Annotated in this window: 50 protein-coding genes, 1 rRNA gene and 1 riboswitch (1 of these 52 cut by a window edge); of the genes, 33 read left to right on the top strand and 18 right to left on the bottom strand. The window is 73.4% G+C overall.

Annotation, left to right across the window (positions count from 1 at the left end):
• The 11 genes from rrf to ACIQD7_RS11250 form a co-directional block, all read left to right on the top strand.
• A 5S ribosomal RNA gene (gene rrf / locus ACIQD7_RS11300) occupies positions 1-94 on the top strand; the annotation flags it as partial.
• Between the two features lie 144 nt (positions 95-238).
• A complete protein-coding gene (locus tag ACIQD7_RS11295; RefSeq protein ID WP_121831602.1) occupies positions 239-847 on the top strand; it encodes a CDP-alcohol phosphatidyltransferase family protein in 609 nt (202 codons plus the stop codon).
• A gap of 116 nt (positions 848-963) precedes the next feature.
• Positions 964-3,459 carry a mannose-1-phosphate guanyltransferase gene (locus ACIQD7_RS11290; protein ID WP_121831603.1) on the top strand — a complete coding sequence of 832 codons (2,496 nt, stop codon included), beginning with the start codon at positions 964-966 and terminating at the stop codon, positions 3,457-3,459.
• Positions 3,460-3,561: 102 nt separating this feature from the next.
• On the top strand, positions 3,562-4,488 hold the full coding sequence (locus tag ACIQD7_RS11285; RefSeq protein WP_402441358.1) for a DUF881 domain-containing protein: 927 nt from the start codon (positions 3,562-3,564) through the stop codon (positions 4,486-4,488).
• Complete coding sequence (locus ACIQD7_RS11280; RefSeq protein ID WP_015032176.1) at positions 4,485-4,817, top strand: small basic family protein; 333 nt, start codon at positions 4,485-4,487, stop codon at positions 4,815-4,817. The genes ACIQD7_RS11285 and ACIQD7_RS11280 overlap by 4 nt, the downstream gene beginning before the upstream one ends.
• 302 nt (positions 4,818-5,119) lie before the next feature.
• Positions 5,120-6,037 carry a DUF881 domain-containing protein gene (locus ACIQD7_RS11275; protein ID WP_402441357.1) on the top strand — a complete coding sequence of 306 codons (918 nt, stop codon included), beginning with the start codon at positions 5,120-5,122 and terminating at the stop codon, positions 6,035-6,037.
• Between the two features lie 82 nt (positions 6,038-6,119).
• Positions 6,120-7,055 (top strand): FHA domain-containing protein, encoded by a 936-nt coding sequence (locus tag ACIQD7_RS11270; protein WP_205613892.1) that lies wholly within the window; start codon positions 6,120-6,122, stop codon positions 7,053-7,055.
• Between the two features lie 31 nt (positions 7,056-7,086).
• Positions 7,087-7,827 carry a MerR family transcriptional regulator gene (locus tag ACIQD7_RS11265; RefSeq protein WP_121831606.1) on the top strand — a complete coding sequence of 247 codons (741 nt, stop codon included), beginning with the start codon at positions 7,087-7,089 and terminating at the stop codon, positions 7,825-7,827.
• 64 nt (positions 7,828-7,891) lie between these two features.
• Positions 7,892-8,365 (top strand): bifunctional nuclease family protein, encoded by a 474-nt coding sequence (locus ACIQD7_RS11260; RefSeq protein WP_017238433.1) that lies wholly within the window; start codon positions 7,892-7,894, stop codon positions 8,363-8,365.
• Positions 8,366-8,557: 192 nt separating this feature from the next.
• Positions 8,558-9,175, top strand: a complete 618-nt coding sequence (bldO, locus tag ACIQD7_RS11255; protein WP_183953352.1) for a whiB transcriptional repressor BldO — start codon at positions 8,558-8,560, stop codon at positions 9,173-9,175.
• Positions 9,176-9,245: 70 nt separating this feature from the next.
• Positions 9,246-10,745, top strand: coding sequence for a DNA polymerase IV (locus tag ACIQD7_RS11250; protein WP_402441356.1), 1,500 nt, complete (start codon positions 9,246-9,248; stop codon positions 10,743-10,745).
• A gap of 92 nt (positions 10,746-10,837) precedes the next feature.
• Here the strand turns inward: ACIQD7_RS11250 and ACIQD7_RS11245 are convergent, their stop codons facing one another.
• A complete protein-coding gene (locus ACIQD7_RS11245) occupies positions 10,838-11,215 on the bottom strand; it encodes a PRC-barrel domain-containing protein (RefSeq protein WP_402441355.1) in 378 nt (125 codons plus the stop codon).
• 112 nt (positions 11,216-11,327) lie between these two features.
• A riboswitch (glycine riboswitch) is annotated at positions 11,328-11,427 on the top strand.
• A 178-nt stretch (positions 11,428-11,605) separates the two neighbouring features.
• On the opposite strand from ACIQD7_RS11245, the gene gcvP reads away from it, so the two are divergent.
• Entirely contained in the window at positions 11,606-14,491 is a 2,886-nt protein-coding gene (gene gcvP / locus ACIQD7_RS11240) for an aminomethyl-transferring glycine dehydrogenase (protein WP_121831608.1), read from the top strand.
• A gap of 100 nt (positions 14,492-14,591) precedes the next feature.
• Here gcvP and ACIQD7_RS11235 read toward each other — a convergent pair whose 3' ends face one another.
• Both ACIQD7_RS11235 and ACIQD7_RS11230 read right to left on the bottom strand, forming a co-directional pair.
• Positions 14,592-14,798, bottom strand: a complete 207-nt coding sequence (locus tag ACIQD7_RS11235) for a DUF5999 family protein (RefSeq protein ID WP_053648929.1) — start codon at positions 14,796-14,798, stop codon at positions 14,592-14,594.
• Positions 14,799-15,129: 331 nt separating this feature from the next.
• Positions 15,130-15,720 (bottom strand): hypothetical protein, encoded by a 591-nt coding sequence (locus ACIQD7_RS11230; RefSeq protein ID WP_402441354.1) that lies wholly within the window; start codon positions 15,718-15,720, stop codon positions 15,130-15,132.
• A gap of 480 nt (positions 15,721-16,200) precedes the next feature.
• Between ACIQD7_RS11230 and ACIQD7_RS11225 the strand changes: the two genes are divergently transcribed.
• The gene (locus ACIQD7_RS11225; RefSeq protein ID WP_121831610.1) at positions 16,201-17,700 is read left to right on the top strand and encodes a glutamate--cysteine ligase; all 1,500 of its coding nucleotides are present in this window, start codon (positions 16,201-16,203) and stop codon (positions 17,698-17,700) included.
• 132 nt (positions 17,701-17,832) lie between these two features.
• Positions 17,833-18,633: a CPBP family intramembrane glutamic endopeptidase gene (locus tag ACIQD7_RS11220; RefSeq protein WP_402441353.1), complete on the top strand. Its 801-nt coding sequence runs from the start codon at positions 17,833-17,835 to the stop codon at positions 18,631-18,633.
• A 76-nt stretch (positions 18,634-18,709) separates the two neighbouring features.
• Here the strand turns inward: ACIQD7_RS11220 and ACIQD7_RS11215 are convergent, their stop codons facing one another.
• On the bottom strand, positions 18,710-19,519 hold the full coding sequence (locus ACIQD7_RS11215; RefSeq protein WP_121831612.1) for a PhzF family phenazine biosynthesis protein: 810 nt from the start codon (positions 19,517-19,519) through the stop codon (positions 18,710-18,712).
• Between the two features lie 130 nt (positions 19,520-19,649).
• Here ACIQD7_RS11215 and ACIQD7_RS11210 point away from each other — a divergent pair, with 130 nt between their 5' ends.
• Positions 19,650-19,985: a hypothetical protein gene (locus ACIQD7_RS11210; RefSeq protein WP_402441352.1), complete on the top strand. Its 336-nt coding sequence runs from the start codon at positions 19,650-19,652 to the stop codon at positions 19,983-19,985.
• A gap of 8 nt (positions 19,986-19,993) precedes the next feature.
• Here the strand turns inward: ACIQD7_RS11210 and ACIQD7_RS11205 are convergent, their stop codons facing one another.
• From ACIQD7_RS11205 to ACIQD7_RS11190, 4 genes are read right to left on the bottom strand one after another with little or no spacing between them, the layout of a single operon-like run.
• Positions 19,994-20,521, bottom strand: coding sequence for an SMI1/KNR4 family protein (locus ACIQD7_RS11205; protein ID WP_402441351.1), 528 nt, complete (start codon positions 20,519-20,521; stop codon positions 19,994-19,996).
• Positions 20,518-21,129, bottom strand: a complete 612-nt coding sequence (locus tag ACIQD7_RS11200) for a hypothetical protein (RefSeq protein WP_402441350.1) — start codon at positions 21,127-21,129, stop codon at positions 20,518-20,520. The genes ACIQD7_RS11205 and ACIQD7_RS11200 overlap by 4 nt, the downstream gene beginning before the upstream one ends.
• 29 nt (positions 21,130-21,158) lie before the next feature.
• Positions 21,159-22,190, bottom strand: coding sequence for a MerR family transcriptional regulator (locus tag ACIQD7_RS11195; protein ID WP_402441349.1), 1,032 nt, complete (start codon positions 22,188-22,190; stop codon positions 21,159-21,161).
• Between the two features lie 5 nt (positions 22,191-22,195).
• Positions 22,196-22,858 (bottom strand): HEAT repeat domain-containing protein, encoded by a 663-nt coding sequence (locus ACIQD7_RS11190; RefSeq protein ID WP_402441348.1) that lies wholly within the window; start codon positions 22,856-22,858, stop codon positions 22,196-22,198.
• Between the two features lie 95 nt (positions 22,859-22,953).
• On the opposite strand from ACIQD7_RS11190, the gene ACIQD7_RS11185 reads away from it, so the two are divergent.
• Both ACIQD7_RS11185 and ACIQD7_RS11180 read left to right on the top strand, forming a co-directional pair.
• Entirely contained in the window at positions 22,954-23,388 is a 435-nt protein-coding gene (locus tag ACIQD7_RS11185; RefSeq protein ID WP_402441347.1) for a VOC family protein, read from the top strand.
• Between the two features lie 186 nt (positions 23,389-23,574).
• Complete coding sequence (locus tag ACIQD7_RS11180) at positions 23,575-24,198, top strand: PadR family transcriptional regulator (RefSeq protein ID WP_161371250.1); 624 nt, start codon at positions 23,575-23,577, stop codon at positions 24,196-24,198.
• Positions 24,199-24,266: 68 nt separating this feature from the next.
• Here the strand turns inward: ACIQD7_RS11180 and ACIQD7_RS11175 are convergent, their stop codons facing one another.
• A complete protein-coding gene (locus ACIQD7_RS11175) occupies positions 24,267-24,491 on the bottom strand; it encodes a hypothetical protein (RefSeq protein ID WP_383411787.1) in 225 nt (74 codons plus the stop codon).
• Positions 24,492-24,689: 198 nt separating this feature from the next.
• Here ACIQD7_RS11175 and ACIQD7_RS11170 point away from each other — a divergent pair, with 198 nt between their 5' ends.
• From ACIQD7_RS11170 to ACIQD7_RS11160, 3 genes are all read left to right on the top strand, one after another.
• Positions 24,690-25,307 (top strand): Clp protease N-terminal domain-containing protein, encoded by a 618-nt coding sequence (locus ACIQD7_RS11170; protein WP_402441346.1) that lies wholly within the window; start codon positions 24,690-24,692, stop codon positions 25,305-25,307.
• 41 nt (positions 25,308-25,348) lie between these two features.
• The gene (locus ACIQD7_RS11165) at positions 25,349-26,377 is read left to right on the top strand and encodes an EamA family transporter (RefSeq protein WP_402441345.1); all 1,029 of its coding nucleotides are present in this window, start codon (positions 25,349-25,351) and stop codon (positions 26,375-26,377) included.
• 174 nt (positions 26,378-26,551) lie between these two features.
• Positions 26,552-27,514 (top strand): DMT family transporter, encoded by a 963-nt coding sequence (locus tag ACIQD7_RS11160; protein ID WP_402441344.1) that lies wholly within the window; start codon positions 26,552-26,554, stop codon positions 27,512-27,514.
• 18 nt (positions 27,515-27,532) lie between these two features.
• Here the strand turns inward: ACIQD7_RS11160 and ACIQD7_RS11155 are convergent, their stop codons facing one another.
• On the bottom strand, positions 27,533-28,177 hold the full coding sequence (locus tag ACIQD7_RS11155) for an FMN-binding negative transcriptional regulator (protein WP_402441343.1): 645 nt from the start codon (positions 28,175-28,177) through the stop codon (positions 27,533-27,535).
• 25 nt (positions 28,178-28,202) lie between these two features.
• Entirely contained in the window at positions 28,203-28,916 is a 714-nt protein-coding gene (locus tag ACIQD7_RS11150) for a pyridoxamine 5'-phosphate oxidase family protein (protein ID WP_402441342.1), read from the bottom strand.
• Positions 28,917-28,951: 35 nt separating this feature from the next.
• Here ACIQD7_RS11150 and ACIQD7_RS11145 point away from each other — a divergent pair, with 35 nt between their 5' ends.
• On the top strand, positions 28,952-30,286 hold the full coding sequence (locus ACIQD7_RS11145) for an aminotransferase class I/II-fold pyridoxal phosphate-dependent enzyme (RefSeq protein ID WP_402441341.1): 1,335 nt from the start codon (positions 28,952-28,954) through the stop codon (positions 30,284-30,286).
• 204 nt (positions 30,287-30,490) lie between these two features.
• Entirely contained in the window at positions 30,491-31,339 is an 849-nt protein-coding gene (locus tag ACIQD7_RS11140; RefSeq protein WP_402441340.1) for an oxaloacetate decarboxylase, read from the top strand.
• Between the two features lie 46 nt (positions 31,340-31,385).
• Here the strand turns inward: ACIQD7_RS11140 and ACIQD7_RS11135 are convergent, their stop codons facing one another.
• Positions 31,386-32,489 (bottom strand): DMT family transporter, encoded by a 1,104-nt coding sequence (locus ACIQD7_RS11135; RefSeq protein WP_402441339.1) that lies wholly within the window; start codon positions 32,487-32,489, stop codon positions 31,386-31,388.
• Between the two features lie 74 nt (positions 32,490-32,563).
• On the opposite strand from ACIQD7_RS11135, the gene ACIQD7_RS11130 reads away from it, so the two are divergent.
• Positions 32,564-33,466, top strand: coding sequence for a LysR family transcriptional regulator (locus ACIQD7_RS11130; protein ID WP_121833186.1), 903 nt, complete (start codon positions 32,564-32,566; stop codon positions 33,464-33,466).
• Positions 33,467-33,497: 31 nt separating this feature from the next.
• On the opposite strand, the gene ACIQD7_RS11125 is transcribed toward ACIQD7_RS11130, so the two are convergent.
• Positions 33,498-33,965 (bottom strand): pyridoxamine 5'-phosphate oxidase family protein, encoded by a 468-nt coding sequence (locus ACIQD7_RS11125; RefSeq protein ID WP_121833185.1) that lies wholly within the window; start codon positions 33,963-33,965, stop codon positions 33,498-33,500.
• Between the two features lie 249 nt (positions 33,966-34,214).
• On the opposite strand from ACIQD7_RS11125, the gene ACIQD7_RS11120 reads away from it, so the two are divergent.
• On the top strand, positions 34,215-35,258 hold the full coding sequence (locus tag ACIQD7_RS11120) for an AraC family transcriptional regulator (RefSeq protein ID WP_402441338.1): 1,044 nt from the start codon (positions 34,215-34,217) through the stop codon (positions 35,256-35,258).
• 174 nt (positions 35,259-35,432) lie between these two features.
• Positions 35,433-36,041, top strand: a complete 609-nt coding sequence (gene lepB / locus ACIQD7_RS11115; RefSeq protein ID WP_402441337.1) for a signal peptidase I — start codon at positions 35,433-35,435, stop codon at positions 36,039-36,041.
• A 4-nt stretch (positions 36,042-36,045) separates the two neighbouring features.
• On the opposite strand, the gene ACIQD7_RS11110 is transcribed toward lepB, so the two are convergent.
• Positions 36,046-36,660, bottom strand: coding sequence for a TetR/AcrR family transcriptional regulator (locus ACIQD7_RS11110; protein WP_402441336.1), 615 nt, complete (start codon positions 36,658-36,660; stop codon positions 36,046-36,048).
• Between the two features lie 188 nt (positions 36,661-36,848).
• Between ACIQD7_RS11110 and ACIQD7_RS11105 the strand changes: the two genes are divergently transcribed.
• The 6 genes from ACIQD7_RS11105 (at position 36,849) to ACIQD7_RS11080 (ending at position 40,874) form a co-directional block, all read left to right on the top strand.
• Positions 36,849-37,529 carry a cholesterol esterase gene (locus ACIQD7_RS11105; RefSeq protein WP_402441335.1) on the top strand — a complete coding sequence of 227 codons (681 nt, stop codon included), beginning with the start codon at positions 36,849-36,851 and terminating at the stop codon, positions 37,527-37,529.
• Positions 37,530-37,728: 199 nt separating this feature from the next.
• Positions 37,729-38,325 carry a DUF6114 domain-containing protein gene (locus tag ACIQD7_RS11100; protein WP_402441334.1) on the top strand — a complete coding sequence of 199 codons (597 nt, stop codon included), beginning with the start codon at positions 37,729-37,731 and terminating at the stop codon, positions 38,323-38,325.
• Positions 38,322-39,107: a DUF6230 family protein gene (locus ACIQD7_RS11095; RefSeq protein ID WP_402441333.1), complete on the top strand. Its 786-nt coding sequence runs from the start codon at positions 38,322-38,324 to the stop codon at positions 39,105-39,107. The genes ACIQD7_RS11100 and ACIQD7_RS11095 overlap by 4 nt, the downstream gene beginning before the upstream one ends.
• Positions 39,101-39,487, top strand: coding sequence for a DUF6114 domain-containing protein (locus ACIQD7_RS11090; protein WP_121833967.1), 387 nt, complete (start codon positions 39,101-39,103; stop codon positions 39,485-39,487). Before ACIQD7_RS11095 ends, ACIQD7_RS11090 begins: the two co-directional genes overlap by 7 nt.
• A gap of 47 nt (positions 39,488-39,534) precedes the next feature.
• Positions 39,535-40,116: a hypothetical protein gene (locus ACIQD7_RS11085; protein ID WP_402441332.1), complete on the top strand. Its 582-nt coding sequence runs from the start codon at positions 39,535-39,537 to the stop codon at positions 40,114-40,116.
• Entirely contained in the window at positions 40,113-40,874 is a 762-nt protein-coding gene (locus tag ACIQD7_RS11080; RefSeq protein WP_402441331.1) for a DUF6230 family protein, read from the top strand. Before ACIQD7_RS11085 ends, ACIQD7_RS11080 begins: the two co-directional genes overlap by 4 nt.
• Before the next feature lie 26 nt (positions 40,875-40,900).
• On the opposite strand, the gene ACIQD7_RS11075 is transcribed toward ACIQD7_RS11080, so the two are convergent.
• The 4 genes from ACIQD7_RS11075 to ACIQD7_RS11060 all read right to left on the bottom strand — a co-directional run bounded on the left by ACIQD7_RS11075 (position 40,901) and on the right by ACIQD7_RS11060 (position 45,258).
• Positions 40,901-41,659, bottom strand: coding sequence for an anti-sigma factor domain-containing protein (locus ACIQD7_RS11075; protein WP_402441330.1), 759 nt, complete (start codon positions 41,657-41,659; stop codon positions 40,901-40,903).
• Complete coding sequence (locus ACIQD7_RS11070) at positions 41,656-42,246, bottom strand: sigma-70 family RNA polymerase sigma factor (protein WP_402441329.1); 591 nt, start codon at positions 42,244-42,246, stop codon at positions 41,656-41,658. The genes ACIQD7_RS11075 and ACIQD7_RS11070 overlap by 4 nt, the downstream gene beginning before the upstream one ends.
• 81 nt (positions 42,247-42,327) lie before the next feature.
• Positions 42,328-44,460, bottom strand: a complete 2,133-nt coding sequence (locus tag ACIQD7_RS11065) for an MMPL family transporter (RefSeq protein WP_402441328.1) — start codon at positions 44,458-44,460, stop codon at positions 42,328-42,330.
• Positions 44,461-44,766: 306 nt separating this feature from the next.
• Complete coding sequence (locus tag ACIQD7_RS11060) at positions 44,767-45,258, bottom strand: MarR family winged helix-turn-helix transcriptional regulator (RefSeq protein WP_402441327.1); 492 nt, start codon at positions 45,256-45,258, stop codon at positions 44,767-44,769.
• A 138-nt stretch (positions 45,259-45,396) separates the two neighbouring features.
• On the opposite strand from ACIQD7_RS11060, the gene ACIQD7_RS11055 reads away from it, so the two are divergent.
• Together ACIQD7_RS11055 and ACIQD7_RS11050 are read left to right on the top strand one after the other, a co-directional pair.
• Positions 45,397-47,019: an SDR family oxidoreductase gene (locus ACIQD7_RS11055; RefSeq protein ID WP_402441326.1), complete on the top strand. Its 1,623-nt coding sequence runs from the start codon at positions 45,397-45,399 to the stop codon at positions 47,017-47,019.
• A gap of 441 nt (positions 47,020-47,460) precedes the next feature.
• Positions 47,461-47,640: the 5' portion of a cryptochrome/photolyase family protein gene (locus ACIQD7_RS11050; protein ID WP_402441325.1), read on the top strand. 1,194 nt of this gene lie beyond the right edge of the window; only the first 180 of its 1,374 coding nucleotides appear in the window; its start codon is at positions 47,461-47,463; the stop codon falls past the right edge of the window.

Below are 47,640 nucleotides of genomic sequence, written 5' to 3'. Positions count from 1 at the left end.
AACGCCCGGTTACATTCCGAACCCGGAAGCTAAGCCTTTCAGCGCCGATGGTACTGCAGGGGGGACCCTGTGGGAGAGTAGGACACCGCCGAACAATCATTGTGGGAAAGCCCCGCACCTTCTGGTGCGGGGCTTTTCTGCGTTCACGGGGCCGGCGAGACCCCTGTGCGCGGGGGTTCGGCGGCTGAAGGTAGGGTCAGGGGGCAACGTCGGCATCATCCCAGCAGGAGGCCCCCGGGTGGAGGTCCAGGAGACTCGCGTTCAGACCGACCGGGTCCTCACCATCCCCAACATTCTCAGCATGGCGCGCCTCGTCGGCGTGCCGCTGTTTCTGTGGCTGATTCTCCGCCCCGAGTTCGGCGGCCCCAAGAGCGACGGATGGGCGCTTCTCGTCCTGGCGCTCAGCGGCGTCAGCGACTACCTCGACGGAAAACTCGCCCGACGCTGGAACCAGATCAGCAGCCTCGGCCGGCTGCTCGATCCCGCCGCCGACCGTCTGTACATCCTGTCCACCCTTGTCGGCCTCACCTGGCGGGAGATCCTTCCGCTGTGGCTGACCGCTGCCCTTCTGGCGCGCGAGCTCATGCTCCTCGTCATGGTGGGAATCCTCCGCCGGCACGGCTACCCGCCGCCGCAGGTCAACTTCCTCGGAAAAGCTGCGACTTTCAACCTCATGTACGCGTTCCCGTTGCTGCTTCTCAGTGACGGAACGGGCTGGCTTTCGTCACTCGCTGAAGTTTTCGGGTGGGCCTTCGCCGGATGGGGTACAACTCTGTATTGGTGGGCAGGGATCCTCTACGTGGTCCAGGTCCGTCGACTCGTGAAGACGGATACCGAGGCCGATTGAGCCCGTTCCTTCTGTGTCGAGCAGCGTCGCCGGCAACAACGAGGACGTCCGCGGGCTACTGAGCGGACAGGCGAAGTCGGCAGGACCGTCATCTCTTGAAGGAGGACGCTTCCGACATGAAGGCCGTCGTGATGGCCGGTGGCGAGGGAACCCGTCTTCGCCCCATGACCTCGAGCATGCCCAAGCCTCTTCTGCCGGTGGTGAACCGGCCGATCATGGAGCACGTCTTGCGACTGCTCAAGAGGCACGGTCTCAACGAGACCGTCGTCACCGTGCAGTTTCTCGCCTCTCTCGTCCGGAATTACTTCGGTGACGGCGAAGAGCTCGGGATGGAGCTCACCTATGCCAACGAGGAGAAGCCGCTCGGTACAGCGGGAAGCGTGAAGAACGCCGAGGAAGCGTTGAAGGACGACGCCTTCCTCGTCATCTCGGGGGACGCGCTCACCGATTTCGATCTCACCGATCTCATCGCCTTCCACAAGGAGAAGGGCGCACTCGTCACGGTCTGCCTCACCCGGGTCCCCAACCCCCTGGAGTTCGGCATCACGATCGTCGACGAGGAGGGCAAGGTCGAGCGCTTCCTGGAGAAGCCGACCTGGGGCCAGGTCTTCTCGGACACCGTGAACACGGGCATCTACGTGATGGAGCCCGAGGTGTTCGACTACGTCGAGGCCGATACGTCGGTCGACTGGTCGGGGGACGTCTTCCCGCAGCTCATGAAGGAGGGCAAGCCGATCTACGGCTATGTCGCCGAGGGCTACTGGGAGGACGTCGGCACGCACGAGAGCTATGTGAAGGCCCAGGCGGACGTCCTGGAGGGCAAGGTCCAGGTCGACATCGACGGCTTCGAGATCTCGCCTGGGGTGTGGGTCTCGGAAGGCGCCGAGGTGCACCCCGACGCCGTGCTGCGGGGACCGCTCTACATCGGCGACTACGCCAAGGTGGAGGCCGGTGCCGAGATCCGCGAGCACACCGTCGTCGGCTCGAACGTGGTCGTCAAGAGCGGTGCCTTCCTGCACAAGGCCGTCGTCCACGACAACGTCTACATCGGCCAGCAGAGCAATCTGCGCGGCTGTGTGATCGGCAAGAACACCGACGTCATGCGGGCCGCCCGGATCGAGGACGGAGCTGTCATCGGGGACGAGTGCCTGGTCGGTGAGGAATCGATCGTGCAGGGCAACGTCCGGGTCTACCCGTTCAAGACGATCGAGGCCGGCGCGTTCGTCAACACCTCCGTCATCTGGGAGTCCCGGGGCCAGGCCCACCTCTTCGGGGCGCGCGGGGTCTCCGGCATCCTCAACGTGGAGATCACCCCCGAGCTGGCCGTCCGCCTCGCGGGCGCGTACGCCACGACCCTGAAGAAGGGCTCGACCGTCACCACGGCCCGTGACCACTCCCGGGGCGCCCGCGCGCTGAAACGGGCGGTGATCTCGGCACTGCAGGCCAGCGCCATCGACGTACGGGACCTGGAGAACGTGCCGCTGCCGGTGGCGCGCCAGCAGACCGCGCGCGGCAGCGCCGGCGGCATCATGATCCGGACCTCGCCGGGCGTGCCCGACTCCGTCGACATCATGTTCTTCGACGAGCGCGGCGCCGACCTCTCGCAGGGCGGGCAGCGCAAGCTCGACCGGGTGTTCGCGCGGCAGGAGTACCGGAGGGCCTTCCCCGGTGAGATCGGGGACCTCTCCTTCCCGGCGAGCGTCTTCGACTCGTACACCGGCTCGCTGCTGCGGAACGTCGACACCTCCGGGATCGCGGAGGCCGGGCTGAAGGTCGTCGTGGACGCCTCTAACGGCAGTGCCGGGCTCGTCCTGCCCAGCCTGCTCGGACGGCTCCAGGTCGACTCGCTGACGATCAACCCCGGGCTCGACGAGTCCAGGCCCACGGAGTCGGCCGAGAGCCGGCGGGCCGGGCTCGTACGGCTCGGGGAGATCGTGGCCTCGGCGCGGGCCGCGTTCGGCGTGCGGTTCGACCCCGTCGGCGAGCGCCTCTCGCTCGTGGACGAGCGGGGCCGGATCATCGAGGACGACCGGGCGCTCCTGGTCATGCTGGACCTGGTGGCGGCCGAGCGGCGGTCCGGGCGGGTCGCGCTGCCGGTGACCACCACGCGGATCGCCGAGCAGGTCGCCGCGTACCACGGCACCCAGGTCGAGTGGACGACCACCTCGCCCGACGACCTCACCCGGGTCGGCCGGGAGGAGTCGACGATCTTCGGCGGCGACGGGCGCGGCGGGTTCATCGTGCCCGAGTTCAGCAGCGTCTTCGACGGGACCGCCGCCTTCGTGCGGCTGCTCGGTCTCGTGGCGCGGACGCAGCTCACGCTGAGCCAGATCGACTCCCGGATCCCGCGGGCCCACGTCCTCAAGCGGGACATCGCGACCCCGTGGGCCGTGAAGGGGCTCGTGATGCGCAAGGTGGTCGAGGCGGCGGGCAGCCGCTCCGTCGACACCACCGACGGCGTCCGGGTGGTCGAGGCCGACGGGCGCTGGGTGATGGTGCTGCCCGACCCCGCCGAGGCCGTCACCCATCTGTGGGCGGAGGGCCCCGACGACACCTCCGCGCAGGCCCTGCTCGACGAGTGGGCCGCGGTGGTCGACAGCGCGGGCAACTGACGCGATCGGGCCGTTCCGGTGGGGAGGTGCCCCAGGGCGCCTCCCCACCGGCGTAGAGGGGCCATTCGGCGGTAGGCCGTACGACGTGCGACGATGTGCGGCATGTCGCAGCAGCCCCCCGTTCGGAGCACCGGATCACCGCCGCCGCGACTCGACGCGTCCATGTCGCTGCTGAACAACGTGATCGACCACGCCCTCGACGACGGTTACGCCGAGGCGACGGCCCGGCGGGCCGCCGAGGGCGGGGGACTGCCCCGCAGCCTGCGGGCGAAGCTCGGGGTCGCCGCCGGCCTCCTGCTCGCGGCCGCCGTCGTGACCGTCGGCGCGGCCGAGGCGCGGGTCTCCGCGCCGGTCGTCGCCAAGGAGCGGCAGAATCTGATCGACCGGATCGAGACGGAGACGTCGGCGGCCGACGGCCTGGAGCGGGACATCGAGCGGATCCGGGCCGAGGTCGGCGAACGCCAGCGGCAGGCGCTCCAGGAGCACGGCGGGGACCAGGCCGAGCTGGTGGCGCTGCTCTCGGGCGCGACGCCGGTGCACGGCCCCGGGGTGAAGCTGGTCGTCGACGACGCCAAGGACACCGACACCGGTGGCGGCGGGCCGAGGGAGAGCAGCGGTTTCTCCGACACGGGCCGGGTCCGCGACCGGGACATGCAGCGCGTGGTCAACGGGCTGTGGGAGTCGGGCGCCGAAGCGGTCGCGATCAACGGGCAGCGGCTGACGTCGCTGTCCGCGATCCGGGCCGCCGGCGACGCCATACTGGTCGACAACAAGCCGCTGGTGCCGCCGTACACCGTCCTCGCGATCGGGAACGGGCAGAAGCTGAGTACCGCGTTCCAGGACAGCGCCGACGGGCAGTACCTGCACGCGCTGGTGGAGAACTTCGGGATCAGGAGCAGCATCTCCGCCGAGGGCGACGTGCGCCTGCCGGCGGCGCCGAGCCTGACCGTACGTACCGCAGAGCCGAGGGGGGTCGGGGCGACGCCCTCCGGCCGGGCCACGGCCGACACAGGGAAGGGCACATCGTGATCGCCGTACTGGGCCTGATCGTCGGAGTGGTGGTCGGACTGTTGGTCCGCCCCGAGGTTCCGGCGGTGGTCGAGCCCTATCTTCCGATCGCCGTGGTCGCCGCCCTCGACGCGGTCTTCGGCGGGCTGCGGGCCATGCTCGACGGGATCTTCGTCGACAAGGTCTTCGTGGTCTCCTTCCTGTCGAACGTGGTCGTGGCCGCGCTGATCGTCTTCCTCGGCGACAAGCTGGGCGTGGGCGCGCAGCTGTCGACCGGTGTGGTCGTCGTCCTCGGCATCCGAATCTTCTCCAACGCGGCCGCCATCCGGCGCCACGTCTTCCGGGCGTGAGGCCGATGAGCGAGAACTCGCAGAACCCCGAGAACCCGCAGGTCCCGCAGAATCCGCAGGTCCCGCCGAGCCCTCAGACGCCCCAGACCCCTCAGGGTCCGCAGAACCCCCAGAGTCCCCAGAGCCCCCAGAACCCGCAGGTTCCCCGGGATCCCCGTGTTCCTCAGGGGCCTCAGGGGCCCCGCAGCCCTCAGGAGCCGCCGCGCGCCGCGGAGCCCGAAGTCCCCGAGGGGGCCGGGGCTCCGGAGAGGCCCGCCGCGCCCGAGGTGCCCGAGGACGAGAGCACCCGGGTCCTCCGGAAAGTGGAGCAGCGGCCCCCGTACGCCCGCCCCCAGCCCCAGTCCCACCCCCACCAGCACCGGAAGCCCCCGCACGAGGGCGTGCCCGGCGCGGTTCCCGACGGCCCCCCGGCCCGGGAGGACGCGAACGGGGGCGTACGGGAGCTCGAGACGCTCCCGGCCGCCGAACCGCCGGCCGCGGGCGCGTCCGGCGGGGACGAGCAGGGCGGACGGCGCAGACTGATCTCCGCGCTGTGGCCGCCGAGGGTGACCAGGGCCCAACTCATCGTCGCCCTGCTGCTGTTCGGCCTCGGGCTCGGCCTGGCCATCCAGGTCTCCTCGACCAGCGACAACAGCGCCCTGCGGGGCGCGCGCCAGGAGGACCTGGTGCGGATCCTCGACGAACTCGACGACCGCACGCAGCGCCTGGAGGACGAGAAGGCCCGTCTGGAGAAGCAGCGTTCCGAGCTGGAGTCCAGCTCGGACCAGGCCGAGGAGGCGCGCAAGCAGACCCAGGAGAAGGAGCGGCAGCTCGGCATCCTGGCCGGCACGGTCGCCGCCGAGGGTCCCGGCATCACCCTGTCCGTCGGCGACCCCAGCGGATCCGTCGAGTCCGACATGCTCCTGGACGCCATCCAGGAGCTGCGCGCGGCGGGCGCCGAGGCGATCCAGGTCAACGGTGTCCGGGTGGTGGCGGACAGTTATTTCACCGGTAGCGGTGACGACATGAGGATCGATGGAACGCGGGTGGCCGCTCCGTACGTCTTCAAGGTCATCGGCAAGCCGGAGGATCTCGAGCCCGCGCTCAACATCCCCGGCGGTGTCGTGCAGACCCTCGAGAAGGAGCAGGCCACGGCCACGGTGGAGCGCTCGGCGAAGATCGTCGTCGACGCCTTGCGACCGGCGAAGCGGCCTGACTACGCTCAGTCGTCCTCGCAGTGAGGAGGCGTACGAGGGGGGTCCCGCGACAAGGGCAGGGCCTTGCGGGGGGTCGGCGCATCACAACGGTGGTGCGTGGTGGAAACTGTCCGGAGGATACGGACGTTGTGAAGGTGTCCGGGTCGGCAGGTGTGATGGATCTCGGTTCGTCCTGCCCCACGGGCGGGTCTGTTTCGGTCAAGGGGAATCGCCCGTGAAGTTGTTTGCGAAGTTGTTCGGCAAGAGCGCACGCGAGGACGGCGGCAACGCCCGGCACCGCGCGCCGCGCCACGCCCAGAGCGAGGAGCAGGGCGGCGAGCGCCCGCTCTTCCGTGACGAGGTCGGGGGCGGTGACATTCCGGGCGCACCGGGCGCGTCTTCTGTTGACCCCGCCGGGGCCGCCCGCATAGGTTTCGGAGAACCATCGACCTCGAGTACGGGTGGAGGGTTTACCCCCGACCCGTACGCGACACAGACCTCGGCGGGGCAGCCGCGGCAGGAGGATGCGTCCATGCCGGTGTGTACGAGGTGCGGTCACCGCAACGCGGCCGACAGCCGCTTCTGCTCCCACTGCGGCACGCCGCTGCGGGGCGGAATCGCCCCCGAGCGCGCGTCGGAGACGACGTCGACGATCTCCATCTCGGGCCTGGAGGCCTACGACGCGGAGGTCACCGGTCAGAACGCGCTGCCCTCGCTCTCCCCGGAGGCGCTGGCGGCCGTGGAGGCGCTGCCGCTGGGCTCCGCGCTCCTCGTGGTGCGCCGGGGGCCGAACTCCGGCAGCCGGTTCCTCCTCGACGGGGAGCTGACGACGGCCGGCCGTCACCCGCAGAGCGACATCTTCCTGGACGACGTCACGGTCTCCCGACGGCACGTCGAGTTCCGGCGGGCCCAGGACGGCAGCTTCACCGTCGCCGACGTCGGCAGCCTCAACGGCACGTACGTCAACCGCGAGCCGATCGACTCGGTCGTCCTGTCCAACGGTGACGAGGTGCAGATCGGCAAGTACCGGCTGGTCTTCTATTCGAGCCAGCGGGGCGTGTGACGCCCCGGGGAATCCCCTTCAGGGAAGGTCCATGCTGCGAACACCGACGGGCGGTGCCGGATCCGGCACCGCCACCGCGGGCGACATGGTCAGCATCGGCACGGTGCTGAACCAGCTGCGCGACGAGTTTCCCGAAGTGACCATCTCCAAGATCCGGTTCCTGGAGGCCGAGGGGCTCGTCGAGCCCCGCAGGACGGCCTCCGGGTACCGGAAGTTCAGCCCGCAGGACGTGGAGCGGCTCGCCCGCATCCTGCGGATGCAGCGGGACCACTACCTTCCGCTGAAGGTCATCCGCGAGCACCTCGACGCCCTCGCCCGGGGCGAGGAGATCCCCCTCCCGGCCCCCGGGCGCCGGCGGGACCTCCTGGAGGGCCCCTGGGAGCAGGAGGCGGAGCCGCCCGCCCCCGCGCGGCTGGGGCGGGACGAGCTGCTCGCCGCCGCCGAGGTCACCGAGGCCGAGCTCGCCGAGTGGGAGTCGTACGGCCTGATCGCCGAGACGGACGGCGGGGGGTACGACGCCGAGGCCGTCACCGTCGCCCGGCTCGTGGCGGATCTGGGGAGATTCGGTCTGGAGCCCCGGCACCTGCGAGCCGTGAAGGCGGCCGCCGAACGGGAGGCCGGGCTGATCGAACAGGTGGTCGCGCCGCTGCGCCGGCACCGTAATCCGCAGACCAGGGCCCATGCGGAGGCCACCGCCAAGGAGCTGGCCGCGCAGTCGGTACGGCTGCACGCGGCCCTGATGCAGATCGCCCTGGGCATCCGCGCACAGTGATCTCGCGGTGCCCCCGGAGGGGCCCGACTATCCAAACCGGTCGGGCACGTCCTAGGGTTGCTGTGTGAACGAGCTCGACGTTGTGGGTGTCCGAGTGGAAATGCCCTCCAATCAGCCGATCGTGCTCCTACGTGAAGTGGGAGGCGATCGTTACCTCCCCATCTGGATCGGACCGGGGGAGGCGACCGCGATCGCCTTCGCGCAGCAGGGGATGGCCCCTCCGCGGCCGCTGACGCACGACCTGTTCAAGGACGTGCTGGAGGCCGTGGGGCAGGAGCTCACCGAAGTCCGCATCACGGATCTGCGTGACGGGGTCTTCTACGCCGAGCTGGTCTTCGCCAGCGGCGTCGAGGTGAGCGCCCGGCCGTCCGACGCGATAGCGCTGGCCCTCCGGACCGGGACGCCGATCTTCGGCAGCGACGGCGTCCTGGACGACGCCGGCATCGCGATTCCGGACGAGCAGGAGGACGAGGTGGAGAAGTTCCGCGAATTCCTCGACCAGATCTCACCGGAGGATTTCGGGACCAACAGTCAGTGAGACCGGGCGGTACGGCCGCGGGCCGTTCCCGGGGTGCTGTCAGCGCATTCGAGTAGCCTTTCCCCGAAGAGAGACACGGGAAACCACTCTCAGGGTGATTATCACTCGGCGTGCCGAGTGTGGCGATCGTTGACGCACCCCGAGTGACTGCCTACCTTCGTGTGGGCAGGTCAAGGACGGAGGGTCGGCGTGATGAGCAGCGCGGACGGTACGGCGGGCAGCTCCCTCGGACGGGTGTCCGGGGAGAACGGTCCGTATCCGCTTCACGGCAGGGTGGGCGACTTCGGTACGGACGCCGGTACGGGCGCGGCCGACGAGGTGATCGGCTACCGCGGACCCACGGCGTGCGCGGCCGCCGGCATCACCTATCGCCAGTTGGACTACTGGGCGCGCACCGGACTCGTGGAACCGAGCGTGCGGCCCGCGTACGGGTCGGGGACGCAGCGGCTCTACAGCTTCCGTGACGTCGTCGTCCTGAAGATCGTCAAGCGTTTCCTCGACACCGGGGTGGCCCTGCAGAACATCCGGGCCGCGGTGCAGCACCTGAGGGCCCGGGGCTTCCGGGACCTGGAGCGGATGACGCTCATGAGCGACGGGGCCACGGTCTACGAGTGCTCCTCGCCCGACGAGGTCGTCGACCTGCTCCAGGGCGGTCAGGGCGTCTTCGGCATCGCCGTCGGGGTGGTCTGGCGGGACGTGGAGGCGGCGCTCTCGCAGCTGCACGGGGAGCGGGTGGACACCGGCGAGACGCTCGTGGGGCACAACCCCGGCGACGAGCTGGCGCGGCGGCGACGGGACCGGGCGGTCTGAGCGGGTTCCCGGGCTGGCCTCCTCGTGGGGCGGCCGGGCGTTGTCAGTGGCGTGGGGGAGCATCGGAGGCGTGAGAGCCGCGCCGACGATCCTGCACCTCGACATGGACGCCTTCTTCGCCGCCGCCGAGCAGGCGGCGAAGCCCAGCCTGCGCGGAAAGCCCGTGGTCGTGGGCGGGCTCGGGCCGCGGGGCGTGGTCGCCACCGCCTCGTACGAGGCGCGCCGCTTCGGGGTCCACTCGGCGATGCCGATGGGCCAGGCGCGGCGGCTGGCGCCGAACGCGGCCTATCTCGTGCCGCGCTTCGCCTTCTACCGCTCGATCAGCGAGCAGGTCATGCGGCTGCTCGGGGGCCTCTCCCCGCTCGTGGAGCCCCTCAGCCTCGACGAGGCCTTCGTGGACCTGGAGGCGGGCGGCGTGGCCGGTGACACAGCGAGCGCGCGGGCCGTGGGGGAGCGGCTGCGGGCCGACATCCTCGCGACGACGGGGCTCACCGGGTCGGTGGGGCTCGCGGGGTCCAAGATGCTCGCGAAGATCGCCTCCGAGGAGGCGAAGCCGGACGGGCTCGTCCTGATGGAGCCGGGCACCGAGCGGGCGCTCCTCGGGCCGAAGTCCGTACGGATCCTGCCCGGGGTCGGACCGGCGACCGGGGAGCACCTGCGGCGGGCCGGGATGACGACGGTGTCCGACCTCGCGGAGGCGGGCGAGGACGAGCTCGTACGGCTCCTGGGGCGGGCGCACGGGGCCTCGCTGTACCGGATGGCCCAGGGGTACGACGACCGGCCCGTGGTGGCCGAGCGGGACGCCAAATCCGTCTCCGTCGAGGACACCTTCGCCGTGGACCTGCACGACCGGGTGCGGATCCGGAGCGAGGTCGAGCGGCTCGCGGAGCGGTGCGTGGGGCGGCTGCGGGCGTCGGGGCACTCGGGGCGGACGATCGTCCTGAAGGTGCGGAGGTTCGACTTCTCGACGCTGACCCGGTCCGAGACGCTGCGGGGGCCGACGGACGCGCTCGGGGTCGTGCGGGAGGCGGCGGGGCGGCTGCTCGACTCGGTGGACACGACGGGGGGCGTGCGGCTGCTGGGGGTGGGGGTGAGCGGGCTCGCGGACTATACGCAGGAGGATCTGTTCGCCCAGGAGGCGGAGGTTCGGGTGGGGGAGGACGTCGAGGCCGAGGGCGTTCCGCCGGAGGCCGTGGTGGCCGAGCCGGCCGGGCCCGCCGAGCGGTCCTGGGCACCCGGGCACGACGTGCGGCACGCGGTGTACGGGGCCGGGTGGGTGCAGGGGAGCGGGCTCGGGCGGGTCACCGTGCGGTTCGAGGAACCGGGGTCGGCGCCGGGGCGGGTGCGGACCTTCGCCGTGGACGATCCGGAGTTGGGGGCGGGGGAGGCGTTGCCGCTGGTGCGGGGGGCTGGGGCGGGCCTTCCCGTGGGTGGTGTCGCGCCGTCGGCGGCTGCGGGCCGTGAGGGTGCGGGTCTGCCCGGGGGCGGTGCCGCGCCGTCGCCCGCCGCGGATCGTGGAGGTGTGCCCGGCCTGACGGCCGGGCCGGGTTCCCACCCGCACCACCCGTGACGGTGGGTGGGCAGGGGGGCGGGTCTTCCCGTGGGGTGTCGCGCCGTCGGCCGCTGCGGGCCGTGGGGGCGCGACCGGGCGGGGGTTTCGGGTCAGGTGCCCTCCTGGCCCGCCAGGCGGCCGAAGTCCTTGTCCGGGGTGTTCGGGTGGGGTGGCGGGGGGAGGGCGAGGCTGTAGTGGCGGTAGAGCTGGAGTTCCTGCTCCGGGGAGAGGTGGCGGCCCACGCCGAAGTCCGGGGCGTCCTTGATGAGGGCGCGTTCGAACGGGATGTAGAGGCCGTCGTCGAGCAGGTCGCTCGGCTCCAGGGGGACGAAGGCGTCCCTGCTGAACAGGCCCGTGCGGACCGCGGCCCACTCCGGGACGCCGGTCGCGTCGTCGAGGTACACCTCGTCGACGGTCCCGATCTTGTGTCCGTTCCGGTCGTACGCCTTGCGGCCGATCAGGCTGCGCGGATCGATGTCGGTCTGCACGGTCCCTCCAATTGGTCGCAACTCCTCTACCCCCTACCAAAGGGCACATCCGGGATGTCGGCCACTTGAGCGAAGGGAGTCTCAACCGCGCTGGTAGGCTGGGTGTGGCTGTCGACCCCGTGCGGGAGAGTCCCCCGGAGAAACCTTCCGGTGGGCGCCGAAGGAGCAAATCCTCCCCGGAATCTCTCAGGCCCCTGTACCGCGCGGACGAGGTCACTCTGGAAAGCAGAGCGGATGTCCGACGGCATTCGCTCTCACCGACGGTGAAAGCCGGCGTGCCGCGAGGCGTGCCGGTGAAACTCTCAGGTTGAGATGACAGAGGGGGAGGCCGTCCGGGCACCCGCGCCGCGGTGCCCCTCGCAGGTCGTGACGACCAGGAGGCCTCCGTACATGACCGCCAACCGCATTCCGCTCTCCGAGCTCGAGCAGGGCATCCCGTTCGAGCAGCGGCACATCGGGCCCGACGCCGAGGCCCGGGCCAAGATGCTCGCCCAGGTCGGTTACGGCTCGCTCGACGAACTCACCGCCGCCGCGGTGCCGGACGTGATCAAGAACGCCGAGGCGCTGGGCCTGCCGGCCGCGCGCACCGAGGCCGAGGTGCTCGCCGAGCTGCGCACGCTCGCCGACCGCAACCAGGTCCTCGCGCCGATGATCGGCCTCGGCTACTACGGAACCTTCACCCCGCCGGTGATCCTCCGCAACGTGATGGAGAACCCCGCCTGGTACACGGCCTACACGCCGTACCAGCCGGAGATCTCCCAGGGCCGCCTGGAGGCCCTGCTGAACTTCCAGACCATGGTCGCCGACCTGACCGGCCTGCCCACCTCCGGCGCCTCCCTGCTCGACGAGGGCACCGCCGCCGCCGAGGCCATGGCGCTGTCCCGCCGCGTCGGCAAGGTCAAGAAGGGCGTCTTCCTGATCGACGCCGACGCCCTGCCGCAGACGATCGCCGTCATCGAGACCCGCGCCGAGCCGACCGGCGTCGAGGTCGTCGTCGCCGACCTGAGCGAGGGCATCCCGGCCGAGATCGCCGAGCGCGGCGTCTTCGGCGTGCTCCTGCAGTACCCCGGTGCCTCCGGCGCCGTCCGCGACATCAAGCCGCTGATCGACGCCGCCCACGAGCTCGGCGCGATCGTCACCGTCGCCGCCGACCTGCTCGCGCTCACCCTGCTCACCTCGCCCGGCGAGCTCGGCGCCGACATCGCCGTCGGCACCACCCAGCGCTTCGGCGTCCCCATGGGCTTCGGCGGCCCGCACGCCGGTTACATGGCCGTCCAGGACAAGCACGCCCGCTCCCTGCCCGGCCGCCTCGTGGGCGTCTCCGTCGACGCCGACGGCAACCGCGCCTACCGCCTGGCCCTCCAGACCCGCGAGCAGCACATCCGCCGCGAGAAGGCCACCAGCAACATCTGTACCGCTCAGGTGCTGCTCGCCGTCATGGCCGGCATGTACGCCGTCTACCACGGCCCCGAGGGCCTCAAGGGCATCGCCCGGCGCACCCACCGGTACGCCGCGATCCTCGCCGCCGGACTGCGCGCCGGGGGCGTCGAGCTGACCGGGGATGTCTTCTTCGACACCCTCACCGCCCGCGTGCCCGGCAAGGCTGACGAGGTCGTGGCCGCCGCCCGCGAGGCCGGCGTGAACCTGTACCGCGTCGACGCCGACCGCGTGTCGGTCTCCTGCGACGAGACCACGACGCGCGAGCGGCTCGCCGCCGTCTGGGGCGCCTTCGGCGTCACCGCCGACGTCGAGGCCCTGGACGCCGCCACCGAGGACGCGCTGCCCGCCGGTCTGCTGCGCTCCGACGCGTACCTGACCCACCCGGTCTTCCACGCGCACCGCTCCGAGACCTCGATGCTGCGCTACCTGCGCCGTCTCGCGGACCGCGACTACGCGCTCGACCGCGGCATGATCCCGCTCGGCTCCTGCACGATGAAGCTGAACGCGACCACCGAGATGGAGCCGGTGACCTGGCCCGAGTTCGGCCAGATCCACCCCTTCGCCCCGGTCGAGCAGGCCCAGGGCTACGTCACGCTCATCACCGAGCTGGAGGAGCGCCTCGCCGAGGTCACCGGCTACGACAAGGTGTCGATCCAGCCCAACGCCGGTTCGCAGGGCGAGCTGGCCGGTCTCCTCGCCGTCCGCGCGTACCACCGGGCCAACGGCGACGAGCAGCGCACCGTCTGCCTCATCCCGTCCTCCGCGCACGGCACCAACGCCGCCTCCGCGGTGATGGCCGGCATGAAGGTCGTCGTGGTGAAGACCGCCGACGACGGCGAGGTCGACGTCGAGGACCTGCGGGCCAAGATCGCCCAGTACCGCGACGAGCTGTCCGTCCTGATGATCACGTACCCGTCCACGCACGGCGTGTTCGAGGAGCACGTCGCGGACATCTGCGCCGAGGTCCACGAGGCCGGCGGCCAGGTGTACGTCGACGGTGCCAACCTCAACGCCCTGGTGGGCCTGGCCAAGCCGGGTCACTTCGGCGGCGACGTCTCGCACCTCAACCTGCACAAGACCTTCTGCATCCCGCACGGCGGCGGCGGCCCCGGCGTCGGCCCGGTCGGCGTCCGCGCCCACCTCGCCCCGTACCTGCCGAACCACCCGCTCCAGCCCACCGCGGGCCCGGAGACCGGCGTCGGCCCGATCTCGGCCGCCCCGTGGGGCTCCGCCGGCATCCTGCCGATCTCCTGGTCGTACGTGCGCCTGATGGGCGGCGAGGGCCTCAAGCGCGCCACCCAGGTCGCGGTGCTCGCGGCGAACTACATCGCCAAGCGCCTGGAGCCGCACTTCCCGGTGCTCTACACCGGTCCGGCCGGTCTGGTCGCCCACGAGTGCATCGTGGACCTGCGCCCGCTGTCCAAGGCGACCGGCGTCACCGTCGACGACATCGCCAAGCGCCTGATCGACTACGGCTTCCACGCGCCGACGATGTCCTTCCCGGTGGCCGGCACGCTGATGATCGAGCCGACCGAGTCCGAGGACCTGACCGAGCTGGACCGCTTCTGCGACACGATGATCGCGATCCGGGCCGAGATCGAGAAGGTCGCCTCGGGCGAGTGGCCGGCGGACGACAACCCGCTGCACAACGCCCCGCACACCGCGGCCGCGCTCGGCGGCGAGTGGAACCACGCCTACACCCGGGACGAGGCGGTCTTCCCGGCCGGCGTCTCGGCCGCCGACAAGTACTGGCCGCCGGTGCGCCGCATCGACGGCGCCTTCGGCGACCGGAACCTGGTCTGCTCCTGCCCGCCGCTGGACGAGTACGACCACTGAGGGCCCACGCCCTCGTGACGCGGGCTTCATGACCGGGGGCCGGTCCGGAGAGTCTCTTCTCCGGGCCGGCCCTCGGGCTTCGGTCCCTCGTACGGGTTCCTCAGGCGGCGGTCGTCACCCGGCCCGCCGTGAGCGGCCGGTGCGGAGCGATGATCTGTCCGTCCGGCAGGAGTTCACCGGTGTCCTCGAAGAGCAGGACGCCGTTGCACAGCAGGCTCCAGCCCTGCTCCGGGTGGTGTGCCGTCAGTCGGGCCGCCTCCCGGTCGGCGGAGTCGGCGGTGGGACAGGCGGGCTGGTGCTGGCACATGGGTGGGTTCTTTCGCTGCGTCGTGGTGGATGTCCTGCGGCTCTGCGTGCTCATGGCCGCCCCCGGCGGTCGGTTCGGTTCCGGTCCAAGTCTTGCCCCCGGGACGGACTTCCGCAGGGATTTCGCGGCAGCTCGTCCTCTTCGGGGAGGACGCGTCACTCCCAGGGGCGGTTCAGCTCAACCACCCCGTCCCTTCGGGTGGTTCGGGGTGGCCCGAGCGGGCTAGTCCGTAAGGGAGGGGTGTTCGGGCGGCGCGTTCGGACGGGTGGTTCGGACAGCAGTGCGCCCCGTGACCCGGGCGGGTCACGGGGCGCGGCGCGCGGACGGTGGATCAGGCGGGCGCCGCCGAGCCCAGGAGGGGCGGCGGCGCGAGGCGCGTGCTGAGGACGGGCAGGAGGTCGGCGACCGGGTAGGGCCGGTGGGCCGCGATTCCCGGTGGCGCGGGGGCCATGGGCACCAACAGGTCGTCGGCGGCCGGAGCGACGGTGGTGCCGTCCGTCTCCGGGTCGGCGTGCAGCCAGAGGGTCAGCATGTACAGCTCCGGCACGGAGAGCAGCCGCGGCCGGTAGGTGCCCGGCAGCCCTTCGGCCTGGTGCAGGGCCCGCTCCGTGGCGGAGACGTACGGCCCCTCGAAGAAGTGCGAGAAGGACCAGCCGTCCGGGGTGAGCATGGTGTCCGCGGCGGCGATCGTCCGGTCCCCGTTCCGGATCAGGAAGCGCCATCCGGCGAGCCGGGTGCGGGGAGGGTGTCCCGGTGCTCCGGTGACGCCCAACACATGGACGGGCAGGGGGAGTTCGGGGCTCAGTGGTCCCTGCGCGGCCCGCAGGGCGGGGGTGCGCGCCTCACGGACGGCGGTCGGTGAGCCGAGCGCCGCGAGGACGCTGCGGAGGGCCGGCGCAGGGGCCGGGGAGGGTCGGAGCATGGTGGGTCGCCTCTCGCTCAGGAGACACGGTGACGCGTGGGCAGGTACGACGGCGCTGTCGGCGGCGGGGCCAGAGAGGGGCCATGGGGCCATGGCCGGGCGCCAACACTCTGCCTCGTCCGCGGAGTTTATACGACATGTGTTCACACAGTGTTTCCGCTAGACGTCGCCGATATTCCTGACAAGGCATCATCAGGTCGTCATCGAGGGGCGTTCAAGAGGAATCAGAAGGACGATACCGCCCCCACCTGCACATACCGCGAGGAGCCGGTCGGCTGAATTCCGACCCCTAATCCAGCGACAATATGACATTGGTATATGTCGTCTGTTCCATGCCCGTGGAATGTGCCGTTGGAGTGCTGCATCCAGCCTATCCTCCGACAGGCTCCCTCCGCAGGCGTTGTGGATCAAAGAGGTGGGCATCATGGTCCGTGACGCGCGGCCGCCGTGACGGCCGCCCACCCGGGGAAGGACGCTTCGATGGGCGAGAAGGTCGTGGCCGACGGGTTCGGCCCGTCCGACCGGCAGCAGTACCGGAGGAAACTCCAGCAATGTCTGGCGGGGCTCGCGAGGCTCCTGGCGGAGAAGAGGTTCGACCGGCCGCGCAATCTCATGGGCGTGGAGATCGAACTCAATCTCGCCGGTGCCGACGGCCTGCCCCGCATGTTGAACGGGCCGGTTCTCGAAAAGATCGCGAGCCCCGATTTCCAGACCGAACTCGGAATGTTCAATCTCGAAGTGAACATCGCTCCCCACCAGCTGGAGGGCCATGTATTCGGCCGGCTCGCGGAGGAGATCGGAGCCGGAATCGGGTACGCCGACCGCAAGGCGGCGGAGCTCGACGCGGGCGTCGTCATGATCGGCGTGCTGCCCACCCTCGAACAGCACGACCTGGTCCCCGAGAACCTGTCGGACAACGACCGCTACGCCCTCCTCAACGACCAGATACTCGCCGCACGGGGCGAGGACTTCATCCTCGACATCCACGGCGTCGAGCACCTCCGGTGCACCTCGGAGTCGATCGTCCCCGAGGCCGCCTGCACCTCGGTCCAGCTCCACCTCCAGGTGACCCCGGCCCGGTTCGCCCCCGTCTGGAACGCGGCGCAGGCCGTCTCCGGGGTGCAGATCGCGCTCGGCGCCAACGCGCCCTTCGTCTTCGGCCGCGAGCTGTGGCGGGAGTCCCGCCCGCCGCTCTTCCAGCAGGCCACCGACACCCGGCCGCCCGAGCTCCAGGCCCAGGGGGTGCGGCCGCGCACCTGGTTCGGGGAGCGGTGGATCGACTCGGCGTACGACCTCTTCGAGGAGAACCTCCGCTACTTCCCCGCCCTCCTCCCGCTCCACGACGAGGAGGACCCGCTGCTCGTCCTCGACCGGGGCGGGGTGCCGCGCCTCCAGGAGCTCGTCCTGCACAACGGCACGGTCTACCGCTGGAACCGGCCGGTGTACGGCCTGGTCGACGGCGTCCCGCACCTGCGCGTCGAGAACCGGGTCCTGCCCGCCGGACCGACCGTGACGGACGTGATCGCGAACGCCGCCTTCTACTACGGCCTGGTCCGGGCGCTCGCCGACGAGCCCCGGCCGGTGTGGAAGCGGATGGCCTTCGAGGACGCCGAGGCCAACTTCGACGCGGCCTGCCGCCACGGCATCGAGGCGGAGCTGCGCTGGCCCCGGCCGGGACGCGCGGGCGGCGTCACCACCCTGCCGGCGGTACGGCTCGTCCTCGACGAACTGCTGCCGCTCGCCGCGTCCGGGCTCGACGCCTGGCACGTCGAACCCGCCGACCGGGACTTCTACCTCGGGGTGATCGAGCAGCGCTGCCGCCTGCGGGTGAACGGCGCTTCCTGGCAGGTCGACACCTTCCACCGGGCCCTGGAGACGGGCCTCGACCGGAAGACGGCGCTCGCGGCGACGACGCGCCGCTACCGGACGCTCATGCGGGAGGGGGAGCCGGTGCACACCTGGCCGGTGGGCATCCACTGACGCGCCTCCCGGCCCCCGTCCCCCTCCCGGGCGGCTCATGGGCGATCATGTCCAGACGGCCCGGGTCGTCCGGGCGGTGCCGTCCGGGCGACCCCGCCCGGGAAGCACGGCGTCCGGGAAGTGGAGACGGGTGTGGTGGCGGAGCAACGCGTAAGGGACGACCTGCCGTCTCCGGGGGAACCGCCGCGCGCGGTGTTGCGCTCCGAGACGCTCATCGTGCTCGCCCTCTCGCTCGGGGCGAGCGCGGTCTCGGCCCTCATCAGCTTCATCGGCTCGCTGACCAGGCCCGGGGCGCTGAAGGAGCAGGCGGCGACGCTCAACGGCTCGTACGCCCCCGGACGGCCCTGGCTCGACCTGTCCTGGCAGCTCTTCGGCATCGCCACGGCGCTCGTGCCGGTCGTCCTCGTCGCCCACCTCCTGCTGCGGGAGGGCTCCGGGCTGCGGGCCATCGGCTTCGACCGCACCCGGCCGTGGCCCGACCTCGGGCGCGGGGCGCTGGTCGCGGCGGGGATCGGGAGCGCCGGGCTCGCCTTCTACCTGGCGGCGCGGGCGAGCGGGTTCAACCTGACGGTGGTGCCCGAGTCGCTGCCGGACGTGTGGTGGAAGTACCCCGTCCTCATCCTGTCGGCGATCCAGAACTCCGTCGTGGAGGAGGTCATCGTCGTCGGCTATCTGCTGCGCAGACTCGGGCAGTTGGGGTGGACGCCGACGGCCGCCCTGGTGGCCAGTTCGGTGCTGCGCGGCTCGTACCACCTCTACCAGGGCATCGGCGGCTTCATCGGCAACATGGTGATGGGCGTGGTCTTCGTCCTGCTGTACCGCCGCTGGGGCCGGGTCGGGCCGCTGGTCGTGGCGCACGCGCTGCTCGACATCGTGGCCTTCGTCGGATACGGGCTGCTCGCGGGGAAGGTGGGGTGGCTGCCGACCGTGTGACGGGACGGTCGCTCATGACGCAGGGGCGTACGGGATCTCCTCCGTACGCCCCTTCCGTCGTCGTGCTCCCGGACGGTCAGGCGTGCAGGTCGCCCTCGATGACCGTGACGGCACGGCCGCCGAGGAGGGTGCGGTCGCCGCGCAGACGGGTGCGGACGAGGCCGGTGCGGGCGCCGCCCTGGCGGCCGGTGAGGTCGTCGCGGCCGAACCGGGCCGACCAGTAGGGGGCGAGCGCGGTGTGGGCGCTGCCGGTCACCGGGTCCTCGTCGATGCCGACGGCCGGGAAGAAGCCGCGCGAGACGAAGTCGTAGCCGCCGTCCGGGTGCTCGGCGGCGGCGGTCACGAGGGTCCCGCGCGAGGACATGCCCTTCAGGGCGGTGAGGTCGGGAGCGAGGGAGCGGACGGCGGCCTCGTCGCGCAGCTCGACGACGAGGTCCCCGATGTGGACCCCCGTGTCGTGGACGGCGACGATCTCGGCGCCGAGCGCCTTCTCCAGGCCCTCCGGAGCGGGGACGGGGGTCAGGGGAGAGGTCGGGAAGTCCATCGTGATCGTCCCGTCGGCCTCGGCGGTGGCGCCGAGGACGCCGCAGCGGGCCGCGAAGCGGACGGTGCCGGTCGCGGCGCCGGTGGTGTGCAGCACGTGGGCCGTGGCCAGGGTGGCGTGGCCGCACATGTCGACCTCGGTGGTCGGCGTGAACCAGCGCAGCGCCCAGTCGGCCTCGCCGCCGGCGGGCAGCGGGTGCGCGAAGGCGGTCTCTGAGAGGTTGACCTCGGCGGCGACCTTCTGGAGCCAGGCGTCCTCCGGGAAGGAGTCGAGGAGGAGGACTCCCGCGGGGTTGCCGGAGAAGGGCCGGTCGGTGAAGGCGTCGACGATTCGGATACGCATGACGCCGACGGTAGCGGGGGCGGATTTCCGGTGGCCAAGGCCAATCGCGGAGAACTGGACCGGCCGTTCCGCGCGTCCCTGCGGAGGGGGCGCGCGGAGTGTCCGCCGCGAGCGGCCTCGGGGGGCTTCGATGATGTTCGGGTACGCGGACGACTGGTGGGTCCTGTTCCTCTACCCGGTGCTGCTGTGGGTGCCGTTCGGGCCCTTCCTGATGGGGGCCGCGGGGGCGTGGTGCGCGGCCCGGCCCGGCCCGAGGCCGCGGCTGTGGTCGGTGCTGCTGCCGCTGGTACCGGTGGGGGTCTCCGCGACCGTGATGCTCCTGCCCCTGGACCAGGAGAAGCGCACCGAAGACCTCGTCGGCTACGCCGCCGTGTACCTCGGGGGCATCACGGTGCTGCCCTGGCTCCTCGGGTACGGGATCACCCGCCTGGTCCGGGCGGTGCGGGCGCGGCGGAACGGTCCTTGAGGGGCGGGTCAGCCGCAGAGCTTCGCGATGACGTCGTCGAAGCCGGGGAACTCCCGGGCGGCCCGCTCGATCAGGTCGGCCGCCGGGGCCCGGAGGCCCGGTGCGTACCGCTCCGCGACGGCGGTCAGCTCGGGGTGGGGGTACGAGGCCGGTACGGGCCCGTACGGGTTGGTCGCCTCCCAGGGGCCGACGCCGTCGGCCAGCAGCCACAGGAAGGAGCCCAGGTCGTTCGCGACGACGCCGGTCTCGCCCTCGGAGCCGAGGAAGACGACGGGCTGTCCGTCCAGCGCCCGGTCCGGGCGGACCAGCCAGAACGCGGCGTACCCGCCGGTGCCGTCCTGCCCGAACACGCGGAAGTCCTCGCCGGTGAGCTGCTCGTTTCCGGTCCACGCGCGGATCCACTCGGTGGTCTCACCGGCGGGGAGGAAGGCGGGGAAGGGCTCGAAGTCGACGCCGTCGCCACCGGTGTGGGGGGAGCGGACCGCCAGGGCGGCGGCGAGCGCGGGAGGGAAGCGGAGGTCTTCGTCGGGCGTCACGCGGACAGGTTATCGACCGGGGGTGGAGGGGTGGGGCCCAGGTAGGACGGGAGGTCCTCCAGTGTGCCGGGGCCGGTGAAAAAGGCCTCCGCGGCGGCCAGTTCCCTCACGAATCCGGGCGCGCGTTCTTCGAGCACCTCTTCCAGGGGCCGTCGTGAAGGCCGGTCGCGGGCGGAGGCGTGGAGGTCGGCGACGGTCGCCAGCATCAGCCGCTGCCACTGTTCGCCCTGTTCGGCGAGCGCGTAGATGCCGGACAGCAGGTCGGCCGCGCCGAAGGGGCGGGTGAGGGAGGAGGGGTCCGTGCCCACGACGGGACGGAGTTCCCAGCCCCCGGCCCGGGCGGCGAGCCGCAGCACGCCGGCCCAGTTCCCGATCCTGCCGAGCCGCACGTACACCGATTCGCCGGTGTGCGGGGGCAGGAGGCCGCCGTGCAGGGGGTTGGTGGCCGCCACCATGTCGGCCAGGACCGGGCCCTCCGTCTCCGTCGGCGTCCACCGCCCCTCCTGCCGGGCCTCCAGGGCGGCGTACGTCCAGTCCTCGGCCGCGGCCAGGCGGGACGCGAAGTCCGCCGGGCCGTTGAGCGGTGCGTACGGGTACTCGGTGATCACGCCGTCCAGTATCCGGCGCCGGGGACGCGTCAGCGCCGGTCGCGCAGCCCGAGGACGTACGTCGCGGTGAGGGCGACGGTGCGGTCCTCGTCGTGCGCCAGGGCCGCGAGGGCGCGGGACGCCGTGGCGCCCGGGATGTCCGCGAGGGTCTGGACCAGCCGCCGGCGTGCGGGCGGTCCTGCGGCGGAGCGGGCGAGGTGGTCCACGAGACCGGTGGCGATGCGGTCCGCGAGCGCGGGGTCGCTCGCCAGCGCGCTCAGCGCGTCGGCCGCGTCGACGTCGTTCGTCTCCTCGGCCCCCTTCGCCCTCTCCGTCTCGCCCACGGCCATGGCGACGAGCGTCGGGATCGCGTCGGCCACGCCCCGGGTCCCGAGCGCCAGGGCCGCGTACCGGCGGACCGTCACGTCGGGGTGGGCGAGGGCGTCCCGCAGGAGAGCGGTCGCCTCGTCGCCCGGGAGCTCGGCGAGGGACAGGACGGCGCGTTTCCGCACCTCGGCCGCGGGGGAGCCGAGGCCCTCCGCGAGGAGTGCCGGACCGTCCTCGCCCGCGCGGACGAGGGCCCAGCGAAGGGCCCCGGCGACGTTCGGGTCCGACTCGTTCAGTACGGCCTCGACCAGCGCTTCCACCGGCAGGGGGGCCTCCCCGGAGGTGGCCAGGGCCGCGCGCTGGCGGGTGTCCGCGCTCTTCGACCCCAGCGCCCGGAGCAGCGCGACGGTCTGGAGGACGTCCTCCCAGCCGGCGGGTTCCGCCGCGCCGATCCGGCGCAGGCGCGTGAGCAGCTCCGTCTCCGCCGCGATGCGGTCCCGCGTCCGGCGGGCGAGGTCCTCGACGAGCTCGGCGGGCGCGAAGCCGGGATCGTCGAGGGCGCGCCCGACCTCGCGCAGCGACAGGCCCAGCGACCGCAGGCTCTCGACGTGGAAGATCCGCCGGATGTCCTCGTCGGAGTACTCCCGGTAGCCCGAGCCGGTGCGGCCGGTCGGGCGGACCAGGCCGAGCGACTCGTAGTGCCGGAGCATACGGGCGCTGACCCCGGACCGCCGGGCCACGTCACCGATCAACACGCCCGTCACCCCTCCTGTCCGGCCCCGCCGAGGGCCACGACGCGCTTCGCCTCCTCGACCGCGAACCCGAACCCGGCGTCCGGGTCGTGCCACAACCGCTCCGTGGCGATCGCGTGCGCGCGCACGTGGGGGCCGGGGTCCGTCGCCGCGGCGGCGAGGACCGGCAGCATCGGCTCCCCGAGCGCGATCAGCGCCCGGCTGAGGCTCAGCCGCGTCTCGCGTCCGCCGCGTCCGAGCTGCGTGGCCAACGCTACGGCCAGCTCGTGTTCCCCGCCCTCGGGCACGAGGACGACCGCCGCCCGCCAGGCGCTCCGGGCCACCTCGTCGTCGGCGTCGGACAGCAGCGCCGGGGTGATCACCGGCCACGCCCGCCGGTCCCCGATCTTGGACAGGGTGTGCAGCGCCTGGCTCCGGGCCCGCGCGCTCTCCGAGCGGACCTCGGGGAGCAGCTTCGGGACCGTCGCCGCCGGCGGGTGACGGGTGAGCGCCCACGTCAGCATCTCGCGTACGGAGAAGTCGGGTTCGACCGCGCACCGTTCGATGAGCCCGTCCACGGCCTCCGGACCCGGGGCCGTGCCGACCGCCAGGGCCGCCCGCAGCCGGACCGACGGGTCGTCGTTCTCCAGCGCGCGCAGGGCCCGCGCTGTCTCCTCGTTCACCGTGGTCATCGGGACCACCTCCTCGACGCCAGTGAAGGGCTTGTCACGGTGTCAAGGTCAAATATCGGTTCCTGGCGGACGGCGCCTGCCTCTAGGGTGTGCCGATGGCAACGATCAAGGAATTCCAGGTCACCTTCGACTGCGCGGACCCGGAGCGCGTGGCCCGTTTCTGGTGCGAGGTGCTGGGCTATGTCCTGCCGCCGGTGCCGCAGGGGTTCGACACGTGGGACGACTACCACCGCTCGCTGCCGGAGGGGCAGGAGGGCAAGTGGTTCGCCTGCGTCGATCCCTCGGGCAAGGGCCCGCGGCTGTTCTTCCAGCGCGTCCCCGAGGGCAAGATCGTCAAGAACCGGGTCCACCTCGACGTCCGGGCCGGCACCGGCCTCGTGGGCGAGGAGCGCCTCACCACGCTCCAGGCGGAGTGCGCGCGGCTGGTCGAGCTCGGCGCGGTCCATCTGTACACGCTGTTCGCCGACGAGGAGAACGAGTCCTGCATCACGATGCAGGACGTCGAGGGCAACGAGTTCTGTCTGGACTGAGGTCCACGAAGGCGCCCCCCGGTCGGGGGGTGCCTTCTTTGTGCCCTTTCTTCTTGCCTTTGAATCGAACTGGAGTTCGCCTTCCGTTCGTCGCTTTTCGGGTTTCTTGCTTACCGAACAGTTCCGATATATCGTTGAGCCATCGCGATGGTTCGTAGAAGAAATCCCGATGGAAGGAGCGTTGCGATGCGTTCACATGGACACGAGTACGGAAACGGACACGGGGCCGGTCATGGAGGCCGTGGCCCCGGAGGCCGGGGAGACTTCGAGGGGCGGCGTGCCGCGTTCGGGCCCTTCGGGCCCGGGTTCGGCGGCGGGCCGTTCGGTGGCGGCCCCTTCGGGGGCCGGGGTCGCGGTGGCGGCCGGGGACGGGCGCGGCGCGGTGACGTGCGGGCCTCGATCCTGGCGCTCCTGAAGGACCGCCCGATGCACGGCTACGAGATGATCCGCGAGATCGGCGAGCGCAGCGACGGGGCCTGGAAGCCCAGTCCCGGCTCCGTCTACCCCACCCTCCAGCTCCTGGAGGACGAGGGGCTGATCACCAGCGCGAGCGAGGGCGGCAAGAAGCTGTTCACGCTCACCGACTCCGGGCGCGCCGAGGCCGAGAACGGGCCCGAGGCTCCCTGGGAGGAGGCCGGGCGCGGGGTCGACTGGGACGCCGTGAACGAGATCCGGCAGGCCGGCTTCGGCCTGATGGAGGCGTTCGGGCAGGTCTGGAAGACCGGCAGCCCCGAGCAGCGCGAGAAGGCGGTCGCCGTGATCAACGAGGCCCGCAAGAAGCTGTACCTGATCCTGGCCGACGAGCACTGAGGCCGGAAGGACCGGAAGGAGGGGCCCGCGGCGACCGCCGCGGGCCCCTCCTCGCGTTCCCCGGCCCCTCAGGACCGGTGGACCGTCAGCTCCGCCGCGGCCGGGCCCGTCCCGTCGCCGATCCACCAGATCTCCGCCGCGTCGAAGCTGTCGGAGGCGCGCGGCGCCCCGTCCTCCTCGTGGCAGTGGAACGCCGCCCAGAACAGATCGGCGGGCAGCGCCTCCCGGGGCGCGTACACCCGGTACACGTACTGCCGCCCGTCGAGCGCGAGCAGGCCCACCATCCAGAACACGTGCGGAAGGACGAGCGCGGAGGGGGTCGTGGTTGCAGGAGGGGCGCGAGGCAAGGCGGCGCGCGCCTCCCGGGGCGTGTCGCGCGCGATCTCCTTCCCAAGGAGGAGGAACCGGACGCCCGTACCCGACTCCGGTGGGACGCGGACATGCTCCTCTCCGGTGATGTTCCGGCCGTCTTGGCCTGATGAGGTGGGAGGGTGCACAGTCCCGTCCCGCGTCCCCCGTCGTTCCTGCCGTCCGCGGTCCCGCGCGCGGAGCTCACCCCCTACCTGACGCCGTCGCTCGCGGCGGCCGTCTCGGGCGCGCGCCGCAGGGCCCTCCGGGACGGGGACCGCCAGATCGACACCGCGCACCTGCTGCACTCGCTCGTCGAGTCCGACCCCGAGGCCGCCGCCGCGTTCGAGGACCGCGACCGGCTCGCCCGCGTCCTCGGCTACCTCGTCCAGCGGTCCATCGGCTACGGCCTGCGCTGGCAGCGCTCCGTCGAGGACTCGACGGCCCGGCGCCTGCTGCCCGCGACGCGCGGGACCGACCTCCGGAACGCCCGGACTCCCGGCTGGTCGCCCGCCGCCACCGCCGCCCTGGAGGGAGCCCTGCGCCGGGCCGCCGGGCGCGGCGAGCCGCAGGCCCGGGGCGTCGACCTGCTCGCCGCCGTCGCCGCCGACCCCGAGAGCCGGGCCGTCGAGGTGCTGCGCCGCGCCGGGGTCGACCCGGCCGCCCTGGCCGCCCGCGCCGACCTCGCCGCCGCCCCGTGCGAGGCCCTCGACCGCGCGGGCGATCCCGCCCGCCACGAGGGGCCGTCTCAACAGGTGTGACGGGACTTACGCCCCTGACGGCGCCCTGTCATGATGACCCCATGCACGCGTCTCAGGGGAGAAGCGCCGGCCTGGGACTCGCCCTGGCCTCGGCCTTCGCATTCGGTGGTTCGGGAGTGGCGGCCAAGCCGCTCATCGAGGCGGGACTCGACCCGCTCCACGTCGTCTGGCTCCGGGTCGCCGGCGCCGCGCTCGTCATGCTCCCGGTGGCCTGGCGCCACCGGGACCTCCTGCGCCGCAAACCCGCCCTCCTCGTGGGCTTCGGCCTGCTCGCCGTCGCCGGCGTCCAGGCCTTCTACTTCGCCTCGATCTCCCGCATCCCGGTCGGCGTCGCCCTCCTCGTCGAGTACCTCGCCCCGGCCCTCGTCCTCGGCTGGGTCCGCTTCGTCCAGCGCCGGCCCGTCACCCGCGCCGCCGCCTTCGGCGTCGTCCTCGCCGTCGGCGGGCTCGCGTGCGTCGTCCAGGTCTGGTCCGGACTGAGCTTCGACCTCCTCGGGCTCCTCCTCGCGCTCGCCGCCGCCTGCTGCCAGGTCGGCTACTTCGTCCTCTCCGACCAGGGCGCCGACGAGGCGGAGCCGGCCGACCCGGTCGGCGTCATCGCGTACGGGCTGCTCATCGGCGCGCTGGTCCTCACCGTCGTGGCCCGGCCGTGGGGCATGGACTGGGCGGTCCTCGGCGACCGCGCCGTCATGGACGGCACCGACGTGCCCGCCTGGCTGCTGCTCGGCTGGATCGTGCTGATCGCCACCGTCTTCGCCTACACCACCGGGGTCGTCTCGGTGCGCCGGCTCTCCCCGCAGGTGGCGGGCGTCGTGGCCTGCCTGGAGGCCGTCATCGCGACCGTCCTGGCCTGGGTCCTGCTCGGCGAGCACCTGGGCGCGCCGCAGATCGCCGGCGGCCTGGTGGTCCTCGTCGGCGCCTTCATCGCCCAGTCCTCGACGCCGAAGGCACCGCCGTCCGGGCCCGTGGCCGGCGGAACGGGCGAGGCGGGCGGGACCGGGTCCGACGAGGCGGGGGCCGACGAGGCCGGTCGGGGCGCCGGGTTGTCCGCCGGACGGACCGCCCCGTAGGGTGCCGATCATGCCTTCGACCGTGCTTCCGCCTCCCGCCGCCTAGCGCGCGGGGGACCCTTCCCGACGAAGACCGGACCCGGGCCGCGACCCCTCGCCACCGGGCGGTTCGTCGCTGCCCGCGCGCGGAGTCCAGCGACCACCCCTCCCTCCCGTCTTCCACGGAGAAGCCACGTGTCGAACTCCTCGGGATCCGCCCTGTCCGTCGGGCGGAGCCTCTTCTATCTGATCGTCGCCGGGATCGCCTGGGGCACGGCCGGTGCCGCCGCCTCGCTGATCTTCCGCGTCAGCGACATGGGCCCCCTGGCCCTCTCCTTCTGGCGCTGCGCAGGCGGCCTGGTCCTGCTGCTCGGCGCCCTCGCCCTGCGGTCCCGCCGGGCGGCCGTCCCCGCCGTGCGGGAACCGCGCCGCCGGAGGGCGGTCCGCGTCCTCGGCACCGGCGTCGGTCTCACCGTCTTCCAGAGCGCCTACTTCGCCGCCGTCGAGGCCACGGGCCTGGCCGTCGGCACCGTCGTCACCCTCGGCGCGGGCCCCGTCCTCATCGCGCTCGGCGCCCGCCTCACCATGGGCGAGCGCCTGGGCCGGGGCGGGACCCTCGCCGTCGTCGGGGCGCTCGCCGGGCTCGTCGTCCTCGTCCTGGGCGGCACCGCCGCCGAGGTGCGCCCCCTCGGCGTCGCCCTCGCGGTCGTCTCGGCGGCTGGATACGCGGCGATCACCCTGCTCACCCGCCGGCTCGGCCGCGACGGCGGCGGCGCGGACGCCCTGGCGACCACCGCCTGGGCCTTCGCGATCGGGGCCGCCGGGCTGCTGCCCCTGGCGCTCGCGGAGGGGCTCGTCCCGCACACCGGAGCGCCGCTGGGCGTCCTGCTCCTCCTCGTGTACGTGGCGGCGGTGCCGACCGCGCTCGCGTACGCGCTGTACTTCGCCGGAGCGGCCGTCGTCCGGGCCGCCACCGTCTCCGTGATCATGCTCCTGGAGCCGGTGAGCGCCGCCCTGATCGCGGTCTCGCTCCTCGGCGAGCGGCTCACCGCCGCGATCGTGCTCGGCACGCTGCTGCTGCTCGCGGCCGTCACGGGCCTCGCCCTCGCGGAGACGCGGACGGCGGTGGAGCGCAGGCGGGAGGCCGCGACGGTATAGCGCCCGGCCCCCGGGGCGTCAGCCGGACGCGAGGCGGCGCAGCTGGTGGGTCCGGGCCTCCCGGTCGCCGGGCCCGGCGCGTTCCGAGAGGTGGTGGGCGACGCGCTCGCGGACCTCTCGGGGCTTGTTGCCCGCGTACTTGAACTTGGCCCGTACGTCGTTCACTTCGAGGTCGAGGACGCGGATGCCCGACAGGAGGCGGCCGAACGGCACCTCGCCGGGTGCGGCGGGCGCGGTGCCGCCCTCCGGCTGGAAGTGGGCGACCTGGCGGTTGAGGAGCGCGGCCTTCTCCGCCGGGTCGTCGACCACGCGCGCGGTGCAGCGCAGCTGGACGGCGGCGTAGTACGAGGTCGGCGTGCCGTGCTCGGGCGGCGCGCCCTCGGCGGCCGTCCAGTGGCCCGGTACGAACACGTAGTCGTCGACCACGCTCAGGAGCACCGCCGGGCTCGCCTCCAGGGCCCGCCAGAGCGGGTTGGGCCGGGCCAGATGGGTCAGGACGCGGCCCTGGGGACCGGGCTCCGGCTCGTACAGGAAGTGCGTCGGCTGCACCCACGGCGGTTCGCCCGGCGGGCCGTTGACGGCGAGCTGGCCGAAGTCGTGCCGGGAGAGCCACGCGCGCCACTCGTCCTCGTCGCGGGCCGCGTCCCAGGGGTGGATCAGCATCGTTCGTGCGTCCCTTCGCCCGCCGTCAGAGCGCGGCGAGGTAGCCGGGCAGGGCGACGGACGGGTCGAGGTCGTCCGCCGGGACCGGGGTGCCGTAGCCGCCGCGCACGGGGACCACGCCGGACCAGTGGGGGAGGGCCAGGTCCTCGGGGTCGTCGTTGGGGCCGCCGGTGCGGACCTTCGCGGAGACCTCGTCGAGGTCGAGGCGGATCACGGCGGTGGCGGCGAGCTCCTTGGCGTTCGCGGGGCGCGCGTCGGCGGAGCGACCGGGGACGACGTGGTCCACCAGGGCGTCCAGGGCGGTCCGCAGCTCCTCGGGGTCGGTGACCCGGTGGGCGGTGCCGTGGACGACGACCGAGCGGTAGTTGAGCGAGTGGTGGAAGGCGGAGCGGGCGAGCACCAGGCCGTCGACGTGGGTCACGGTCAGGCAGACCGGCAGGCCGGGGGCCTTCGTGCCGTCGCCGGTCGCGCGCAGCGGCCGCGAGCCGGTGGAGCCGTGGACGTAGAGGCGCTCGCCGACCCGGCCGAAGAGGGTGGGGAGCACCACGGGCACGCCGTCGCGGACGAAGCCGAGGTGGCAGACGTAGGCCTCGTCGAGGATCGAGTGGACCAGCTCCCTGTCGTACGAGGCGCGTTCCCGGGAGCGCGTGGGCACGGTCCGGGCGGTCGGCGCGTAGGCGTCCGGTGGCGACACGGGGACGGGGCCGGCGGGCGAGGGGGCTTCGGTGGTGTCGCTCATTGCGCACTCCATTGCACTAGTGCATACTGGTCTTTGTGCTAGGAGAGTATCGGATCGAGGGTCGTCGTGCATCGGACATCGCCGCCAGCGTCGAGCGGGGGGTCGGCACCGGTGCGCTGGCACCCGGCCAACTCCTGCCCCCCATGAGGGAGTTGGCGGTCATTCTGGGGGTGAACCCCAACACCGTCGCCGCCGCCTACCGCACCCTGCGCGAGCGCGGGGTCATCGAGACGGACGGGCGGCGCGGCAGCCGGGTGCGGCCGCGCCCCGCCACGACCGCGCGCGGCTCGATCCGCGTCGAGGCGCCCGCCGGGGTCCGGGACGTCAGCAACGGCAGCCCCGACCCCGCCCTCCTCCCGCCCCTCGGCGACGCCCTCGCGGAGGTCGCCCGGCGGTACGCCGAGCGGCCCGGCATGTACGGGGAGGCCCCGGTCGACGAGGAGTTCGGGCGGCTCGCCCGCGCCGCCTTCGACGCGGACGGCGTGCCGGACGGGCCCGTCGGCGCGGCCTCGGGCTCCCTCGACGCCATCGAACGGGTCCTCGCGGTCCACCTCAGACCGGGCGACGCCGTCGCCGTCGAGGACCCCGGCTGGGGCAGCCTCCTCGACCTGGTGCCCGCGCTCGGACTGCGGCCGGTGCCGGTCGCCGTCGACGACGAGGGGCCGCTCCCCGGGGAGGTCGAGCGCGCGCTCCGGCGGGACGGGGCACGGGCGGTGATCGTCACCGACCGGGCGCAGAACCCGACCGGCGCCTGCGTCGGCGAGGAGCGGGCCCGGGAGCTGCGGCGGGTCCTCGCCGCGCATCCCGGCGTCCTGCTCGTGGAGGACGACCACGGGCACGGCATCGTCGCGCAGCCGCTGCACCCCCTGGCCGGGGTCGCCGACCGCTGGGTCCTGGTCCGTTCGGTCGCCAAGGCCTACGGCCCCGACCTGCGGATCGCCGCCTTCACCGGGGACGCCGAAACCGTCGACCGGGTCCTCGGACGGCAGCGGCTCGGCCCCGGCTGGGTCAGCCGGCTGCTCCAGCGGACCGTCGCGCACCTCTGGGCCTCGGAGGCGGTCGACCCGGCCGTCGTCGCGCGCTCGTACGGCGAGCGGCGCGACGGGCTGGTCCGCGCCCTCGCCCGGCGCGGCGTCGAGGCGTACGGACGCTCCGGGATGAACGTGTGGGTGCCGGTCGCCGACGAGACGGGCGCGGTCGCGCGGCTCCTCGCGGCGGGCTGGGCGGTGGCCCCGGGCGCGCGGTTCCGGATGGACACCGGGCCGGCCGTCCGGCTCACCGTCTCCGGCCTGTCCGTCGCGGACGTCGAGCCCCTGGCCGACGCCGTCGCCGGGGCGGCGGGGCCCGCGCCGGCGCGGAGCTACGGATAGAGGCCCTCCGGGAAGCGCCGCGTGCCGCTCCAGTGACGTTTCTGCGGTGAATGCGCTGGGCCTGGAGGGTGAGTCGCCCCCGGCGGGGCGCGCGTTCGCCCGGTGCGTCGCGGAATCATCGGGTCCGGCGAAGGCCCGCCGCTCCGCCGGGGCGGGCGGCCCCTTCGCGCCTCCCGTGTTTCCCGGACCCTCAGGAGCAGGACGATGAGCCATGGCAGCAGGTTGCGCGACCGGATCGCGGAGCCGGGGACGACCCCGCTGATCGGCGTGTACGACATGTACTCGGCCTCCCTGTCGGCCGCGCACTACGACGGGATGTTCGTCTCCGGATTCGGCTTCGCCGCCTCGCACTACGGGCTGCCGGACATCGGCTTCATCGCCTGGCCCGACATGGTCGCGTTCGTGCAGCGGCTGCGCGGCGCGTTCCCCCGGCACCACCTCCTCGTGGACATCGACGACGGTTACGTCGACCCCGAGGTCGCCTGCCACGTGGTGGAGGGCCTGGAGCGGATCGGCGCCTCGGGCGTGATCCTGGAGGACCAGAAACGGCCCCGCCGGTGCGGTCACGCGGACGGCAAGCGGGTGCTGCCGCTCGACGAGTACCTCGCCAAGCTGGAGATGGTCCTCGCGACCCGCCGGGACATGGTCGTGGTGGCCCGTACGGACGCCACCGAGGAGGAGGACATCCTCCACCGGGCCAAGTGCCTGGCCGCCACCGACGCCGACGTGGTCCTCGTGGACGGCGTGCGCGACGTGGCGGGGATCCGCGCGATCCGCGAGGTGACCGGCGACAAGCCGCTGCTCTTCAACCAGATCGCGGGCGGGAAGTCCCCGCGCCTCTCGCTCGCCGAACTCACCGCGCTCGGCGTGGACGTGGCGATCTACAGCACCCCCTGCCTCTTCGCCGCCCACGAGGCGATCGACTCGGCGCTCGCCGAGCTGAAGCGCGCCGACGGCAGGCTGCCGGACCCCGGCCCGGACGGCGGCGTCGGGGTCGCCGCCTCGACCCGCCTCCTGGAACGGAACCTGGCCCGCCGCCGTACGGAGGCGTGAGGGTGCGGTCCGTACCCCCGGGTCGTCACCCCGGGGGTACGGAAGTTCAGACGCGGGTCGCGGGATGCCGGGGAGCGGCGGGGGCGGGCTCCCGGACGTCGGGGAGGGGAGCCGCAGGGGTGGGGAGGGAGGCCGAAGTGGCGGGGAGGGGAGCCGGAGGGGTCTGGAGCGGCGCCGTCTCTTCGGGGCCGGGAGGCGTGCGGCGGCGGGAGGTGCGGGTCTGGGTGAGGGCCGCGCCCGCCAGGACCACGACGGCGCCGACCGGGGTGTTCCAGCCGAGGTCCTCGCCCAGGAGCGTGACGCCCGCCGCCGTGGCGATGACCGGGATGAAGTACGTGACCATGGAGGCCGTCGTCGGGCCGACCTCCGCGACGATGCCGTACTGGAGCAGCATCGCGTACCCCGTGCCCAGCGCGCCGAGCGCGAGCACGGCGAGCAGCGGCAGGAGCTCCACGGACTCCGGGACCGAGGTGAACACCGGGGTGACCACGGTCAGTTGCAGCGTCGCCAGGCCCAGCTGGGAACCGGCGAGCGAGAGGTTCGAGGCGCCGGTGCCGCTCAGCGTCCGGCGGACGTAGATCCAGCCGACCGCGTAGCTGAAGGAGGCGAGGAGGGCGAGCGCGGTGCCGGTCACGTCGAGGCCGGAGAAGCCCTGCCAGGCGCCGAGCACCGTCAGCACGCCGACGAAGCCGATGCCCAGACCGGCCGCACGGACCCGGGTCGGGCGGTCCTCGGAGAGCGCGACGAGGGAGAGCACCATGCCCCACAGCGGGGTCGTCGCGTTGCAGATGCCCGCCAGGGTCGAGGGGATCGTCAGCTCCGCGTACGCGAAGAGCGAGAACGGCAGCGCGTTCAGGAGGAAGGCCGCGACCGTCAGATGTCCCCAGACGCGGGCGCCGCGCGGCAGCCGGTCCCGCTTCACGACCAGGGCGACGGCGAGCACCGCCGTACCGAACAGGAGCCGCCCGAAGGTGACCTGGAAGGGCGCGAAGCCCTCCGTGCCGACCTTGATGAAGAGGAAGCTGAAGCCCCAGATGAGGGCCAGCGCGCCGAACCGGACGCGCCAGTCGAGCAGACGGGAGGCGGGGGCGGAAGGGGTGGCGGGAACGGAGGGGACGGGGGGAACGGAGGGCGGGGCTGCGGGGCTCATGCTCCTCAGGGTGGCCGGAACGATCGCTTAGGACAAGTGAGACTTCCTCGACCTCTTCCCTTAGCATTGCTTACATGTTGAACCTGGAGCGCCTCCGCACCCTCGACGCCGTCGCCCGGCACGGCTCCGTCAGCGGCGCGGCCGACGGCCTGCACGTCACGACCTCCGCCGTCTCCCAGCAACTGGCCAAGCTGGAGCGCGAGGTCGGGCAGCGGCTGCTCGCCAGGAACGGGCGGGGCGTACGCCTCACCGACGCCGGAATGCTGCTCGCCGAGCACGCCGCCCGGATCCTCTCCCAGGTGCAGCTGGCCCAGGCCGACATCGAGGCCCAGCGGGGCCGGGTCGTGGGCGAGGTGCGGCTCGCCGGCTTCCCCACGGCGGCCCGGGGCCTCTTCCCCGGCGCGCTCGCCGCGCTGCGCGCCGGCCACCCCGAACTCCGGGTCCGCACGACGGAGCTGGAGCCGGAGCCGGGGGTCCGCGCGGTGCTGCGCGGCGACGCCGACCTCGCGATCGTCCTGGACTGGAGCAACAAGCGGGCGCCCGTGCCCGGCGGCCTGGAGCGCGCCCACCTCTTCGACGACACCGCCGACGTGGCCCTGCCCGCCGGGCATCCGCTGGCCGGGCGCGAGGCGGTGGACCTGGTCGACTTCGCCGACGAGGAGTGGGTCTCCTGGCCGGAGGGCGAGTTCTGCCACGACTGGCTGATGTTCACCCTGCGCTCGCAGGGCATCGAGCCGCGCATCGGCCACTTCGCGGGTGAGCACCACACCCAGCTCGCGCTCGTCGCGGCCGGTCTCGGCGTCTGCGTGACCCCCCGCCTGGGCCGCCCGGTGCCGGAGGGGGTCGCCTTCGTGCCCGTACGCCAGAAGATGCGGCGGCACATCTACGCCACCTGGCGCGCCGACGCGGGCCGCCGTCCCTCCGTCCGCGCGGTCGTCGGGGCCCTGCGGGCGGTGGCCGAGCCGCTGGGCTGCTGAGGCGCGGCGCTTTCCGGGGTGACCGGTCCGGTCAGGGGCCGGGGATCTTGCGGAAGTCCCAGGAGGCGACCGCGTCCGGGGTCAGACGGAGCCAGGCGTGGCGGCCGTCGTGGGGCATCGCGTCCAGACCGAAGTACTTGGCGGCGAAGAGCCTTTCCGGCACGTCGAGCGCGGGGCACGGCCCGCCGGTGCGGGGCGCCTCCCCGACGGGGACGGCCGTGCCCGACAGCTCCGCGCCGCGCAGCTCGCCGTACTCCTCGCCGTCGTCCACCACCACGGCGATCCTCGGATCGGCGCGCAGGTCCGCCCAGCGGCGGCTGCGGGTCAGGGAGTACAGCCACAGCGAGGTGCCGTCCCAGGCGAACCAGAGCGCGCTCGCGTGCGGGCGTCCGTCGGCCGACACGGTCGCGACCCGGCAGGTGCGCTGCCGCGCGAGGTAGGAGTCGAGTTCGGCCGGGGTCATCATGATCCGGCGTCCACGGCGCTGTGCGGCGGTCATCGTCCGTACCCTTCCGGTTCGCTGAGCGGGTGTCGGAAGCATGGGGGACCGGGCGTGTGCGGGCAAGGGGGTACGGGTCGGGGCCTCGGCCCCGGGGCCCCGACCTCCGGGGGTGTCCCGTGCGCCCGGAAGAGGACCTGGCGAGCCTTACAGTTCTCAGTAGAATGTCCGAACCTGGACATCCTTCCAGGAAAGTGTCCAGCTTCGGGGAACCCGGGGCGCGACGCGGCCGGAACGGAGGCGACGCGCGTGTCGACACGGTCGGTCAGCTCCCACCACGTGCGGGCCGCGCTGCTCGGCGCCGAACGGCGCGGGGTGGCCCCCGGGCCGCTCCTCGCCCGGGCCGGACTGCCCTCCGCGCTCCTGGAGGAACCCCAGGCCCGGGTCCCCGCCGAGCAGTTCGGCCGGCTCGTCAGGACGCTGTGGGCCACCCTGGACGACGAGCTGATCGGCTTCGGCGGCGCGCCCAGCAAGGTCGGCACCTTCGCGATGATGGCCCACGTCGTGGTCCACGGCAGCCGGGACCTGCGCGAAGCCCTGCGGCGGGCCCAGACCTTCTACTCCCTCTTCCCTGCCGGGCCGCGCTTCCGGCTCGTGGAGCCCGCGCCGGACGAGGACCTCCCCGGCGAGGAGGCGGCCGACGAGGCCCGGCTGGAGTTCGACCTCTCCGGGTACGACGACCCCCTCCACTTCGGCGCCGAGTCCACCGTCCTCGTCGCCCACCGCTTCGCCGGCTGGCTGATCCGGCGCAGGATCGGCCTGCGCCGGGTCGAGTTCGTCCACCCCGAGCCCCGGCACGCCCGCGAGTACGACCTCCTGTTCGGCGCGCCCTGCGTCTTCGGCGCGGAGCGGACGGCCGCCGTCTTCGACCGGGCCGACCTCGGCGAACCCGTCCTCCGCGACGGCGCCGCGCTCAAGGTCTTCCTGCGCCGCGCCCCCGTCGACGTGCTCGTCTCCGCCGACTACGGCAGCACGCTCACCGGCCGGGTGCGGCACCTGATCGGGCGCTCCCTGCCCGCCGGTCCCGTGCCGACGCCCGAGCAGCTCGCCGTCCGGCTCTCGGTCAGCCCGCAGACCCTGCGCCGCCGCCTCGCCGCCGAGGGGACGACGTACCAGCGCCTGCGCGACCAGGTGCGGCGCGACCACGCCCTCGCCGAACTGGCCGGCGGCCGCGTCTCCATCGAGCGGCTCTCCCGGCAGCTCGGCTTCTCCGAACCCAGCGCCTTCCACCGGGCGTTCCGGCGCTGGACGGGCGAGACGCCCCGCGCGTACCAGGGGAGGGGCCGGGGGTGACTCCCGGACGGTCCGCGCCCCCGGACGCGGGCCGCGTCCCCCGGAACGGTCCGCGCGGTCAACAACCCCGAGCGGTACGGTCACGGCCGACGGCCGCCGCCCGGCCTACCGTCCCGCCATGACCGAAATCGACCGGTCCGGACGCGTGCGGCGCCCGGACCCCACCCGGCGCCGGTGAACGCGCGCCGGGCGGCCGGCGCCGTCCTCGGGACCGGAGTCCTGCTCTGCCTCCTCGCGGGGGTGGCCGTCACCGCCCTCGGCATCCGGGTCGACGGCACCAGCATGGCCCCCACCCTCCACCAGGGCGACCGCGTCCTCGCCGCCCCGGGCTCCGCCGGGGAGGCGCGCCGGTTCGACGTGGTGCTGCTGCGGGCCACCGGGAAGGACACCCTCCTGGTCAAGCGGGTGATCGGGCTCCCCGGCGACCGGGTCGCGATCGTCTCCACGCCGGACGAGCCCTTCCAGGTCCTCCTCCAGGAGGGTGGCAAGGGGCCCGTGTACCGGGTGGCGGCGCCCCAGTGGGCCGCGCAGGCCCACCGTACGGGTGCCTGCTGCACCCCGGAGGGCACCCGCTCGTCGCGAGCCGAACTGCGGACCGTGCCCGAGGGGGCGTTCTTCTACCTGGGCGACAACCCCGACCTGTCGGACGACTCGCGGGCGTACGGCTGGGGCGAGATCGACCGGGTCGAGGGGAGGGTCGGCGTGCGCGCCTTCCCCGTCTCCTCGTCCCCGGACATCGGCAACCGGCCCGTCCTGGAGGAGTACCGGGGGCCGAGCCCCTGAGGAGCTACTCCGCCGGGCCCGACGGGAGCTCCTCGCGGCCCGTGCTCAGGGCGACCCTGACCACCGTGTCCGCGATGCGGCGGGCCGACACCTCGGGGGAGGCGGTGGCCTGCACGATGTGGCTCGCGGTCAGCCGGACCGCCGCGTCCACGGCCAGCTCGCGCGCCACCGGATCGACGGTGGGCCAGGCCTCCGTGACGTACGCGTCGGCCATCGCCGTGGCCGTCGCGAACGCCGCCGCGGAGCGGGTCGTGAGGTAGGGGAGGAGCCCGTCCTCGCCGGTGCTGGTCAGCATGGCCCTGATCAGCGGGTTCCGTCCGGCCAGCGTGAGCGTGAAGCCGACGGCGGCCTCGACGGCCGCGCGCAGGTCGTCCCGGTGCGCGTCCAGGCCCGCCTGGATGCCGACGAGGCAGCGCTCCAGCTCGCGCTGGAAGAGTGCCTCGCCGACCGCCTCCTTGGAGGGGAACTCCGAGTACAGCGTCTGCCGGCTGACGCCGACCGCGCCGGCCAGGTGCGCCATGCGCAGCTTGTCGAAGCCGCGGTCCGCGACCGCCTCGTACGCCGCGTCGAGCAGACGCTCGCGCAGCAGTGTCCGGACCGTCTCCCTGAACCGTGGCATCGGCCAAGCCTAGTCCAGAGGAATTCTCCCCAGGATTGTCCGAAGTGTTGACACTCCATAAGAGAGTGTCCAATTCTCGAACATGCAGCCGCAAAGTGTCACCCGTCTCCGACCATCCGGCCGAGGACGCACGGCTGTGTTCACATCCCCACCCGCGCGGCACGTGCGGGACGACGGTTGGAGAGCACATGCAGGAAGAGATCAGAGGGGTCACCCGCTGGCGCAGATCGGCGGCCCTGGCCCTGCCGGCCACCCTGGCGATCGGGGCCATGGCCACGGCGATGGTGCAGGGCGCCCTCGCCGCGAACCTCTCGCTGACAAGCGTCCCCTTCACCCTCAGCTCCAAGACGGTGGCCGCGCCGCAGGGCATCGGCGCGGTCATGCACACCGTCGACGCGGGCGGGCCGAAGGGCGCCGCGGAGGTCGGCCTCGCCAAGGCGGGTCTCGACGGCATCTGCGTCCACGCCGTCCAGTCGGTCAACCTCCCGGTGATCGGCAGCCTCGGCACCTGGTCGCTCAACATCTCCTCGCCGGCCGCCGCGACCCCGCTCACCAGCGAGCAGCTCGTCGCCGGTGCCGGGCTCCAGGCGAACAAGCTGGTCCTGGACGCCCAGGCGCTCAAGGCGTCGACGGCCACCCTGCACGCCGCCGACGGCAGCCCGAACGTCATCGGCGCGGCCGCCGACAGCGCCGGGATCAAGAGCACCGGCATCACCGACGGCACCCCGGGCCAGTTCGGCCTGGACGCCACCGGCGGCCGGACGGACATCAAGAACCTCAACGCCGACGCCAACGCCGCCACGATCTCCGGCGCGATCACCCTGCCCGACCTGGCGATCGGCATCGCCCACGGCGACAAGGGCTGCTGAGCCGTACGGCCCCGGCACCGCCGCCACCGGCGGGGGCCCGCGCCTCCGGAGCCCCACGGGCCCTCCGGGCTCCCGGGTCCTCAGGCCCCCGGGCCTTCCGGGCCCCGGGCCTTCCGGGCCCCGGGCCTTCCGGGCCCTCCGGAAGCGCGGGCCCCCGCCCCCGCCCCGTCCCTCCCCGACCCACCGCTGCGAGGCCTCCATGAGCACCGATCCGCCGACCGATCCGCCCGCGCCGCCCCGGCCGACCGACGGGACCGCGCCGACCGACGGGACCGCACCGGCCGACGGGAACGCGCCGACCGACGGGAACGCCGCGGCCGCGTCACCGCTGTCCGGGCCGCTCCCGGCCGGCGGCCGACCGCGCGGCGCCCGTGCGGCCTTCCGTCACTGGCGCCGCACCCGGCCCTTCTGGGCGGCCGTCTGGACCGGGATCGGCGGCTTCGTCATCTTCTTCCTGCCGATGGCCCCCCTCGGCAAGATCCTCCAGGTCGGCGTCGGCGGGATCGCGGGCATGGCGGGCGGAGTCGTCCTCATGGCGATGGCTCTGCTCATCCTGCTGCTGCCGAGCCAGCGCCACACCGCCGGCGTCCTCGCGGTCATCGCGGGCGTCGCCTCCTTCCCCCTGTCGAACCTCGGCGGCCTCTTCGTCGGCATGGTCCTCTCGGTCCTCGGCGGCTCCATGGCCTTCGCCTGGCTCCCCGAGAAGCCCGCCAAGCGGGCCGGCGGCCTCCTCCGCCGCCGGACGGCCGCCGAAACCCCCGTACCCCCCGTGTCCATTGGGAGCGGATCCGCATGAACCACCTCTTCTCCGGCCCCCGCGGGCTCGGCACGTCCCTCACCCGGATGCGCACGGCCGGCGCCCGCGCCGCCGCCGACTGGAACACCCGGATGCTGGCCGAGGCCGCCGACGACACCCGCCGGGGCACCCGCTGGGGACGCGGCGCGCTCGCCCTCGTCCCCTCGGCCCTGGCCATCGGCGCCCTCGGCACGGCCCTCGCCCAGGGGGCGCTCGCCGCCAACTTCAGCGTCACCGGCGAGCCCTTCACCCTGACCTCCAACGGCGTCCAGGGCAGCGGCTTCGGCGCCATCGTCAACACCCCGGCCGTCGGCCGCCCGGACGGCACCACGACCACCAACACCGCGATGGCGCGCGTCGGTTTCGCCAGCGCCGGACTCGCCGGACTGTGCGGCATCGTGCACCAGAAGATCGCCGGCGTCCCGTACTCGCTGCTCCTGACCGGCGGCCAGAAGGTGACGGCCACCCCGCCCGGGACCTTCACCACCGACATCGACGCCTCGAACCTCTACATCCAGGCCACCGAACTCCAGGCGTACGGGCCCACCACCCTCCAGAACGCCGTCCTCGGCCAGTCCGCCGACCAGGTCACCGTCGCCGGCAAGCCCCTCACGGGCGCGCTGCCCGGCGGGTTCGGACTCGGCTCGGCGGGCGGCGAGGGCGGCAGCTCCATCAAGCTGCACGGCCTCAACGCCACCGCGTACGACGCCGAGATGGCGGGCGCGCTCGTCCTGCCCGACCTGAAGATCAAGGTCGTTCCCGGAACGGCCACGACGTGCTGAGCCGGGCGAAGGCCGCGTGGGCCTGGTTCGGGGCCTTCCGCCGCACCCGCCCCTTCTGGGGCGGGGTGTGGCTGGTCGCCGGGGGCTGGACCGTCCTCAAGTTCTCCCTCAGCTCCCTCCAGCTGATCGTGAGCACGGGCTTCGGGGGGATCGCCGGCTACCTGGTCGGCGGCGGGATGATCCTGTGCGGCCTCATCCCGATGGCGCTGCCCGCCCAGCGGTACACCTTCGGGCTCATCGGCGCGGTCCTCGCCGTCGTCTCCCTGGTCGTCTCCAACCTGGGCGGCTTCCTGCTCGGCATGGTCCTCGGCGTCCTCGGCGGCTCCATGCTGGTGGGCTGGGGAGCCAAACGCCCGCGCCGCAGGGCGGTGGAAGGGTGACGGCCGGGACGCGCGGGGCGGGCGCGGCGCGGCGGAAGCCGCTCGCCGTGAGCACCGCCCTGGTGCTCGCCGTCGCCACCGCCGTCTGGTCGGGGCAGCCGGGCAGCGCCTCGGGGGCGCCCGCCGCGGTCCAGCCCCTCGGCGTCCCCTTCCTGCCCTCCCCGGACCCGCTGCGCGTCACCATCGACAGCATGGTCGCCGTCTCGCTGACCGTCGACAAGAACGTCACCATCCGGCTCTCGGACGGCACGACCCGGACCACCAACAAGTACACCTTCACCAAGCTCAAGATCCGCTCGCACATGAACGTGGTGCAGAAGGCGAACGGCCACACCGTCACCATCGACGTGCCGAACGAGGGCTCGCTCGGCGGCTACGACAGCGCCGGGAAGCCCGAGACGACGACGATGTGGGGGAACATCACCAACGTCTGTCTCCGCGTCCTCGTCAAGATCTGCGGAGTGCAGGGCCTCCTCGACTTCTTCGGCTCGATCATCCCGCTCACCGCCGGGGCCGAGGACTTCTCCGGGGACATCTACGCGATCCGGACCGTCGACGACCACGCGGCCCTCAACTCCACCGACAACCCCGTCCACCTCCCCGGAACCATCACGGTGACCTCCCCATGAGCCCCGTCACGAGCCCCGAGAGCCACAGCCCGGAAGGACACGTCCCGGAAGGACACGTCCAGGAGGGGCCCGCCCGGGAAGAGGGCCGCACCCACTGGCGCCGGTCCCTCGCCGTCGCCGTGCCCGCGCTCCTCGCCGCCGGCGGCCTCGGGGCCGCCATGGCGAGCGGCGCGCTGGCGGTCGGCCTCCAGATCCAGGACCGGCCCGTCGACTTCACCACCAGCAGCCTCTACGGGACGCAGTACGGCGCCGCCGTCGTCGACCAGGCCGTCGTACGGCCCGACGGCTCGGCCGGGACCGTGCGGGTCCTCCGGATGGGCTTCGCGGACGGCATGATCAACGGCCTGTGCCTGAGCCAGAAGCAGCAGATCGGCGGAGCCACGTACACCCTGATGCTGGTCCTCGGCGACGACAACCCCGGCTCCTGGGAGATCAGGACCAAGAACACCGTCCTCGACCTGAAGAACGCCACCGGCGTCCTCGACATGGACGGCATCGTTGACCTCAACACCAACGGCGCCGACGTGAAGACCGTCAAGGACGCCTCCGGGGCGTACGTCGACAACCCGCTGAACAGCCCGCAGCACCGCTTCGGCATCCAGGCGCGCTACGCCAAGTTCGACCGGATCGTCGGCACCGCCCAGGACTTCCAGCTCCCGGGCCTCCTCACCACGCCCAGGCTGAAACTGTCCGTGAAGCCGGGCTCGGTCGCCTGCCCCACCCCGCCGGCGCCGACCGGAACGCCCGGGACGCCGTGAGGCGGGGCGGCGACCGCCCCGCCTCCTCAGGCCGCCGGCATCGCCATCGTCGCCACCGGGTCCGAGGTCGGGCGGGGCGAACCGCCCTCCGGCTCCACGGTGATGCCGATGCCGGCCGAGCGGTTCGCCGGCCCCTCCAGGAGGACCGTCGAGGTCGCCGCGTCCGGCGTCATCAGACCGGCCGGCCGCATCGTCCCGGAGTCGTCGTACCAGAGCTGGTAGACCTTCCCGGGCGGCGGCGCGGGCATCCCCGCCGCCGCGAACACCGCCCGGTCCAGGGACGGCGAGTGGACCAGGGTGCCCACCGCGCCGTCCGCGAGCCGGGCCGTGGAGACCCGGGCGTCCGGCGCGGCGAGGACGGCCGCCACGGCCTCCGCCCGCTCCTCCGCGACGGCCGCGCGGCGATCGGCCTCCTCCGCGCGCCCGTACTGCCATCCGGCGATCCCGCCGAGCGCCACCAGACCGGCCAGTGAGGCGGCCAGCGCCCAGCGGGGCAGCCGCCGCAGACCCCGCGGGCCCCCTCCCGAGCGGCCCACGGGCCGGGTGGCGGGCGGCAGTTGGCGCACGTCCGTGATCCGGCGGAGCACCTCGGCGCGCAGGGCCGGGTCGACCGGCGCGGCGGCGGCGAGGCCCAGGCGCACGGTCGTCTCGGACAGCTCGCGGACCTCGTGCGCGCACGGGGCGCACTGGGTGAGGTGTCGCTCGACGGCCTCCCGCTCCTCGTCCGTCTCCAGGGCGTCGAGGACATAGGCGCCGGTCAGCGTGTGCAGTTCGTCGGTGGTCACGCCGTCACCCCCAGGCAGTCGCGGAGCCGGATGAGCCCGTCGCGCATCCGGGTCTTCACGGTCCCCAGCGGGAGCGAGAGCAGCTCCGCGACCTCACGATAGGTCAGACCGCGGTAGTAGGCGAGGGTGACGGACTGGCGCTGGCGTTCGGTGAGACCGCGCAGACAGCGCCGTACCCGCTCGCGGTCCAGCCGGTTCTCCACCTCCTCGGTCACCTCGTCGTACGCGGGACTGTGGTCCAGCAGCGCGACCCGCCGGGCGCGGTCCGAGGCGGCCTGCTCGGAGCGCACCCGGTCCACGGCCCGGCGGTGGGCGAGGGTCAGCGCCCAGTTCAGGACGGAGCCCCGGTCCGGCCGGTAGCGGGCGGCGGAGCGCCAGAGGTCGACCATCACCTCCTGCGTCACCTCCTCGGACTGCGCGGGGTCGCGCAGCACCGAGCGGACCACGCCCAGGACGGGACCGGAGACCCGGTCGAAGACGCCGGCGAAGGCGTCCTGGTCCCCGCGGGCCACCCGGACCATCAGCTCCGGCAGCCCGTCGCTCCGGTCCGGGGCCGGAACGCCTCCGACGCGTGCGTGCTCTCTCATCCGCCTGTGCCCTCCTGGGTGTCCTCGGGTGCGCCCCTCCTGGGGGTCTTCGGAGCGGGCGCCCCGGGGGATTGGTCCGGTCTACGCGTGGTCCGGAGCGCTCACCCCCTCCTTCGGGAGGCGGCTCAGCGCGCCCGGCCACCACGCCTTCGGGCCGAGGTCCCGGACGAGCGCCGGGACGAGGAGCGAGCGGACCACCAGGGTGTCGAGCAGGACGCCGAAGGCCACGATGAACGCGATCTGCACGAGGAACGCCAGCGGGATCACGCCGAGCGCGGCGAAGGTCGCCGCGAGCACCACGCCCGCCGAGGTGATCACGCCGCCGGTCGCGGTCAGACCGATGCGGACGCCCTCGCGCACCCCGTGGCGCAGCGACTCCTCGCGGACCCGGGACATCAGGAAGATGTTGTAGTCGACCCCGAGCGCCACCAGGAAGACGAAGCCGTACAGCGGCACCGAGGAGTCCGTGCCGGTGAAGCCGAAGACGTGCTCGAAGACGAGCGCCGAGACGCCCAGGGTGGCGGCGAAGTTGAGCGCCACCGTGGCGACGAGCAGCAGCGGCAGCACGAGCGAGCGCAGCAGCGCCACCAGGATCACCAGGATGATCGCCAGGACCACCGGCACGATGAGCGCGCGGTCCCGGGCGGCGGTCCGCTGGGTGTCGTACTGCTGCGCCGTCGAGCCGCCGACCAGGGCGTCCGCCCCGGGGACCGCGTGCACGGCGGTACGGAGCCGGGCGAGCGTCTCGCGCGCCGCGTCGCTGTCGGCGGCGTCGGCGAGGGTGGCGTCGATCCGGACCCGGCCGTCGACCACGAGCGGCTTCCCGGGGGCCGGGCGGCCCGTCGCGTCCACCGGGAACGCCGAGTCGACGCCCTCGACGTCCCCGGCCGCGGCGGCCACGCGGGTCGCGGCCCCGGCGTCGGCGATGATCACGGCGGGGTTGCCCGCGCCGCCGGGGAAGTGGCGGCCGAGGGTCTCCTGCGCGGCGACGGACGGCGCGTCGTTCACGAAGATCTCGTCGAAGGGGACGCCCCGGGAGTTCAGCGCGGGCGCGAAGGCGGCGCAGGCCAGGAGGCCGGCGAGGGTGATCGCCCACACCTTGCGGGGCGCGCGGTCGACCACGTCGGCGATGCGGTGCCAGACGGCCTGACCGCCCTTCGCGGCCGTGCCGTCCGCGCCCTCGGGGAGCGTCTTCGGACGGGCCGGCCAGTACGCGGCGCGGCCCGTGAGGACCAGGGCCGCCGGGAGGAAGGTGAGCGCGCTGAGCACGGCGCAGACGATGCCGATGGCGCCGACCGGACCGAGCGCCCGGTTGTTGGACAGGTCGCTGGCGAGCAGCGCGATCAGCGCGAGGGCGACCGTGGCGGCGCTGGCGACGATCGGCTCGAAGGAGCGGCGCAGGGCCTTGCGCATGGCGGCGAAGCGGTCGGCGCCGGGGGCGGTGAGCTCCTCCCGGTAGCGGGCGGCGAGCAGCAGCGCGTAGTCGGTCGCGGCGCCGATCACCAGGATGGACAGGATGCCCTGCACCTGGCCGTCCACCCTGACCAGGTCGGCGTCGGCGAGCACGTACACGACCGCGCAGGCCAGACCGAGGGCGAACACCGCGCCCACGATGATCATCAGGGGCAGCAGGACGCTGCGGTAGACGACGAGCAGGATCAGCAGCACCGCGATCAGGGCGACGCCGAGCAGCAGGCCGTCGATGCCGGAGAAGGCGCCGGAGAGGTCGGCCTGGGTGGCGGCGGGGCCCGCGAGCCACACGGTCGTCCCGGGCACTGCGGCCGCCGCCTTCCGCACCGATGCGAGCGTGTCCGGCAGGGCGTCGCCGAGGTCGGGCCGGAGCGGGACGACGGCCCGCAGCGCCTCCCCGTCCTCGGAGGCCAGGGCGGGGGAGGGGGGCCCGGCGATCCCCGGGCGGCCGGAGAGGGAGGCGAGGGCCCGGGTGGCGTCGGCGGCCGTACCGGGGGAGAGGGCTCCGCCGTCCTTCGCCGTCCACACCACGATCGCGGGCACGGACTCCGAGGTCCGGAAGGCCTTCTGCGCCTCGATGACCTTGGTGGACTCGGCGCTGCGGGGCAGGAAGGCCGCCTGGTCGTTGGTGGCGACCTCGCCGAGCCGGCCGGCGAAGGGGCCGAGCCCGCCGCCGACGGCGAGCCAGACGAGGAGGAGGACCAGGGGGACGAGGAAGCGGGTCCGGCGCGGGGCGCTGGGCATCGGGTCTCCGAACTATGACTTGACCGTTAAGTATCTCAATGGTTGAGAGAAGTGTGTATCACGCCGGGAAGGGCCGGACCCCCGGGTACCCGGAAAGGACGATCGGATGCCAGGGAACACCGCGTACGAGTGCTCTCGTGGGGGCTTCGGGCGGGGCGGGGCGGGCGGATGCACCCGTTCGGAGTACTCGCTCGTTCGGAGTGCCCGCGTATTCGCTCGTACGGGATGTCCGTTCGCGTCGGGTGCTCGTTCGCCGGGGCGCCCGGTCGTCTCGCGCGACGCGTCCGCCTCAGTGGCGCATCCGCCTCAGCGACGCGGCACGCGCAGGGCGCCCAGTTCGTTGTTCAGGACGTTCAGGAAGCGCAGGGCCACCGCGAGTTCGTCGTCGTCGAACCGGTCCCGCGCCCGGGCCGTCGCCTCCGCGAGCGGCAGGAAGTACCGCCGGGCCGCCGCCCGCGCCCCGTCCTCGTAGTGCACGTGCACCAGGCGGCGGTCGGCGCTCTCCCGGGACCTGCGGATGTGCCCGGCCCGCTCCAGCCGATCCAGGCAGGCCGTCACCGCGCCGGAGGTGAGCCCGAGGTGTTCGCGCAGCCGCCCCGGCGTCAGCGGCTCGGGGCTGTCCAGGACGACGGCGAGCGCCTGCACGTCCGTGGGGTGCAGCCCCTGCGCCTGCGCGAAGCCGTGCACGAGCCGGTTGATCTCGCCCTGCGTCCGCCGCAGCGCGACGGCGAAACTGTGCAGGTCACCGACGGCGCCCGGAGGGGCGGCGGGAACGTCTCGGTCTTCTTCGCGGGCCACGCGTTCAGCCTATAGACCCCGCCCTCCCGCATCCGTCCGGGCCGCGACGGAAGAAGACCGGGAGAAGAATCGACGTGGGACCCGTTCCGCGCGGGCCCCGGCACGCCCATCCCCGGGACGGAACGGAGCACCCCCGCCATGGCGACGCACCCCAGCGCCACGCCCGACCCGACACCGGACGGACCGCCCGTCGAAGGCCCGCCCGGTTCCGGTTCCGGTCTCTGTCTCGTGACCGGGGCCGGCGGCTACATCGGCGGCCGGCTCGTGCCCGAGCTGCTCGACGCCGGCCACCGGGTGCGCTGTCTGGCCCGCACCCCCGCCAACCTCCGCGACTACCCCTGGGCGGGCCGGGCCGAGGTCGTCAAGGGCGACGTCACCGACGCGGCGAGCCTGCGGCCCGCGTTCGAGGGCGTGGAGGTGGCCTACTACCTGGTGCACTCCCTCGGGGCCGGCCGCGACTTCGAGGAGACGGACCGGCGCGCGGCCCGGACCTTCGCCGAGGAGGCCCGCGCCGCCGGCGTCCGCCGCATCGTCTACCTGGGCGGCCTCACCCCGAAGGACGTGCCCGAGGGCGAACTCTCCCCGCACCTGCGCTCCCGCGCCGAGGTCGGACGCATCCTGCTCGACTCCGGCGTCCCCACCACCGTGCTGCGGGCCGCCGTCGTCATCGGCTCCGGCTCCGCCTCCTTCGAGATGCTCCGCTACCTCACCGAGCGGCTCCCCGTGATGCTGACCCCCAGCTGGGTCAGGACCCACGTCCAGCCCATCGCCGTGCGCGACGTGCTGCGCTACCTCGTCGGCAGCGCGACCATGCCCCCGGACGTCAACCGGACCTTCGACGTCGGCGGCCCGGACGTCCTCACGTACCGCGACATGATGATCAAGTACGCGGCGGTCGCCGGTCTGCCCAAGCGCCTCATCGTGTCCGTGCCGATGCTCACCCCGGGCCTGTCCAGCCACTGGATCGGCCTGGTCACGCCCGTCCCCGCCGGCCTGGCCCGGCCGCTCGCGGAGTCGCTGCGGTACGAGGTGGTCTGCGCCGAGCACGACATCGCGGAGTACGTCCCCGATCCGCCCGGCGCCCCGATCTCCTTCGACCGGGCCCTCGCCCTCGCCCTCCAGCGGGTCCAGGAGGCCAAGGTCACCACCCGGTGGTCCTCCGCCTCGCTGCCCGGAGCGCCCAGCGACCCGCTGCCCACCGACCCCGACTGGGCCGGCGGCAGCCTCTACGTCGACGAACGCGAACGGACCGTCGACGCCCCGCCGGAGACCCTCTGGAAGGTCGTCGAGGGCATCGGCGGCGAGAACGGCTGGTACTCCTTCCCGCTGGCCTGGGCCGTCCGCGGCTGGCTCGACCGGCTCGTCGGCGGCGTGGGCCTGCGCCGGGGCCGCCGCGACGCCCAGCGGCTCCGGGTCGGCGACGCGCTCGACTTCTGGCGGGTCGAGGAGATCGAACGGGGGAGCCTGCTCCAGCTGCGCGCCGAGATGCGGCTCCCCGGGCTCGCCTGGCTGGAGATGCGCTCCGAACGGGACGAGCGGGGGCGGACCCGCTACCGCCAGCGCGCCCTGTTCCACCCGCGCGGACTCGCCGGACAGCTGTACTGGTGGAGCGTCGCGCCCTTCCACGCCGTGGTCTTCGGCGGCATGGCGAGGAACATCGCCCGCACGGCGGAACGGGCGGCCGACGCGTCCCCGAAGGGTGCGAATACGGGCGCGGACGCGTCGACGGCCCGCGCCGGGGACGTACCGCCCCGGAGCTGAGTCCTGCCGCTCCGGGGCCCGAGCCCCACCGCCCGGGGCCGGGACCCGCCGTGTGCGGGGGACCTCCTGTCCCCGGGCCTGGGGCCACCGCATTTCCGGGCGCCGTACTGGACTTGGGACCCGCCGTGTACCGGAAACCCGCTCCGGAGACCCGTCGCATTCCGGGGCGCCGTCCCGGACCCGAGACCCCGCCCCGCTCCAGCCCTGGCGCCACCGCCTCCCGGAGGCGCCCGCCCGCACGTACGGCACCGTCATTCCCGCCCGCCCCGCATCCACGCACCCGCCATCGGGAGAAAAAGGGCGGCACGGCCCTCCTGCGGACACGTCCCACCGGAGGGCACGGCCCCACCGAGGGAACAGCCGCACCACAGCCGCAGTCCACCGGGCGCCCGGCCCCCAGGGGCCGCCCGACCCGGTGGCCGAACCCCAGGAACAGGCGCCATGACCGTCTCCGTCGTCCTCTTCACCTCCGATCTCCGGGTGCACGACCACCCGCCCCTGCGCGCCGCCGTGGACGCGGCGGACGAGGTCGTCCCGCTGTTCGTCCGGGACCCCGCCGTCGACCGGGCCGGATTCGCCGCGCCGAACCGGCTCGCCTTCCTCGCCGACTGCCTGGCCGAC

This window comes from Streptomyces sp. NPDC093071, assembly GCF_044754545.1.
Lineage (GTDB): Bacteria > Actinomycetota > Actinomycetes > Streptomycetales > Streptomycetaceae > Streptomyces.
The sequence above is the reverse complement of the archived record's forward strand: the minus strand, read 5'-3'. Positions and strand labels throughout refer to the sequence as shown.

Coding starts and splice junctions, on each gene's coding strand:
- ACIQD7_RS11290 (WP_121831603.1), top strand. CDS start 964: ATGAAGGCCGTCGTGATGGCCGGTGGCGAGGGAACCCGTCTTCGCCCC.
- ACIQD7_RS11285 (WP_402441358.1), top strand. CDS start 3,562: ATGTCGCAGCAGCCCCCCGTTCGGAGCACCGGATCACCGCCGCCGCGA.
- ACIQD7_RS11265 (WP_121831606.1), top strand. CDS start 7,087: ATGCTGCGAACACCGACGGGCGGTGCCGGATCCGGCACCGCCACCGCG.
- bldO (WP_183953352.1), top strand. CDS start 8,558: ATGAGCAGCGCGGACGGTACGGCGGGCAGCTCCCTCGGACGGGTGTCC.
- gcvP (WP_121831608.1), top strand. CDS start 11,606: ATGACCGCCAACCGCATTCCGCTCTCCGAGCTCGAGCAGGGCATCCCG.
- ACIQD7_RS11235 (WP_053648929.1), bottom strand. CDS start 14,798: ATGTGCCAGCACCAGCCCGCCTGTCCCACCGCCGACTCCGCCGACCGG.
- ACIQD7_RS11230 (WP_402441354.1), bottom strand. CDS start 15,720: ATGCTCCGACCCTCCCCGGCCCCTGCGCCGGCCCTCCGCAGCGTCCTC.
- ACIQD7_RS11225 (WP_121831610.1), top strand. CDS start 16,201: ATGGGCGAGAAGGTCGTGGCCGACGGGTTCGGCCCGTCCGACCGGCAG.
- ACIQD7_RS11215 (WP_121831612.1), bottom strand. CDS start 19,519: ATGCGTATCCGAATCGTCGACGCCTTCACCGACCGGCCCTTCTCCGGC.
- ACIQD7_RS11210 (WP_402441352.1), top strand. CDS start 19,650: ATGATGTTCGGGTACGCGGACGACTGGTGGGTCCTGTTCCTCTACCCG.
- ACIQD7_RS11190 (WP_402441348.1), bottom strand. CDS start 22,858: ATGACCACGGTGAACGAGGAGACAGCGCGGGCCCTGCGCGCGCTGGAG.
- ACIQD7_RS11185 (WP_402441347.1), top strand. CDS start 22,954: ATGGCAACGATCAAGGAATTCCAGGTCACCTTCGACTGCGCGGACCCG.
- ACIQD7_RS11180 (WP_161371250.1), top strand. CDS start 23,575: ATGCGTTCACATGGACACGAGTACGGAAACGGACACGGGGCCGGTCAT.
- ACIQD7_RS11165 (WP_402441345.1), top strand. CDS start 25,349: ATGCACGCGTCTCAGGGGAGAAGCGCCGGCCTGGGACTCGCCCTGGCC.
- ACIQD7_RS11155 (WP_402441343.1), bottom strand. CDS start 28,177: ATGCTGATCCACCCCTGGGACGCGGCCCGCGACGAGGACGAGTGGCGC.
- ACIQD7_RS11150 (WP_402441342.1), bottom strand. CDS start 28,916: ATGAGCGACACCACCGAAGCCCCCTCGCCCGCCGGCCCCGTCCCCGTG.
- ACIQD7_RS11140 (WP_402441340.1), top strand. CDS start 30,491: ATGAGCCATGGCAGCAGGTTGCGCGACCGGATCGCGGAGCCGGGGACG.
- ACIQD7_RS11135 (WP_402441339.1), bottom strand. CDS start 32,489: ATGAGCCCCGCAGCCCCGCCCTCCGTTCCCCCCGTCCCCTCCGTTCCC.
- ACIQD7_RS11130 (WP_121833186.1), top strand. CDS start 32,564: ATGTTGAACCTGGAGCGCCTCCGCACCCTCGACGCCGTCGCCCGGCAC.
- ACIQD7_RS11125 (WP_121833185.1), bottom strand. CDS start 33,965: ATGACCGCCGCACAGCGCCGTGGACGCCGGATCATGATGACCCCGGCC.
- ACIQD7_RS11110 (WP_402441336.1), bottom strand. CDS start 36,660: ATGCCACGGTTCAGGGAGACGGTCCGGACACTGCTGCGCGAGCGTCTG.
- ACIQD7_RS11105 (WP_402441335.1), top strand. CDS start 36,849: ATGCAGGAAGAGATCAGAGGGGTCACCCGCTGGCGCAGATCGGCGGCC.
- ACIQD7_RS11100 (WP_402441334.1), top strand. CDS start 37,729: ATGAGCACCGATCCGCCGACCGATCCGCCCGCGCCGCCCCGGCCGACC.
- ACIQD7_RS11095 (WP_402441333.1), top strand. CDS start 38,322: ATGAACCACCTCTTCTCCGGCCCCCGCGGGCTCGGCACGTCCCTCACC.
- ACIQD7_RS11080 (WP_402441331.1), top strand. CDS start 40,113: ATGAGCCCCGTCACGAGCCCCGAGAGCCACAGCCCGGAAGGACACGTC.
- ACIQD7_RS11070 (WP_402441329.1), bottom strand. CDS start 42,246: ATGAGAGAGCACGCACGCGTCGGAGGCGTTCCGGCCCCGGACCGGAGC.
- ACIQD7_RS11065 (WP_402441328.1), bottom strand. CDS start 44,460: ATGCCCAGCGCCCCGCGCCGGACCCGCTTCCTCGTCCCCCTGGTCCTC.
- ACIQD7_RS11055 (WP_402441326.1), top strand. CDS start 45,397: ATGGCGACGCACCCCAGCGCCACGCCCGACCCGACACCGGACGGACCG.